A 54,147-nucleotide genomic window follows, 5' to 3' on the forward strand; every position below is an offset into this window, starting at 1 on the left:
ATAGGCTCCGGGCGCTCGGCTACACGGTTGTCCGCTGGGACTGGAAAGCCGCAACCAGCCCGGAGCTGCTGAGGCGTAAGCTCGCAACCGCCGGGATCACGGCGCAGAAATCCCCGCCACGCGGCCTAGTCCCCCCGGCGTTACCAGGGGAACCGACCACATGACGGGGATTCTAGAATCAGGCGAGGACCGGGAAGACTTCCAGGCCGCCGAGGTACTTCTGCAGCGCCCGGGGGACGTTCACCGAGCCGTCCTCGTTCTGGTGGTGCTCGAGGATGGCCACGATCCAGCGGGTGGTGGCCAGCGTTCCGTTCAGGGTGGCGACGGCGCGGGTCCCCTTGGGTGCGCCGTCCTCGTTCAGCACGCGCTCACGGATGTTCAGGCGGCGCGCCTGGAACGTGGTGCAGTTCGAGGTGGACGTCAGTTCGCGGTACGCACCCTGCGTGGGCACCCAGGCTTCGCAGTCGAACTTGCGGGCGGCGGAGTTGCCAAGGTCGCCGGCGGCCGTATCGATCACCCGGTAAGGGAGCTCGCACTTGGCCAGCATCTCCTCTTCCCAGGCCAGCAGCCGCTCGTGCTCGGCTGCGGCCTCCTCCACCGTGGTGTAGATGAACATTTCCACCTTGTTGAACTGGTGGACGCGGATGATCCCGCGGGTGTCCTTGCCGTGCGAGCCCGCTTCGCGGCGGTAGCAGGAACTCTGGCCCGCATAGCGGATGGGGCCGGCGGAGAGGTCCAGGATCTCGTCCGCGTGGTACCCGGCCAGGGCCACCTCCGACGTGCCCACCAGGTAAAGGTCGTCTTCGGCGAGACGGTAGATTTCGGCGTCGTGCTTGACGTCGAAACCGGTGCCCTGCATCGTTTCGGGGCGGACCAGCGTGGGGGTGATCATGGGAACGAAGCCGGCGTCGATGGCCTGCTCCATGGCCATCTGCAGGAGCGCCATTTCCAGCCGGGCGCCCACGCCGCGGAGGAAGTAGAAGCGTGAACCGGACACCTTGGCGCCGCGCTCCATGTCGATGGCACCGATCAGCTCACCGATTTCCAGGTGGTCTTTCGGCTCAAAATCAGGGAACTCACGGGGTTCGCCGACGGTCTTGACCACGATGTAGTCGTCCTCGCCGCCTTCCGGAACCCCGTCCACGATCAGGTTGGGGATGGCCCGCAGCAGCTCTTCCTGCTGCGCCTGCGCGACGTCCGCTTCGGCGGAGGCCGCCTTGACCGACGCGGCCAGGACCTTGACCTCGGCCAGCAGCGCCTGCTTTTCCTCGCCCTTGGCCTGCGCCACCTTCTTGCCGAAGACATTTTGTTCGGCGCGCAGGTTTTCGAAGCGGATCAGCGCGGCACGCCTCGCTGCATCTGCCGAGATGATCGCATCCACTACGGACTCATCGGCGCCGCGGGCGCGCTGGCTGGCACGGAACTTGTCCGGATTTTCGCTGAGGTCTTTTACGTCGATCACCAGACAAGAGTATCGAATCCGACCGCCATGAGGCGGTGGGCCGTGCGGGCTCCTGCGCGGGATAGTGTTGGAGCACCATGAACGATTGGCTGCTTTACCTCATCATCACTGCGGCCCTGGCTTTCGCGGTCTCCAGCTGGTGGGGTGTGCGGAGCCTCAAGGCACTCCATACGCGCAGCGCTGTCCAGGAGGACACGTACCACCCGGGCATGTCCCGTCAGACAGTGGCTGTGGTGATGAACCCGGTCAAGGCGAAGTCCGCGGAAGCCACCGCCCTGATCCGGCGCGCTTGCCTCTCCGCAGGCTGGGACGCCCCGGTCTTTTTCGAAACAACCGCCGAGGACCCAGGATATTCGCAGGCCGAAGCAGCACTCGCGACCGGGGCCGACGTCGTCCTCGTGGGCGGCGGGGACGGAACGGTTCGCGTGGTGGCCGAGAAGCTGGCGCGCACGAACGTACCCATGGGCCTGATTCCGCTGGGCACGGGAAACCTGCTGGCCAGGAACATCGACCTCGACGTCTACGATCTCCACGCCAACGTCCAGACAGCATTGTTCGGACACCAGCGGCACATCGACATGGCCCGCATGACCATCAGTAACGCACGGACGGGTATCTCGTCGGAGCATGCGTTCCTGGTAATTGCCGGCATGGGAATGGACGCCGAGGTAGTCGGCGACACCAATGACGGACTGAAGAAGGCAGTGGGCTGGCTCGCCTACACCGAGGCTGGGGTCAGGCATTTGCCCGGACGGCGCAAGAAAGTGTCCATCGCCCTGGACGACCAGCCGGAACAGTCACGGAAGATCCGCAGCGTGCTGTTCGCCAATTGCGGCCTGATCCCGGGCGGCATCGACTTCATCCCGCAGGCAATGATCGACGACGGCATGCTGGACGTCGTGGTGATGAGCCCGCGCAGTGCCATCGGGTGGATCGCGATGTACGCAAAGATCATGTTCAAGCACAAGAGGAACCTGCCGGTCATGAGCTACTACCGTTCCGGCAAGATCGTCATCAAGTGCGCCGAGCCGGTAGCCACCCAGGTCGACGGAGACCCCTCAGGAATGGCCACCGACGTGACCGTCCAGGTGGAGCCGAGATCGCTGTTGGTTCGGGTTACGGAAAGCAAGGGCGGCGAACGGCCGCAGAGGATCCACCCCGCAGTAGCCCCCGGGTAGATAACCTGCCCGGAGACTCCGGAGTCAGGCGCTGGCCTTCTTCTGTTCCGCCTCAGCTGCGGCCTTGGCCGCCGCGCGGGCTTCGGATTGCTCCCGGATCATGGCCTGTTCCTCTTCGAAGCGCAGGCGATCCGCGCGGTCCGCGTCGTCGCCGTCCCAGTCCTGGTTATCGGCAGTCGGCTTGGGATTGACGATCATTCCCTGTCCGTCGTTGTCGGTACTGGATGCTGACATGACCCGCTCCTTCCGGTAGAGGTCGTCCCCAATGGATCAGGCAAGCATACGCACTGCCGTGCAGGCGGGGAAGTACCCGGAAGGGCATTTGTCTAAGCTGTTGGCGAACCTTGCGGAGCTTGGACCGGCTCGATGGATGCCGCTTTGAGTATCCCTGCGACCCATTCATGTGCGGCCTGGAATGCTTCGTCGGACGTGTGGGCTTCCACTTCGGGGCTCTGCGCGTCAGCCCGTGGGTAGGAACCAAGAAAGCGCGTGGCGGAGCTGATCCGGTGCAACCCGGCCAGGGCGTCCGCCACACGGGCGTCCTCCACATGGCCGTCGGCGTCGATGCTGAAGAAGTAGTGGCCCAGGTACTGCCCCGTGGGCCGCGATTCGATCCGGCTGAGGTTCACTCCGCGGGTGGCGAACTGGTCCAGGATCTCCATCAGCGCACCCGGACGGTCCTCGGGCAGCGGGACCACCACCGTGGTCTTGTCCGCTCCGGTACGGTGCGGCAGCGCTCCGGGCCGGCTGACCAGGACAAATCGCGTCACCGCACCCGGGTTGTCTCCGATGTTCTCCGCGAGCACATGCAGCCCGGGCTGCTCAGTGGCCACGATCGGGGCACAGATGGCGGCGTCATAGTGCACGCCGTCCTCGCTCAACAGCCCCATGGCTCCCGCTGCGGTGGAGGAGGCCGGAATGTATTCCACATCAGGCATGTTCGCTTCGACCCATAGCCGGCACTGCGCCCAGGCGTGTCCATGGGTGGAGATTTTGCGGATATCCGCGATTTCCACCCCGGGGCGGGCAACCAGGACGAAGCTGATCGGGACGAGCGCCTCGCGGATGATCCTCAACTCCTGGCCGGACGCGATGGCATCCAGGGTCGCCGTCACGCCACCCTCGACGGAGTTCTCGATGGGCACCATGGCGGCATCGGCGGATCCGTCACGGACCTTGTCCAGCGCGGTGTTCACATTGGAAGAGGGGATGCGGACAGCCTCCAGGGCGCCGGGCACCTGCATCAACGCAGCCTCGGTAAACGTGCCTTCCGGGCCGAGGAACGTGTAGGTGACGGGCGAAGCAGGCATGGACGGTCCTTGTCGTTTTATGTCAGGGCCGCCCGGCGGGCGGCAGCGCCGGCGCCAACCCTGCGCTGAGGGGCGGCACCGGCCGCCTTGCTAGAGGATGACTGGTTTGAGGCCGTTGTCCGAGACGAGCGGCATTCCTGACTCAAGCCACTGGTCCATCCCGCCGGCCACGTTGAAAGCGGAATATCCCTGGCCCACAAGCCACTTGGCTGCACGGAAGGACCGTCCTCCCGTCCGGCAGATAACGTAAAGATCCTCGTCCGGGTCCACTTCGCTGAGCCGGGCCGGCAGTTGGTCCAGCGGAATGTGGAGGGCACCTTCGGCATGCCCGGCCGCCCACTCGTAGTCCTCGCGCACGTCAAGGATCTTGGCGTCGGCGGGAACATCGGTCACGGTCACGGTTTCGAAGTCGCTCATGGAAGTCCTCTCCGGGGGAATGAAGGTCTGTCTCCAGCGTATCCCCCACCGGAGGCGGCGGCTCCGAATCCGGAGGCACGTTACGCTTCAAGGGAGCGCAAAGGAGAATGTTCGATGGCAGCCCAACAGCCCACCATCCTGGCAACGTCCGGCGGACTTAAGGCCGGCCGGCGATCACGGCTGGAGTTTGACGCACTGCTGCATCACGCCGTCGAACTTTCCGGCGTTACCGGGCGCGCCCCGCGCGTCACCCATATCGGCACCGCCGCGGGCGACCAGCGCTGGTTCAACGCGGAAATGGACCAGGCGGCGAGGACCGTCGGCTTCGATTTCAGCCACCTGAACCTGTTCACCATGCCCAGCATCGACGATCCGGAAGCCCACCTCATGGAGCAGGACGTGGTGTGGGTCAATGGCGGTTCGGTGGTGAACCTGCTGGCCGTCTGGCGGGCGCACGGCCTCGACGGAGTCCTGCGGCGGGTGTGGGAAGGCGGCGTGGTCCTGACCGGCGTCTCGGCAGGGTCCATCTGCTGGTATCAGGGCGGCACCACGGATTCGTTCGGCCCGCAGCTGCGCCCGGTGACGAACGCCCTGGGATTCCTGCCCTATGCCAACGGCGTGCACTACGACTCCGAGGACCAGCGCCGACCGTCGGTGCACCGGTTGGTGGCTGACGGCACCCTCGGCGAAACCCACTGCACGGACGACGGCGTGGGGCTGGTTTACTTCGGCACGGACCTCGTTGATGTGGTCAGCGAGGTGCGCGGCAAGGCGGCATACCGCGTCACGCGGCAGCCGGGCGCAGCAGCTGCCGCGGAAGAGCGGCTGGAGCCACGTTTCCTTGGCTGAAATCCACGAATTGTCCGCGGTTGGGCTACGTGACGCCTTGAGCTCGGGAAAGCTCTCCGCCAGGGAGGCGACGGAGCATTTCCTGGCCCGGATCGAGGCGCGGAATCCCGGCCTCGGGGCCTTCATCACGGTGACGGCCGAGCAGGCCCGGGCCGACGCCGCACGAGCGGACGCACTGTACGCCAGGTCCCAGCACTCCCGGGGGGAGCTTCCGCTGCTGCACGGCATGCCGGTGGCGTTCAAGGACCTGACCGACGTTGCCGGTGTGGTGACGACCCACGGCAGCGCGGCCCTGGACCATAAGCCTGCACCCGTGGATGGTGCGCTGGCGGCGGTGTTGAAGCGGGCAGGCGTCGTCTCCCTGGGTAAGACCCAGGTTCCGGAATTCGGCCTGACCGCCTACAGCGAGAATCTCATCGCCCCGCCGTCGCGCAATCCGCATGCGCTGAGCCGCAGCTCGGGGGGATCCTCGGGCGGCAGTGCCGCCGCAGTTGCCGCGCGCCTTGTGCCGTTCGCACCCGGGTCCGACGGGGGCGGCTCCATCCGGATTCCTGCGGCGGCCTGCGGGCTGGTGGGCCTGAAGCCGGGGCGCGGACTCGTCCCGGCCGGTGAAAGCACCGGGGACCCCGCCCGGCTGGTGGTGGCCGGCCCGTTGGCCCGGTCCGCCGAGGATGCGGCCCTGATGCTCGACGCCCTGGTGTCCGCCCCGGAATCCCCGGAATCGCCGGAATCAGCGGAACCGGCGCAGGAGGCGGCGGCAACGGACTCTGGAACGTCCGGGCACAAAGCCCTTCCCGGCGGCGGGGGCCGGTACCTCGCGGCCGTGTCCCGGCCGCCGCGGCAACTCCGGATCGGTGTGAGCCTGGACAGCCCCTGGCAGGCAATCTTCCCGTTTACTCCGGACGCGGAAGCCATGGACGCCCTCGACACGGGTATCCGGCTGCTCGAGGCGGCAGGCCACTTCACGGCGGAAGCCGCCGTCCGGTATGACAACCGGTACCCGGACGCCTTCACCACGGCGTGGACTGCCGGCGTGGGAAATGCCAGGATAGCCCCGCAGCGCGAGGCCCTCCTCACCCCGCTCACCCGCACTTTCCGGCGGCGGGCGCAGCAGCGGAGTGTGTCCAAGCTGAACGAGGCGCTGGGTTTCCTGCGGCAGTTCGAGCGGGACACCATTGCGCAGTACGCCCACTGGGACCTTGTCCTGATGCCGGCGCTTGCCCAGACGCCGCGGCCCGTAGGCTGGTTTACAGGTTCCTCGCACGGGGACGGCTACTGGCCCGCGTCGGAGTGGGCCGGCGACGCCGACGGCGATTACCGGAAGCAGTGCGAATATGCGCCCTGGTCCTCCATGGTCAACGTGTGCGGCCTGCCCGCCATCAGCATTCCCGTGCACTGGACCGGCGGCTCACCGGGCGCCGGCCTGCCGATGGGGATCCAGCTGGTGGGACCCATGGGGTCCGAGGCCCTGCTGCTTCAAGTGGCGGCCCAGATCGGCTACTAGGGCCGTCGACGCGCCTGGCAGCACGACGCGGCAAGGACCGCAATGGCACGCGGCGCCGCGTGTCTGCCTTGCTTCCTGCCCGCTGGAATGTGACAATCGCGCGATCGGGTGCCACCCTTAAGTAAATGAGCACAACTCATTTATCCGATCGCCCCGCTACAACGCCGGGCGATACTTCCTTTTTTGGCCACCCAAAGATGCTGGCCAGCCTCTTCTCCGTGGAAATGTGGGAGCGTTTCTCCTTCTACGGCATGCAGGGCATCCTCCTCTACTACATGTACTTCACCGCTGCGCAGGGCGGCCTCGAAATCGAACAGGGCCTCGCAGCAGGACTGGTGGGCGCCTATGGCGGCGGAGTCTACCTCTCCACCATTCTGGGCGCCTGGCTGGCTGACCGGCTCTTCGGTTCGGAACGGGTCCTGTTCGGCTCGGCCGTCCTGATCATGGCGGGCCACATTGCGTTGGCGCTCCTGCCGGGCATTCCCGGCCTCATTGCCGGCCTGGTGCTGGTGGGCGTCGGCTCGGGCGGGCTCAAGGCCAACGCCACCGCGCTGGTGGGCAGCCTGTACGGCGAGAAGGACGAACGCCGCGACGCCGGCTTCTCCATCTTCTATATGGGCATCAACGCGGGCGGGCTGATCGGCCCGCTGGTCACCGGCTGGCTGCAGGAAAGCCAGGGGTTCCACTGGGGCTTCGGGGCAGCCGCCGTCGGCATGGCCCTGGGCCTGGGCATCTACGCAATGGGACGCAAGAATCTCCCCGAAGCGGCACACCACGTGCCCAATCCGCTGCCGGCCGCGGAGCGGACCCGGTACGGGCTGATCTTCGTTGGGATCGCCGCCGCAGTGGCCGTGCTGCTGGCCACCGGTGCCGTGAACGCCGAAAACCTGGCCATGTCCATGGCTTACGCGGCCATCGGCGCGTCCGTGCTGTACTTCGGCCTGATCTTCCGCAGCAAAAAGGTGACAGGGACGGAGCGCAAGCGCGTGATCGCGTTCATCCCGCTGTACATCGCCTCTGCAGCGTTCTGGGCGCTCTTCCAGCAGCAATTCACGTTCATTGCCGTCTACTCGGAGGAGAAGCTGGACCGGAACCTGTTCGGATGGGAAATGCCGGCGGCCTGGGTGCAGTCCATCAACCCGGTGTTCATCATCATCTTCGCCGGCGTTATGGCGGCCCTGTGGACCCGCCTCGGCCACAAGCAGCCAGGATCGGCCTTGAAGTTCTCCATCGGCCTGTTCGTGATGGGCCTGGCCTTCCTGGCCTTCATTCCGTTGTCCGGCGGCGGCAAGACACCGCTCCTGGCCCTCGTGGGCATCCTGCTCCTGTTCACGCTCGCGGAGCTCTTCCTCTCCCCCATCGGGCTCTCCGTCACCACCAAACTGGCACCGCAGGCGTTCCACACGCAGATGGTGGCTTTGTTCTTCCTGTCCGTTTCGCTCGGCACCACCCTGGCCGGCATCCTCGCCGGCCTGTACAACCCCGCCGATGAGCTGCCGTACTTCACGGGCATCGGCGGGACGGCCATGGTCCTCGCCGTCGGCCTGGCTGTGGCTTCGCCGGCGATCAAGAAGCTCATGGGCGGCGTACGCTGACCCGGTGAGCAACCACCGCCCGCCGGCTGCGCAGAGGCCGGTCGAGTCCCGCCTCTACCGGCCCGCCGCCGGGGCGGTGCCCGAACCGTGGGTGCAGTCGGAGGACCTCCTCGCGTCCGTGGGCCGCCTGGTCCGCCGGCTGCACCACGCTTCGGAGGGGTTCGTGCCGATGGCACATCCGTTCTCGCTGCGGCCCGTCCGGCAGGACACCGTGGAAGCCGGGCCCCGCGCTGACGGACTGACCGGCGTTAGAAGCCGTACCCGGCGTTGGCTGCGGCGAAGATTGCCACCACGATGAACGTCAGCACGATGGCCGTAAGCGCAAGCCCGAGGTAGCCGAGAACCAACCCGGCAGTGGCCAGTCCCCTGCCTGCGGGTTCCCGGAGGTATGCCAGGTGGCCCAGGACGACGGCCGCAATCTGCGGAAGGATGAAAATTCCCAGCCCCAGGAACACCGCGATCCCGCAGCACAGACTGGCAATGCTCAGGTTCTTGGGCTCCGGCGGCATCCCGTAGTAGGACGGCTGGCCATACACGATGCCGTACGGCCCGGACGGCTGGCCATAGGGATTACTGGGCGGCGTGGGCTGGGAGCCCTGCGGCGGAATGTACGACGGCGGCTGGTAGCCCTGCGGTGTCCCCTCGTCGCCGGAGGCAGGCTGGTTGGTCATGGGAAAAACCCCTTTTGAGTGGTTCTAACCAGCCTACCAACGCGCCGCCCGGACGTGCCGTCCCCGTACGCACCCGTGATGCACCTGTGATGCAGCCGTGATGCGGCCGCCTGAAATACGGCTAGCGGAGCCAGAGTGGCGCCGAGAGTGCCACTGCCACGATCCCCAGGATCAGCAGGCTCCACAGGGCGCCGACCGCCCGGCTTTTGCGGAACCGGCGTTCACCGTACTGAGTTTTGAGGTACTGCGGGGGCCGCGGGGTGTCCACCGGGAACACCCGGCCCGCGGCGTTGCCGGCCACGGGTCCGTGATAGCGGCTGGGCAGGGGCGACGGATACCTGGTCCCCTGGTGCGGGCCCTGGTCCGGGTTCAGCCCCGGCCACCGCGCCGGGCTTTGAATGGGCATGCCCCGGTAGTTAAGGGCTCCGGACGACGGTGGCTGCGTCAGCTGTTGTCCCAGATGGGAGTAGACGCCCACTACCGTCTCCTGATCCAGCACTGCCGGGAGCGCCGCTATTCGGGCAACAACACGGTTGATGCCCAACACGTCAACGCCGGAATCCGTTACCTCGCCGAGGTCTGGCTGGCCGGTCAGGCAGATGATGGAACGGACCAGGTGCCGGTGGGGAGCACTGAGCAAGGCAGCCACTGCGGCCGCCTGTCCCAGGGCGCCGTCCACGGCGGGATTCCTCGTGTAGCCGTTCTGCCTGAGCACCCCGTCCCGGACCTCGACGTTCCCCGACCAGTTCTTGGAATCCACCACTACAACGCCGCCCGGCCCCACCAGTACGTGGTCCAGGTTGGCAAGCGGGCGGCCGGGCCAGTGGACGTCGTGCAGCAGGAACCAGCCGTGCGGAGCCAGCTCGCTGAGCGTGTTGGCGGTGCGGCGCTCCCCGTCGGCACCGGCACCCCAGGTATCGGCCGCGCGTTCGGCGTGGTCCAGCTGGCGCTTCAGCCGGGCAATCCGCTCGGCCGCGAGCCGTGACTGTTCTGCCGCTCCGTCCCCTGCCGCCATTGAGTGTCCCCTTGGATTCGCCGCAACGCTCCCGGCGGAGGAGGGTCCGCCGTCGTAATTTCTTTTGAAATTAGCAGCCCTGCGACGGCGGGTATATAGGTACTTTTGGCGCCACCACTCGCTTTTTCGCGTCCAAATACTGTCCGAATTAAATGGGATTAGGAATGAATTGGTAAATGCCCGGTGAAATTCGGCGTCATAGGGGCCGGATTCCGGTTCAAACCGTGTTGTGTCCCGCCGTCGTCTGGCATGCTGGTGCCATGGCTAGCCGCGCGGGCACAGTTGCCCAACCCCAAGACCTTGTTGACCTCACTGCGCTCCTGGACGCGTATTACGATGTTTCTCCCGACCTGAGCGATCCGGGCCAGCGCGTTGCGTTCGGCACGTCCGGGCACCGGGGGTCCAGCCTGAAGGCTTCGTTCAATGAGCCCCACATTGTGGCCATCACCCAGGCCATCGTGGAATACCGTGCCGGCCAGGGCATCACCGGCCCGCTGTACATGGCCAAGGATACGCATGCCCTCAGCGAACCGGCGCAGAACTCCGCACTGGAGGTGCTGGCAGCCAACGGCGTGAACGTCCTCATCGACGCCCGCCACGGTTACACACCCACTCCGGCCCTAAGCCACGCCATCCTCACGCACAACAACAATGCCCCGGCCGGCGCCCCGCAGGCTGACGGCATTGTGGTCACGCCCAGCCACAATCCGCCCGGCGACGGCGGCTTCAAGTACAACCCGCCGCACGGCGGACCCGCAGACACCGATGCCACCGGATGGATCGCCAACCGCGCCAACGAGCTCCTCGAGAACGGGCTCCGCGGCGTCAAGCGCATCCCTGTGGCGGACGCCCTGGCCGCGGACACCACCGGCAAATTCGACTTCCTCAGCAGCTACGTGGACGACCTCCCGTCGGTGCTGGACCTGAACGCCATCCGTGAAGCCGGCGTCCGGATCGGCGCCGACCCCATGGGCGGCGCGTCCGTTGACTACTGGGGCGAGATCGGCGAACGGCACCACCTGAACCTCACCGTGGTCAACCCCACCGTTGACCCGCAGTGGGCCTTTATGACGCTGGACTGGGACGAGAAAATCCGGATGGACTGCTCCTCACCGTCAGCCATGGCCTCGCTGATCAACCGGATGTCTGTTAGTGCGGACGGGTCCGCAGCCTACGACGTCGCCACGGGCAACGACGCTGACGCCGACCGCCACGGCATCGTCACCCCGGACGGCGGGCTGATGAACCCGAACCACTACCTCGCCGTGGCCATCGACTACCTCTACCGCCACCGCACCGGCTGGAACCCGCAGTCCGTGATCGGCAAGACGCTCGTTTCCTCCTCGATCATCGACCGGGTGGCCGAAAGCCTGGGCCGCAAACTGGTGGAGGTCCCCGTGGGCTTCAAATGGTTTGTCCCCGGACTGCTGTCCGGGGAGGGCGCATTCGGCGGCGAGGAATCCGCCGGCGCTTCGTTCAACAAGATGGACGGCAGCGTCTGGACCACCGACAAGGACGGCATCCTGCTGGCACTTCTGGCATCGGAAATCACCGCCGTCACTGGCAAATCGCCGTCGCAGCTGTACAAGGGCCTCACGGATCAGTTCGGCGACCCCGTCTACGCCCGCATCGACGCCGCAGCCACGCGCGAGCAGAAAGCGGCGCTTGGCAAGCTTTCACCGTCCGACGTGACGGCCACTGAGCTCGCCGGGGAAACCATCACGGCCAAGCTCACCGAGGCTCCGGGCAACGGCGCCTCCATCGGCGGCCTGAAGGTGGTCACCGAGAACGCCTGGTTCGCTGCCCGCCCTTCCGGCACCGAGGACGTCTACAAGATCTACGCCGAGTCGTTCAAGGGCGCCGACCACCTCAAGCAGGTCCAGGCAGAAGCCAAGGCCCTGGTGGACGGGGTTATTTCGTAAGTTCCCACAGACGGAGGATGCGCCGGACGGAATGGTTTCCGTCCGGCGCCATATCCACCAGGGCGACGCGGTCCAGTACGACGACGTCGCCCGGTTGGGGACGCTTGTCACCGTGATGGGACACATGGGGACGGTAGTTGTCCAGGATGTGGTGCGGCGTGGGCACCCGGCCCGGCAGCTCCATAACGGTTCCCACGAGTGACTCGTGAAGTGCCTGCAAGGACCGGCTGGGCTCGACCAGGCTGACCGGGACGGACTCCTGCCGGCCGAAGCCGGCGTCGTCACCCATGGTGAGCCTGGTGCCGAGGGCCGCCCGCACGGGCAGGTCGATGAGTCCGGCAATCCGTTCGGCGAGTCCGGCGCCCTGCCCGCCGCCGTCGGTCTTAACTCCCTCGCCGGACTCCGCGTCCACGTCGAACCTCACCAGCGTGATGTGGAGGGGCCAGTCGTCGCGGGGGAACACCAGCCCGTCGGTGACGGGCTCGATAAAAGCCACCAGAATCAGGTTCCGCATAGGGCCAGTGTGCCACTGTGCCCGTCCGCGCGGGGCGGCCGGGCACAGTAGCCAGAGTGGCAATTTCGACTAAAATGAGAAGTGGCCCCGGACACATGCCGTGCAGATACCTGCAGAAATGTTGCCCAGAGTGCCTCCGGCGTGTCCCCCATCGTGCCGGGGGCCTCTCTGTGTAACCGTGCGGGCTACTGGACGGGTACTAGACCGATGACTAGACGGTGCGGACCACGTCGTCGTAGGCGAACTTCGGCTTTGCTTCGCCCCAGGCGTCAGGGCCGGGCTGGCCGATGTTCACCACCAGGAAGCTCTTCTGGTCCCCCGCCGGGAAGAACGCCGCATCGATGGCGGAGAAATCAGCACCCGTCATGGGGCCGGCCGCGAAACCGAGCGAACGGACGGCCAGGATGAAGTAGCCGGCCTGCAGGTGGGCGTTGTTGTTGCCTGTGCTTGCCGCGAGCTCCGGTGCGGAATCGTACATGGCCTTGGGTGCGTTGTAGCCGGGCAGGAAGTTGTCCCACTGCTCCTGCCAGGCGGTGTCGTAGCTGAGCACGGCAACCAGCGGGGCGGACGCGGTCTTGGCCCGGTTGCCCGCCGAGAGGGTCTCCACGAGCTGGCCGCGCGCCTGTTCGGAGCGGATGTAGGTCACGCGCAGGGGCTGGGAGTTGAAGGCCGTGGGGCCGAACTTGGTGAGTTCGTAAATGGCGCGGGCCTGCTCGTCCGTGACCTCGCCGGTAAAGGCGTTGGCCGTACGGGCTTCGGCGAAAATCGCGTCCACTGCGGCCGCATCGATCACTGCTTCTTCATGTGCGATTGTCATCTGCATACCTTTCGCTGGACCCGCCCACCCGGGGTGGCCGGCGGTTCTGCTATCCATAGTTGCAACTTCAAGCGAAGCTTTCCTCTTCCCGTGACTGCGCGTGACCCTCGGCACAGCGGTGTCCGAGGCGTCCTGCGCGGTAATGTTGCTCCGGAAGATTCCTTCCCCCTCCCGCGATACCTTCTCTTGAAAGGCTCCCGGCCATGAGCATGCTCGGCACCAAATGGAAGCTCCACGGCAACGGAAAGTCGGTTCGCCCCGGCGAGGTGGTGGCCCCCGGCGAACGGCTCACCTGGCCATTGACCATCGGAGTGGGAATGCAGCACGTGGTGGCCATGTTCGGTGCCACGTTCCTGGTGCCCATCATCACCGGCATGCCGCCGGCCACCACGCTGTTCTTCTCGGGCATCGGAACCCTGCTGTTCCTGGTCATTACGCAGGGCAGGGTGCCCAGCTACCTCGGCTCAAGTTTTGCGTTCATAGCCCCGATCATGGCGTCCCAACAGCAGTTCGGGATTCCCGGCGCCCTAGGCGGAGTGGTGCTCGCCGGCGTCGGGCTGGCCATCATCGGCGCCGTGGTGCAGAAGTTCGGAGCCGGCTGGATCAACCGGCTCATGCCACCCATCGTCACCGGTGCCATCGTGGCGCTGATCGGGCTGAACCTGGCGCCGGCCGCAAGGAACAACTTCGATGCAGCTCCCGTCACTGCGGTGATCACCCTGGCCACCATCATCCTGGTCAGCGTGCTGTTCAAGGGCATCCTGGGCCGTTTGAGCATTCTGGTGGGCGTGGTGGTGGGCTACCTCGTGGCCATGGTCCGCGGTGAGGTGGATTACGCGAAGATGGACGCGGCCGCGTGGGTGGGCCTGCCGCACTTCCAGACCCCGGAGTTCCACCTCGGCGTGGTTGGCCTCTTCGTTCCCGTGGTGCTGGTGCTGGTTGCCGAGAACATCGGCCACGTGAAATCCGTGTCCGCCATGACCGGCCAAAACCTCGACGGCGTCTCCGGCCGGGCCCTGATGGCCGACGGCGCCGCCACCGTGCTGGCCGGCTTCGGCGGCGGTTCGGGTACCACCACCTATGCCGAAAACATTGGCGTCATGGCGGCCACCAAGGTGTACTCGACGGCGGCCTACTGGGTGGCCGGCGTCTTCGCGATCATCCTGAGCTTCTCCCCGAAGTTCGGCGAACTGATAGCCACGGTTCCCGCAGGGGTGCTGGGCGGTGCCGCCACCATGCTCTACGGCATGATCGGCATCCTGGGCGTGAAGATCTGGGTCCAGAACAAGGTCAACTTCTCCAACCCCGTCAACCTGACCACGGCTGCGGTGGCCCTGATCATCGGCGTCGCCGACTACACCTGGACCATCGGAGAACTAACGTTCACCGGCATCGCCCTGGGATCCGCCGCCGCACTGGTGATCTACCACGGCATGAAGGCGATCGCGAAGGCCCGCGGCAGCGTTGCTGAACCGGAGACCGAGCAGGCCGGGCTGCCGCCTGCCGTCAAGGCCGCCATGAACGCCGCTGCCAAGCGGGCACCGAAAAAGCGCCCGTAGGAACATCCGCCGGAACAGTGACGACCCGCGGCCAACCCGGGGCACTTCGACACGGACACGCCGCGTGCTGAACCCGTTTCCGCGGCACACCTCGGCCATAGTGCCCCACGACGGCGGCGCCGCAGCAGCGTCGGGTGCAGCAGCGTCGGGTGCAGCAGCGTCGCGGGGCCGCCCTTTGGACGGGCGGACGACGGCGGCCGTTTAGCCGGCGTCGAACGTGTCGTCGTCGCGGTCCTTGGGGGCCTTGCTGTCCGGCAGATCAGTGCCGCTGCCGTCCGGGATTCCTGCCGCGTCCTGGCTGGGTTCCGAAGAGAACGGACGTCCCGCGTCCGGATCCTCGGTGTTGGACTCGTCCATTTCCGCTTCCGCGGAGGGCACTGCCGCGTCGCCCGCATCTGCTTCCGCACTGTCCTCGAAGCCGGGGTCGGTGCTTTCGTTCTCTGCCTTCAATTGATCCTCCGTACCTCCGAAGCGTCCTGCTCCGGGTTCGCCTGCACTGTCCTGGTCCTCGGCGCCGAACTGGCTGAGGTCCGGCGCTCCGGCCGGATAGGATTCTCCGTCCGGGCTGTCCTGGCTCAGGCCAGCCGCGTCGAACGCCTCTTCCTCGCGGGGCTGGGCGAACTTCTTAGTGTCCGCGCCGCCCGTTTCCTGCTCGACTGTTGGCGTGCCGTAACCGCCTTCCTCTTCGATGGGGGTTCCCTGGCTGTCGTTGGTCATCTCATTCCTCCTGGCTGGTCGGGTCTGAATGGAAAGTCAGTAGCGCCTGGTGCCGGGTTACCCCGGAGCGCAACGTGTCAGAGGCCTTTACCGCCTGTCACCGGAAGCACCGCCCCGGAAATGTAGGAGCCGTGGTCCGAGGCGAGCAGGACGTAGGCCGCCGCGAGCTCAGCGGGCTGTCCCGCTCGTCCCAACGGGGTGTCCTGACCGAACTTCGGCAGCTTCTCCGGCCATTCCGTGGCGGGGATCAGCGGCGTCCAGATGGGGCCGGGGGCAACCGCGTTGACCCGGATGCCCTTGGGTCCCAGTTCCTGGGCCAAGGCCTTGGTGAAGGCAACCTGGGCGCCCTTGGTCATGGCGTAGTCGATGAGTCCCGGCGACGGGTTGAAAGCCTGGATGGACGCGGTGGTGATAATGGAAGCGCCCGCCTTCAGATGCGGCACGGCGGCCCTGGCCGTCCACAGCAGGGAGTAGAGGTTGGTCTTGAAAACCCGGTCGAATTCCTCGGTGGGAAGCGTCTCGAAGCTGTCCCGGTTCTTCTGATAGGCCGCATTGAGCACCACAACGTCCAGCCGGCCGAACTCCTGCAGCGTGTCCTCCACGATCTTGGTGCTGAACTCCTCAGAGCGGCCGTCCCCGGGCAGCAGCAACGGGCGCTGTCCGGCTTTGCGGATCCATGCGGCAGTGTCCTGCGCGTCGGCTTCCTCTTCGGGGAGGTAGGAGATGGCGACGTCGGCGCCTTCACGGGCGAAGGCGATGGCCACGGCCTTGCCGATGCCGGAGTCGCCGCCGGTTATCAGCGCCGCCTTGCCTGCGAGCGCGTTGCTTCCGGAGTAGCTTTCCTCACCGTGGTCCGGCTGGGGTTCCATGGGCGCCGTGAGTCCCGGCTGCTCCTGCACCTGCTCCGGGAAAGGGCCTGAATGGTAACCCGTCCGGGGGTCCCGCGGCTGGTGGTCCTGCTTGTTGTCCGTCATAGTCCACCTCGCTAGCGTCTCGGTTTCGTGCTGGTTCCGGTCCGTGACCGGCCCTTCGAAACTATCCCAGCAAACAGGGCAAGTCCACCGTTTTGGACAAATTAGTCAGCAAACTTAGTATTGCCCTGCAGGCGGAGTATTGCCTGACGAAGGCTTCAAGCCTAGGTTGAGAGTTAGTTGCGCGCAGCGGCGTGCCAGGCCCGGAGGTGAGCCCATGTCAGAACGCGACGCGGTGGTTGGCGACGGCAGGAACGAATCCGTCAATCAACAGATGGACCGCAACTGGGGAGAGCTGATCCAGGAACTCCGGGTACTGCAGACAGGGGTGCAGATCCTCGCCGGCTTCCTCCTGACCATTCCTTTCCAGGAGCGGTTCAAGACACTGGACGATTACCAGGTGGGGCTCTACCTGACCAACGTGATCCTTGCCGCACTGACCACCGCCGTCATCCTCCTCCCGGTCAGCGTGCACCGCAGGCTCTTCCGGAAGCAGCTCAAGAAGACGCTCGTTTCGAGTGCGGACCGGATAGCAAAAGTGGCGCTGGCCGGCGTCGCACTCCTCAGCGCAGGAACGGCGTCACTCGTGTTCGATGTGACCGCCGGGCGGGATGCCGGATTCCTCGCGGGCGGAGGGCTGCTCGCCGCCATGGTCCTGCTGCTTGTTCTCGTGCCGAACTGGCTCCTCAAACGGGCATCGAAGGTCTAGCCAGAATGACCGTGGCGGGCCTGCGCCAGAATTCAATCAAACTCTCCGGGAGGCGCCATGAAGAAGTGGGTTAAGGAACACGGGCTGATGCTGGCCAACATCGGATTGTTCGCACTGTTTTTCGGCGGCATGATCGTCAGCGGGGCCAGCGACTACAGCGAAGACCAGCTTGCGCACGGACAGCCGGCGGTGGGAATTGCGGGCTACCTCGCCACCGGCGCATTCCTGGAAGCGACCTTCGAGAACTGGGAATCGGAATTCCTGCAGATGGGCATGTATGTCATCCTGACGGTCTTCCTCTTCCAGAAGGGCTCCTCGGAATCTAAACCGATGGGCCGCACCGCGCCGCAGGACCAGGATCCGCGGGATGCAACGGTGAAGGCCGCCACGCCCTGGCCGGTGCGCCGCGGAGGTGTGGTGCTCAAGTTGTACGAACACTCACTGTCGATCATGTTCCTGCTGCTGTTCCTCGCATCCTTCACCCTCCATGCCGTCGGGGGCAGCGAGGAATACAGCCAGGAGCAGCAAAGCCATGGACAGCCGGGCGTGACGCTCCTCGGCTACCTTGCCACGAGCCGCTTCTGGTTCGAGTCGTTCCAGAACTGGCAGAGCGAATTCCTGGCCGTTGCCGTCCTGGTTGGCGCGTCCGTCTATCTGCGCGAACGGGGTTCGCCCGAGTCCAAGCCCGTGGCTGAACCGCACTACGAGACCGGGGCTTAGCGGCCTCGCACCGTCAGGCGCCTTCGAGGACCTGACTGGTAGCCCGGGCGAGGTACTTGGCGGCATTGGCGATGGCGTCCTCGGGGCTGGCTGCGACGTCCAGCAGCTGCGCCGCGGCCACCACTCCGTGCCTGGCGAGGTCCTCCGCGGTGACCAGGATCCGCCCCGCCACCACAATCACCGGGATGCCCCGTTCGCGTGCCGCATCCGCAAGGGCAATCGGGGCTTTCCCCGTCAGCGACTGCGAATCCATGGAACCCTCGCCCGTGATCACCAGATCAGCCTCGGCCAACTGACCGGCCAGACCCGTAAGGTCCGCCACCAAGGCAAAACCGCCTTCCAGCGTGGCGCCGCTGAAAGCAAGGAACGACGCCGGGAACCCGCCGGCCGCGCCGGCTCCGGGAACGTTTACGTCGCGTCCCGTGGCCTGTCGGAGCACGGAGGCCCAGTTGCGGAGACCCGCATCCAGAAGTTCCGCGGCGTCCGCATCAGCCCCTTTCTGGGGGCCAAAGACGTGCGCCGCACCGTCGTTGCCGAACAGCGGGTTCTGAACGTCCACGGCGATCCGGATCTTTGCCGCGGCGAGCCGCGGATCGACACCTGAAACGTCGACGCGGACAACCTCCGCCAGGGAGCCACCGCCCAGGGGAACCACGTTTCCGGCCGCGTCCAAAGGCTTCAGGCCCAGTGCGCGCAACGCGCCGCTGCCGCCGTCGGTCATCGCAGAACCGCCGACGCCCAGCACGATCTCCGTAGCCCCGGCGTCCAGCGCGGCGGCGATCAGCTGGCCGCAGCCGTAACTGTGGGCACGCAGCGCGTTAGCGGGTGTCGGTTCCATGTGCGCCAGACCGGAGGCCTGGGCAGTTTCAATGACGGCGGTTGCGCCGCCGAAGGCATCCTTGCGAATGGCCCAGGCTGCACCGATCGGGGCCAGGATGGGGCCGACGACGGCGTTCAGGCGCTCCTCGTATCCGGCGGCAACGGCGGCTTCGAGGGTGCCTTCCCCGCCGTCGGCCACGGGAAACTGGGTGGCGACGGCGTCGGGATAGACGCGCAGCGCCCCCTCTGCGATGGCGCTTGCGGCCTGGGCCGCGGTCAGTGACCCTTTGAACTTGTCCGGAGCGATAAGAATGCGCATGGGTCCATCCTGCCAGCATCCTCCGGAAAGCGTTTGCCTACTTGGCGGGCCGGTGGCGAAGCTGCACGCACAGGCCCCCGGCTAGTGACGGTTCAGGGCCTGCTGCGCGGTACCGGAACCGGGCAGCCCCGTGAAAGCGCAGATTGCGTCGGCCACCTGCGATGTTCCGGTGTACTGGACCACGTGCCCGCAGCCCGGGACCTCCACCAGCTTGCCTGCCGGTGCCCTGCGGGCAAGGATCCGGCACCACTCGCCTGATGCGATAGGGTCCGAAGCGCCGCGGAGGATCATCACCGGAGTGTTCAGGCTGCGGATCCGGTCCTCGGTCCGGTAACTCATCATGACCCGCAACTGCTTGAGGTACCAGCGCGGGCCGCAGCGCAGGTAGTCGCTGAACACCACCGCGTTGGACCGCGGCGTTTCATACAGCAGTGCGTCCCTGGTCAGCGCAAGCATCTGGCGGAGCACTGTCCGGTGCCGGACGTCCACGACCGGCCCCATCAGCACCACGTGCGGCACCTGGTCCGGTCGCTGAAGAGCTGCTTCCAGGGCGAATTGCGCCCCCATGGAATGCCCAACCAGGACACGCGGCCCCACCCCGGTCCGGTCCAGTACGCCATGGATAAACGCGGCATAGTCGGCCACAGTGAGCTGGCGCTCGGGATGCGGCGTGGCTCCAAAACCCGGCAGGTCGAGTGAAACCGTATCCGCGGTCCTGGCCAGGACCTGGTGCAGCCGGACAAGGTACCGGTGGGAGACGCCAATCCCATGGATGAGGACAATCGTAGGCATCTCTGCAAGGGCTTCCGGCTGGACAGTTGCGCCGGCACGCGAGGCATACATTCGTCCACGGAGGCCTCCGGCCTCGACGACTGTGGCTACGGCACCCTTCATCCGTCGAGGATAGCCCTTCCCGACGGCGATTCAGCTACTCCTCGTGGCCCTGATCCCCGCTCATCGAATCTTCTGCCGGAGGCGTTTCGCCGGGCGGAACACCGCCGCCGGGCTCCAACCCGGTGACGTTGCCTTCCAACGGGTCAGGATTCGCGGTGGCTGCAGGATCCTTGGACGTTCGCTCTTTTTCTTCCGTCTCGTCCGCGCCGGGCCTGTCCGGATTCGAGGGGTCGCTTTCCGGGTGATAGCTGCTCATGACTTCGTCCGTTCGTCGGGGAAATGGGGAGACGTGCATGCTGGTGGGTGGCCAGCCTAGCCTTCCCTGATTGCCGCGACAAGGACGCCGGGGCAGTAGTAACGTGGGCCTTCCCGAGCGATCGGCAGTCAGCGAGTGCGCGAAAGAACGCGCGGGGAACGAACCCGGACCAAGGGGGTAGCAATGACGCAATCCGATGACCGAAGTCCTGTGAGTACGGGATTGACCGAGCTTCTGCTGGTGCGCCATGGCGAGAGCCAGGGCAACGTGGCCGCTACCCTCGCCAGACAGGCCGGGGCACACGTCATCGAGGTCCCTGCCCGGGATGCCGATGTGGAGCTTTCCGCTACCGGGCGCGAGCAGGCCCTGGCCCTGGGCCGGCTGTTCGCTGATTTTCCCGAGGAGCAGCGTGCCGCGGCAGTATGGTCCTCGCCGTACGTCCGCGCCCGCCAGACGGCCGAGCTCGCCGTGCAAACCGGAGGCTGGCCCGCATTCATCCTCATCGACGAACGGCTCCGGGACAGGGAACTGGGCATCCTGGACATGCTGACCTCCGCGGGCGTGGAAGCCCGGCTTCCGGAGGAAGCAGCGCGACGGCGGTGGCTGGGGAAGTTCTACTACCGCCCGCCTGGCGGTGAGTCCTGGGCCGACGTCGTGCTTCGGCTTCGCTCCCTGCTGGCCGACCTCGAAAGGCAACCGGGCGCAGGGCGCGTCGTGTTGGTGTGCCACGACGCCCTGATCCTGCTCTTCCGCTACATCCTCGAAGGGCTCACCGAACCGGAAATCCTGGATATTGCCGCCACGTCCACCGTCCTCAACGCCTCGCTCACGCGGTTGGTCCGGCCGGACGGAGCAGGGCCATGGATTCTGGAGAGCTTCAACATGGCCGACCATCTGGTGAGCGAGGGCGTTCCGGTGACTGAACATGCGGGAGACGCCAATGTCCACCCGAGGTAGGGCCGACGCGGCCATCCCCGTCACCCCCACCCTCCTGCGGGACTGGCCCCTTCCAAGCGGCGGGGCCGGCAAGGACGACCGGGGATCGGTGCTGGTGATCGGGGGCGCCCGGAAGACGCCGGGCGCCGCACTCCTGGCCGGCACGGCGGCGCTGCGTGCGGGGGCGGGCCGCCTGACGCTTGCAGTGGCGGGCTCGACGGCGGTGCAGGTTGCGGTAGCGCTGCCGGAAGCGGGCGTGGTGGGCCTCGCTGAAACGGACGGCGGCGCTGTCCGGGGCACCGGGGTAACCACTCTGGCTGAGGAACTGGAGCAGGCAACGGCAGTCCTGGTGGGACCGGGCCTTGACGACATGGACGAAGCCGAGTCCCTCCTCAGGGAGCTGCTGAAACTGGATTCCGGGAACGCCGCCGGAGACGGCAAGCGAAGGGACGGAGGGGGAAGAGGCGAAGGGGGAAGGGCCGGCAGCGGCGCCTCCGGCGACAGGCCGGCTGTTGTCCTCGATGCCTACGCTTTGGGTTGCCTTCCGGAGCTCCTGGACGAGCTCGGCGCGTGGGCAGGGCGGCTCATCCTGACGCCGAACATCACCGAGTCCGAAGTCCTGTTGGGGCGGGACGTCAGCGACCTGCACCAGGACGTCTCGGAAATAGCCGGGCGTTACGGTGCGGTGGTGAGTTGCCAGGGTGTCATCGCCGCCCCGGCCGGGTACACCACGGACAACCCGAAGGGCGGGGGCGGCCGGGCGAACGGCGGCCTCTGGGAAATCACCACCGGTTACGGCGGCCTGGGTACGTCCGGCAGCGGGGACATCCTGGCCGGCGCCATCGCAGGACTGCGCGCCAGGGGCACCACGGATGCGCAGGCCACCTGCTGGGGCACCCACCTCCATGCCGCCGCCGGTGACCGGCTGGCGAGCCGCCTGGGGAGTCTCGGGTACTTGGCCCGGGAACTCGCCGAGGAGCTGCCGGCCCTGATGATGGAACTCGGGACCTGAGGGGCACCGCGGTCAGGCGGGCACCGCCGAGAGGACCGACGACGGCCATGCGCCGGACCCCGGGGATCCTAATGAGGAGATCCGGATTCATTCTTCCATCAGCGAGGGTTCCAACGCCACGGACCCGGTAGATCCGACGGAAATCCCGCCGGGTACGCCGCCGGCATACCCGGACGACGTGCCGCCGCTTGATGACCCGCGCGGGACCCCTCCGGGCGATAACCCGGAACCCGGTGAAAGTCCGGACCTGGGCACAACCGCTGGCGCCCAGCAGGACGTGCCGGGTCCCGGGGGCCTTCCTGCCCCGGATCCCGGAGACCTTCGGGCCGATCCCTCCGAAGCGGACGGCGACCCTTCGACGAGCATGGGCCGCGGCTAGCACTCACCGGCGGGGCCCCGGGCGCGCGCTCCTTAGCCCGGGGCCTTCAGGACCGCAAAATAGCCGGGGATGAGGTCCGCCCGCGTGGGACTGGACAAGGGCACCGTCTCGATCGTGGTGGGACCGTCCTCGATCAGTTCCCAGCGGTCGGCCGGGAAGGCCAGGCTCCGCTCCTTCGGGCCAAAGTGCCCGGGCATCGGCAACCCGCGGATGGCGCCTTCGAGCGGCGCGGGAATGGACCGGAGCGTGGCGCCAAGATGCGACACATAGTCGACGGCGTTCCCCTGGAAATCTGTTTCGGCCAGGAACACCCGGCCCCGGGTTCCCGTGATGGCACGAACGTTTTCCGCCAAGGCGAACCGGTCGCGTTCGCGCAGGACGTGGAGGACGCCGCGGATGAAGACATTAGCCCCGCCGTCCGCGCCGAGAACGTGCAGCTCCTCACCCAGGCCGGTTCCGGAGCCGGGCGCCGTCATGTCTCGGACAGCGTAGGAGACGTTCGGCAGTCCCACCGACTCGGCACGGGCACGCCGGACGGCATGGGCGGAGACGTCGATACCCATGGCGTGCGGGAAGTGCCCGGCAAGCCGGCGGGTGAAGCTGCCGTTGCCGCAGCCGATGTCCACCACAGGCAGGTTTCTGTCCAGGTGGAGGCGCAGCATGTCCACGTAGCCCAGCATTTCGTGGTCAGTGCCGGCGTCCCAAAGTACATCGCCCGCGGCACCGGTGGCCTTGACGTTGGACCAAAACAAATCCCAGGCGGCATGGTGATCCCGGGGCGCCCCCGCGGACAACCGCACGAGCTTGGGAATCATCAGATATTTCTTTAGGGCGGACAGCATGGCACCAATATAGGTGCACAGGCGTTGTCGCCAGGAAAATCAGGCGCCGGCGACGTAATCCACCTGGGGAATCAGGTCAAGGAGAGCCACTCGATGGCGTCCCGCTCGGAGGTGAAGAACTTGGTGGGGCACGGCACGGCGTTGATGCCCAGGAAAAAATTGGCCAGCACCCGGTCAACCGGCGAGGACCCCAGCAATGCGATCCGGGACGCCTGGCACGGGCGGCCGAACACGGCGCGGGCCCCGCGGGTCACCTCCGCTGTGGTGGCCATGTCCACCAGCATGGGATGCCTGTCCTCGCCGCACAACTGGTTCACCCGGAGCATGGCGCGCTCCGCATCCGTCGTCGTTATCACCGCGCCCCTGGGCCACTTCAGCCGGAGCATTCCATCGGCTCCCAGCGTCAAACCCGCCTCTGCGCCTTCCTCGCGATATCCGGACATATTCACCCTTCCTCCCGCCAGGGTTCGCCCGCATGGGATGCGTGCGACTGATGTCACCCTACAATGTACTCAACCGGGACCGAAGGGGGCAGTGTGGTAATACTGGCGGCGGAGAAATCACTCGTACCACGCACGGCAATCGTGGCGGACCCGGATAGCGGGCGCCTGTCCGCTACGGCGGACGTCCTGTCCGCTGCGGGCTTCGAGGTCGCCAGGGCCTCCAGCCAGGAAAGTCTTGCCGGGCTGCTGGAACGGCAGCACCCCAGCATCGTCGTCGCGGATCATTCCTTTGCGGGCCTTCCCGTGGCTGCCCCGCTGCTTCTTTTGATCGACCTGAACGACGAAACCGAGGCTGAAAGCGTCCGGACGCTGGGGATGGCGGACTACATTGCGAAGCCGGCTGCACCGGCCGAACTCGTCCACCGGGCGGATGTCCTGATCAGCCGTGCCGCGCTGCGCTCCGAGGCGCGGGAGAGTGCCGAACGGCTGCGCGAAAAACTCCGGAAAGTGTCCTCCGCCGTGCGGGCGACGCAAGATCCGCACGTAATTTCGGACCTCCTGGTGAAGGGATTCGGGGAGACGTTCGGCGCCGACCGTGTTCTGTTCACGACGTTCGACGACGACCGTGTGCCCCGGATAGCTGCGCAGTGGCACCGTCCCGGCCTGGCCCCGATCGTGGATGGGCTGGGAATCCATGAATCCTCTGCCCACCGCGTCGCGGACCGGCTCTGGTCGGAGGCCGAGGTGCTCGCTGTGGACGACCACCACATCCATGAGTGGTCCCCCGAGGACCAGGGCCTGGCGGCGTGGACCGAACACATGCGCCCGTGGGCCTCCGCGTTCGTTCCCGTGGGCGAAGGAAAATCGTCGCTCGGCGCCATCTGGATTGCGCAACTCGACGAACCCCGTGTGTGGACGCGCACCGAGATCTCCCTGATACAGCACGTCGCCGGCAACGTTGCCTACGGACTCATCCAGAGCCACCTGATGAGTGCCCAGCAGCAGGTGGTCAAGCAGTTACGCCAGCTTGACCAGGCGAAGACCGATTTCCTGGCCACCGTCAACCATGAACTGCGGACGCCACTGACCTCCATCTCCGCCTACCTGGACATGATCCAGGACGGCGTGGGTGGGCCGGTGCCCCCTGAAGTGGACCGGATGCTGGACATCATCGTCCGGAACTCCGAGCGGCTCCGCCGGCTGATCGAGGACATGCTCACTGTTTCCCGGCAGGATTACGAGGGCGCCAACCTTCATCTGGCGCCTGTCCAGCTGGGGCACACCCTCCAGATCGTGACGGTGGCGCTGCGTCCGCTGGCGGAGCTGGGGGACGTCTCCATCTCGCTGGAGCTCGACGACGGCGACCCCGCGATCATCGCCGATGAAGTTCAACTGGAGCAGGTTTTTACGAACCTGGTTTCAAATGCCATCAAATTCACGCCAAGCGGCGGCCGGATTGTTGTCAGCTGCCGCGTTGAGCCAATGACGGATGGAGAACCCGGCGTAAATGTCCATGTACGCGACACGGGTGTGGGAATCCCGAACGAAGAAATCCCGCATCTTTTTACGCGCTTTTTCCGGGCATCCAACGCTACGTCCACTGCCGTCCCCGGCAGCGGGCTGGGACTCGCCATTGCTTACGACATCGTAAAGGCGCATCGGGGGTATTTGGCGGTTACTTCCGAACTCGGCGCTGGCACCACGATCACCGTTCAGCTGCCTATTTCCGGCCCTTAAAAGGAACTGCCCCCGGATGTGAAATCCAGGGGCAGCGTGCTCGCCGAACTAGTTAGGCCACCAACCGATGGAGGACTGGGTAGTCACGGTCTTGCTGGAGGTGCTGACAGTTGTGTCCGACTTCGGAGCGGCGTTGGCGGGTGCGGCGAATCCTGCAACAGCCAGAACGCCGGTGAGCAAGAATGTTGCGGCAATCTTCTTCATCCGTTGGTCCTTTCAATCAATTGGGCTTGAACTTGCATTACGTGCGTCATTATACGGTCAAATCATCAATATTAAAGCGAAGTAATACGAAGAGAATAGTAGGCTTCCAGGCTGTCCGAGAGGCCACACAGGTGGATAATTGGAAAATGCCGACTCCCCGGAAATTGACTCCTTACGTAGTGGCCGAGCTGCAGGCACGCGAAAGCGCAAGAAATCGCGATTACGCCGGCGCAAAAGCCCAGGCCGCCGCAGCTGCGGCGCTGGCCCTCGAAACCGGAGACCATTCCGGCTGGTGGAATATGATCTACCTCAAAGCCGAGTGCCTCCGCGACGAAGGATCGATCGCCGAGTGCCTGGAAGTCGCCAAGTCCCTTGCCGAGTCCCCCCTTTCCTCGGACCATCCCTTGCTGGCCGCCCGCGCCTACACGCTGCTGGCGGTCGCGCAGCAGGGCCTCGGGAGGCTCCCGGATGCTGTCTCGGCAGCGGCCACCGCCGCGAACCTCGTGGCCGGCAACGCCGAATACGTCTACCTCCACGTGGAAGCCCAAAGGGCCCTCATTGCCGCCCTCGCCGAAAGCCGCAGGCTCGATGAAGCGTGGGACCAGTGCCTATTGCTTGAGGGCCTGCTGACGGACCTCGTGGACGAGGACACCGCCGGCAAAGCCTACTGGGTGATCGGCAACGTCGCGTTCCTCAGCGGCAGGCTCGCGGAGGGCGGCCGCTACCACGACATGGCTGCCGACAGCCTCTCGCCGTCGAAGGACGTGGACCTCTGGGCGAGGTTCAACCGCGCCTCAGCGGTGATGCGGCTGGAGGCGGAGCTCACCGAACCAGCCACGCTCCGGTGCATCGAGCGGGCCGAACTGGCTACCGAGGTGGTGGGCGGCAGCGACCGGGACCTGCTGGAAATGTCGTTTGCCCGGGCGCACTGGCACTTCCTTACGGGCGACATGGCCACGGCAATCAACATGCTCAGGCCGCTCTGCACCGAATCCGGTATTTTGGCCACCCAAACCGCCGGCGAGGCCTCATTCCTCCTGGGAAAGGCCCTGCTTGCCAACGGCGAAAACGGCGAGGGCCTGCAGCGGCTGGAGGACGCGGCGGCGCTCTTTGACGAGGCGGCGGCCTCGGAACGGAGCGCCCAGGTTCGGGGATTTGCGGCCGGCGTCAGCTAGGGGACTCCGGACGCGGGTTGACAGTGTATTTTTAGTCACACGGCATCATCGAAGTCCTGGTGGTGCTAGAGGGGCCAAAAGCCTCCTCTCACTTAGTCGGGGGAAGAATGTCTCAGCCGCTTGGATTGGTGCACGATCAAATCATCAAGATCGTGCTCCCCCGGGACGAACACCTGGATGAGCCCTCAGCCCGCTTGCTGGCCGCGAAACTCCAGGTCCCGCCGGCCGGTTCCATGGTGGCTGTACTCATGGACGTGACGGATGTGGCGTCCGTCAGCAGGGCGGCCAGGGCTGTTTTCGGCAGCCTCACCACTGTGGCGGCCTGGGCTTTGCTCGGCCAGACACCGGTGGACCGGATCCTGGCCCATTTCATCCTCGGCGGCGGCTTCACGTCGCGGCCTGCCGGGTATTTCACATCCGAAGCCGAGGCGATCTCTTGGTTGAAGGAACATGCCTATGTTCACTGACGGTGATCCACGCCTGGGCAAGCTGCTGGACGGAATAGTCCGCCTCGCCGCAGGCGAACTCCACTCCAGAATCGAAGTATCCCCCGCCAGGGACGAACTGGATGCCGTCATCATGGGCACCAACCTCCTCGCCGAGGATCTGCAGATCATGTACCAGGAGCTTGAACAGCGGGTGGAACTGCGCACCCGGCTCCTCAATGAAGCCCATCTGGAAATGCGGAAGATGGCGCTCACCGACTCCCTGACGGGCCTGTCGAACCGGGTGGCCCTGGTCGGCGCCCTCAACGAGGCCCTGACGGAGACGGAGCAGGGCGGCCTGCCCCCCGCCGTCCTCCTGCTGGACCTTGACGCCTTCAAGGGCGTCAACGACACCCTCGGGCACGCGGCCGGGGACCAGGTACTGGCCGCAGTCGGCGAGCGCATCAAAGAGTCCGTCCGCGACACGGACACCGTGGCCCGTCTGGGCGGCGATGAATTTGCCGTGCTGATGCCGGCCACCACACTGGCGCGGGCCGCGAGCGTGGGCAACCGCGTCCTTGCGGCCCTGGACGACCAGGTGGAGCTCGAGAACGACGCCGTCCACTGCGGTGCCAGCATGGGGCTGTGCATCGGCGGGGCCGGCCAGAGCGCGGAACAGCTGCTGATGGAAGCCGACGTGGCGATGTACGCGTCCAAAGCTGACGGCCGCAACAGGCTCAAGGTCTTCGCACCGGCCATGCTGCACGCGCGCCAGTTGCGAAGCCAGCTGATTGAGGACCTGCGAACGGCAATTACGGAATCCCAGCTGGTGCTTTACTACCAGCCCGTGGTTGAGCTCGCCACGGGCAGGATCGAGGGCGCGGAGGCCTTGGTCCGCTGGAACCACCCGTCCCGTGGCATGGTGATGCCGGATGAATTCATTCCGCTCGCGGAGGACGCCGGACTCATTTCCGAGCTGGGCGGCTGGGTGCTCCGCGCCGCCGTCGGACAGCTCCGGGACTGGCGCGCAGCGTCCTACGCAGGTGACGACTTCTCCATGCGGATCAACATCTCGCCCACGGACCTTCAGCGCCTCGAGTTCATCGAGGAGGTCCGTGATGCCCTCATCGGGGCGGAACTCAACCCGGAACTGCTTGTGCTCGAGCTGACCGAGGGCGCCATCGTCAGCGGCAACGAACTGGACCGGTACTCCCTGAACAGCCTGCGGAAGCTCGGTGTGGGGCTGGAAATCGATGACTTCGGCACGGGCTATTCCTCCATCAGCTATCTGCGCAGGCTGCCCGTGGACAAGGTCAAGGTGGACCGCTCCCTGCTGAAGGACCTCGGCACTGACCCGGCCCAGCCGGCCCTGATTGCCGCGATCCTCCAGCTCATCCGGGCCTGCGGCCTGGAGGCAGTCTGGGAAGGCGTGGAGACCGCGGAACAGGCACAGCACCTGGCCGGCATCGGCTGCGTCAGCGCCCAGGGGTACTACTTCGGGCGGCCGGTCCCTGCGGACGAGTTCGCACGGGTACTGGACGCACAGCGGGCATCACACCACGGCGGCCAGTCCCGCTAGTCCCACTGCCCCCGCTCCTGGAGCACCTGCTTGAGGAGATCCGCGCGGTCGGTGACGATTCCGTCCACGCCGAGGTCAAGGAGCCGGCGCATTTCCGCGGGATCGTTGATGGTCCACACGTGGACCTGCAGTCCGTGCCGGTGGGCCCGGCGGACGAAGCCCGGAGTCACCACCCGGACGGCACCGTATCTGACCGGCACCTGAAGCGCATGCACACCCCGCAGTGCCCGCCGTATGAACCGGGCCGGGAGCACCGGCCCCAGCACCGTGAAGAGCGCGTTGGATACGATCCCCGCCGACCCGGCAACCGGCCGGCTCAGTAGCCTGATTACGGCCCGCCGCCGGCGATCGGAGAAGCTGGCAATCAGTACCTGGTCGTGGACGCCGTACCGCTCAATGGCCGCGGCGAGGCTGGCAACAGAGCTCCAGTCCTTGACGTCGAGGTTCAGCCGCACGCCGGGGAAGGCTGACACCAGCTCCGTGAAGAGCGGGATGGGCTCCACTCCCCCGATCCTTGCCTGGGCAATCGTCCCGGCCGGGAGCCGGGAGATGCGTCCCGCCCCGTCCGTGACACGGTCCAGCGAGGGGTCATGGAACACCAGCAGCACGCCGTCGGCGGTGGTGTGGACATCCGTTTCCAGATACCGGTACCCAAGTTCGACGGCGGAGCGGAAGGCTGCCATCGAGTTTTCCAGTCCGTCCGGCGAGTACCCGCGGTGTGCCATGGCAATCCGTGCCGAAGGGCTTCCGGCCGCGAAGAAGGGTTGGGACTCAGCCACTGCCTGACGCCCGCCTAGAGGGGCTTGACACCAAGTACGGCGAGTTTGGCTTCGAGGATCTGGGCCACGCCGTCGTCGTCGAAATGGGGTGCCTGCTGCCCCGCGGCGCGGATGGCCTCCGGGTGGCCGCTGGCCATCGCGTAGCCGTCGCCTGCCCAGCGCAGCATCTCGATATCGTTGGGCATGTCCCCGAATGCCACCACGTCGGCGGCGGCGATCCCCAGGGTGGCGGCGTATTCGGCCAGGGTCACGGCCTTGTTGACGCCCGGCACTGCCAGCTCCAGCATGGCCACGGTGGGCGCCGAGTGAGTGGCCGACGCGAGGTGTGCGACAGCGGGTGAGACCTCGGCGAGGAATTCGTCGGCGGTGCCTTGACGGACAATTGCGAGGAACTTGACCACGGCGTCGTCCGCTGTCAGCGTGCTGGCCAGCGGAGCCGGGGTGAACTCGGACAGCAGTTCGCTGGAGTCATTTTCGATGAAACCCGGTTCGAGGTGGAATCCGGTGAGCGTTTCCGCGGCGAACAGCGCGGAGGGCCGCAGCTGCTTGATGATGCGGCGCGTTTCGAAGACCGCGTCCAAGGCAAGGGTGCGGGCGGAGACCAGGCGGCCTTCCTCAAGGTCCCACACCACGGCGCCGTTGGAGCAGATCACCGTTCCGGAGTGGCCCAGCTGGTCCTCCAGGGGGTGCAGCCAGCGGGGCGGCCGTCCGGTCACGAATACCAGTTCGACGCCGGCATCACGGCAGGCGTGGAAGGCGCGGATGGTACGGTCACTAATCTTGCCGTCATGCCCGAGGATCGTTCCGTCAATGTCACTTGCTACCAGCCGCATAGTGCCAGTCTACGTGGGGCCCTGAGCCGCGAATTCGCCGGAACCGTGCCCGATCGCCGGAAATTTCCGGCGATCCCGCAGGTTTCCGGCGACTTCGGCGGGCTCAGCGTTCGAAGATGCCCGTGATCGTCCCGCGGGCCAGCACGTGCGGCGCCAGCTTCGGCTCGAGCTTGGCCGGGCTGAAACCGGCGTCCAGCCCGAGGTGCTCCACGTCCAGGGCGTACACCGTGACGACGTAGCGGTGCGGCCCGTGGCCCGGCGGCGCCGCGGCCCCCAGGTAGCCGTGGAAACCGCCGTCGTTCTTCAGCTGCACCGCACCGGCGGGAAGGAACCGGCCGCCCTCCGCCCCTGCTCCGGCGGGAAGCGAGGTTACGCCGGCGGGGACGTCCAGCACTGCCCAGTGCCAGAATCCGCCGCGGCCCGGGGCATCGGGATCGAACATGGTGACCGCGTAGCCCTTGGTGCCCTCCGGCGCGCCGCTCCAGCTCAGTTGCGGCGACTCGTCCTTGCCGCCGGCGCGCATCTTGCCGCTGCGCTGGGCGGGCGGCAGCGTTTGGCCGTCATGGAAGGACCCGCTGCTGACGCGCAGGGACGGGGAGTCGTGGGAAGACATGTGCTGCCTTTCAGTTGCTGGTGGAGTCGGCATTCCTCAGGTTGTCTTCGGCGAGCTCCGCGGCATCGCGTTCCAAGCCGTCGCGTTCCAAGCCCTCGCGTTCCAAGCCCTCGCGTTCCAGGCTCTCGAGCTCGAACTGGTTGAGCTCGGCCCTGGTGGGCGGGTTGGCCCCGGGACGGGACACCGTTACGGCGGCTGCCCAGGCGGCATGGGCCAACAGGTCACGGAGCGATTCGGCCGGGAATTCACGGAGCTCCTTCCGGTTCTGGGCACCGTCCAGGCCCCGGTCCACCAGCCCGGAAATCAGCGCGGCCATGAAGGAATCCCCTGCACCGACGGTGTCTGCCACATCAACCTTGGGGGCAGGGAACTCGGCTTCACCGGCGGCGGTGATGCCCCAGGGGCCTGCCGCACCGCGGGTGACCACCACCAGCGCGGGCCCTTCGGAACCGCCCAGGGAGAGCCACCGCCGGGCCGAATCAAGGACGTCCACGCCGGGGTACAGCCATTCGAGGTCCTCGTCGGAGGCCTTCACCACATCCGCCAGCGAAACGAACTTTTCCGCCTGCCGCCGGGCATAATCCACGTCGGTGATGATGCTGGGACGGCAATTGGGGTCGAAGCTGATGGTGGCGGACGGATGGGCGTGCTCGACGGCGGCAAGCACCTCGGCGGCGCCCGGCGCCAGCATGGTGGCTATGGAACCGGTGTGCACCAGGGTTGTGCCCTGCAGCATGAACGGCAGCCGGCCGCTGAGCCCGGGGAGCTCCCAGGCGAGATCGAACGTATAGGTGGCGGCGCCGTCGTCGTCGATCAGGGCGGTGGCGACGCTGGTTGGCAGGGCATCCGGGCCTTGCGGCACCATGACCGAACTGGATTTCAAGTGGGCGGCCACGGACTCGCCGTAGGCGTCGCGTCCGAACCTGCCAATGAACTGCACGGGATGGTCCAGCCTGGCCAGTCCCACCGCCACGTTGAGCGGGCTGCCGCCCACGTGGGCTTCGATTCCCGAGGAGCGTTGGACAACGTCGACCAGGCCTTCGCCAATAACTGTGAGCATCCTCATACTCTGCCAGAGAACGGGGCCGCGCGCGCTCCCGTTTTGGCCTTCTCCGGCCTGGCCGCGTCCTGCTGGACACCGGCCAGCTGGACTCCGGCCGCCTCTGCGTCGCCGAATCTCGCGTCCAGGTGCACCACGTCCCTGCCCGCACGCTGCAGCAGGCTGGCGGCGACTCCGGCCCGGTAGCCGGTTCCGCAGTGGACCCACAGCTTCCCGGCGGGCACTTCGTCCATGCGGGCCAGGAGCTGGTGCACCGGGACATTGACTGCTCCGGCCACGTGCGACGCCGTAAACTCGTCCGCGCGGCGAACATCCAGGACCGTGTCGCTTTCGCCGCGGCCCGCCAGCAGGCCGTCCCAGCCCACGCGCGGATAGGAGGCGACGGCGGCACCCGGCGCCAGCGCCTGCGGTTCGGTTCCGACGGCGGCATCCGGCGAATCGATGCCGATGCGGGAAAGGTCGCGGATGGCTTTTTCGACGTCGTCATGCGATCCCACCAGGGTGAGCTTCTCTTCCCAGGGCAGGACCCAGCCCACGTACGTGGTGAAGTTGGAGCCGCGCCCGTATTCGAAGCTGACGCTGCCTTTGAGGTGGTTGCTGGCGAAAGCCACGCGACGGCGGAGGTCAACCACCCATTCGCCGTCGTGAAGGCGGCGGGTGAGCTCGGCGGGATCCACGGACTCCGGGACGGCGAGGTCGGCGGGTCCCGGTCCCTTGGCGTTGCGGGCGCCCATGTGGGCGTAGTAGGACGGATACGCGGAGAGGTTGGCAATGAGTTCCTGGACGAAGTGGTCCTCGTCCGGGTCGGTCAGGGCATGGTTGGCGGTAACTTGCTCGCCCACCGTGGAGGAACCGGCTCCGGTGGCCGGGCCTGATGAACAGAACGAGCCGAAACCGTGCGTCGGGAAGAGCGCCGCGTCCTGGCGGGCCTCGGCCACGAGCCTGCGCACGGACGCGTACTGGTCATGGGTCAGGCCCACCGTGTCCGCCTCGGCTACGAGGTCCGTCCGGCCCACGGAGCCGTAGAGCAGGCTGCCGCCCGAGAAGACCGCCTGCTGTTCGCCGTCGTCCACGATGAACGAGAGGTGCGTGTGGGTGTGCCCCGGCGTGGCGACGGCCTTTACGGTCAGGGATCCCACCCGGACAGCCTGGCCGTCGGTGATGGCCTCGCGCTCGAACTGTACCGCGTCGGCGGCGTTCACGAGGTACTTCGCACCGTGGGCCTTGGCGAGCTCCGGGCCGCCGGTGATGTAGTCGTTGTGCAGGTGGGTTTCAGCGACATGGGTGATGGTCACGCCCGCTTCCCGGGCGGCAGCCTCCACGCGGTCAGTGTCCCGCTGCGGATCGATGACAAGGCCCACCGTGCCGTCGTGCACCAGGTAGCTCCGGTCCCCCAGCTGCGGGGTATCGATGACAATGACGTCCATGGCATCCTCCTCGGCGGGGCGCGGCGGTTTCCCGGCCATACCGAACAGCATACCCCTAGGGGTATGCTGTTTCAAGGGATGTCTGGGGCGTCAGCGGCTTCCGTGTTCGTAGACGTCCGGGATGCCGTCCTGGTCCGAGTCAACTTTCTCCCGCTCCTCGGCCAGGCGGTACTGGCGGTTCCTGGTCCGCAGCACCACGGTGGCCAGGATTGCTGCGAGAAGCGACGCGGCCAGGATGCCCACTTTCGCGTGGTCGTCATGCAGGCTGCCGTGGCCGAAGCTGAGTTCCGCGACCAGCAGGGACACGGTGAAGCCGATTCCGGCCAGGAGCGAGACTCCAAAGACATCGATCCACTTGAAGGATCCGTCCAGCCGGGCCCTGGTGGCTTTGGTGAGGATCCACGTGGTGCCCATGATGCCGACGGGCTTGCCCAAAACGAGGGCCATGATGATGCCGATGGCCACGGGGTCGGCCAAGGCGGAGCCCAGCCCTTCCCAGCCGCCGACGGCCACGCCGGCAGAGAAGAAGGCAAAGATGGGGACGGCGACTCCGGCGGAGATGGGCCGGAAGCGGTGCTCGAAGATTTCGGCAAGGCCCGGCCCGGCCTCCGGGCCGCCGCTGGCCTTGGACCGAAGCACCGGCACGGCGAATCCCAGCAGCACGCCGGCCACGGTGGCGTGGATGCCGGACGCGTGCACCAGTGCCCAGGTGGCAATGCCGAGCGGCAGGAGGATGGCCCAGGCCGCCATGAAGTGGGTGCCGAAAAAGCGGCGGTACTTCTGCGCCAGGAAGGTGTAGAGCGCCAGCGGGATGAGGGCGAGCAGCAACGGGGCCGGCTGGATGTCGCTCGAGTAGAAGAACGCGATGATGCTGATGGCAATCAGATCGTCCACCACGGCCAGGGTGAGCAGGAAGATGCGCAGGGCACTGGGCAGGTGCGAGCCGATAATGGCCAGCACAGCCACGGCAAACGCGATGTCCGTGGCCGTGGGAATGGCCCAGCCGCGCAGGGTTTCCGGGCTGTATATGTTCACTGCGGCATATATCAGGGCCGGGACCAGAACGCCGCCGGCGGCGGCCGCCACGGGCACCACCGATTTGCTGAGCTGCCGCAGGTCGCCCGCCACGAACTCACGCTTGAGCTCCAGGCCCACCAGGAAGAAGAAGATGGCCAGCAGGCCGTCGGCGGCCCAGGCCCCCAGGCTGAGCTCGAGGTGCCAGGGTTCGTAGCCGATCCGGAAGTCCCGCAAGGCGAAGTAGCTGGCGGAGAGAGGTGAATTCGCCCAGACCAGGGCAATCACGGCAGCCGCAACCAGTAACGCGCCGCCCACCGTTTCCTTGCGCAGGATTTCGCCGATGCGCAGCGATTCCGCGTAGCTGCCGTAGCCGAGGACGGTGAAGCGGGGTTTTGCGGCGGGCGTGGGCGGTGGCATGTGGCTCATGAGTGTCCTAAACGTTGAGTCGACAAAGTCATGCCGACCAGACTTCCCGGCGCACCTTCGTCCAGTCTAAGGGAACGCCGGCTCAGTTCAGGAGTTCCTGGACCAGATCCCGGCACTTCCGGTAGGCCGGCGCCTTGGGGTCGATCAGGGAAAAGTGGTCGCCCGGCACCTTCAGCAGCTGGACAGGTCCGCCCGCGGCCCTGGCCGCCCGGGCGTAGGATTCGGACTGGCTCGGGGGCACATCTTCGTCGTCGCTGCCGTGGACGGCGTATACGGGGACCCGCAGCGGGATGGCGCTCATGGGGTCCGAAAATTTGTGGCGCTTCGGGTACTTTCCCGACGACCCGCCCAGCAGGTTGCTGACGGCACCGTTGCTGAGGTTGAGTTTTTCGGCGGCGGCCAGGTTCAGCAGGCCGGCCTGGCTGACCACCCCGGTGAGCTGCACGGCGCCGTCGTCGTCAGTCTTCCGCCGCAGCTGGCGGTCCGCGTCGGGCGCACCGAGCTGGCCCAGCCTGGGCCGGCCGGCCGCCCAGACGGCGAGATGCCCGCCGGCCGAGTGGCCCAGGGCCACCACTTTGTCCAGGCCGAACCCGTGGATCCCGGCGACGTCCCTGAGCTTGTCGATCCCCGCCAGGACATCCTCGAAGGTGTGCGGCCAGCCGCCGCCGTTGCCGGCGCGCCGGTACTCCAGGTTCCAGGCCGGCATTCCGTGCATGGCAAGGTCCCGGGCAAGCGGCTCGCCCAGCTCGGCGCCGTACTGCGAGCGCCAGTACCCGCCGTGGATCACCACCACCACGCCCCGGGTCCCCAGGGCCTCCGGCAGGAAGAGCTCACCCCACTGGCTGGGGTCACCGCCGTACTGGTACTTGTGCCGCTTCACTGCGTCCTCCTTCGGGGCCCGACGAACAGGAAGCGGACAGTGCCCCCGGTGTCACCGCTGCTGCGACGGGCAATCCCCGTAAAAGCAGGGTCCGACGCCGCAGATCAGCCATGTGCCGAGCCTACCTTGGGCGGCTGTCAGCTTGCGCCCGCCACCGTCGCGGCGGCGCCTTGAAGCGTTCCGCGGCGCGCCGTTCAACGGCGGTCCGCAGGAGTGTCACCTCGCCTGGCTGTCATACGCCACCCGTAAGCTGGAAACATGGCTACCAACTGGGACCGCCTGGACGCAGGCCTGCGCGAGTCCGTGCAGCAAAACGTGGAGCTCTACGAGCGGGTCCGGCCTGCCCTCAAGCTGGTCACGCGCGAAGTCCTGCTCACGTTGCGGAGCATGCTCAAGGACACCGAGGTGACACCCCTGTTCGTCACCGGCCGCACCAAATCCGTGGAGTCGTTCAAGGAAAAAATCTCCCGGACGGAAGAACCGCTGGAACCGGGCGGACCGCCCGTCCTGAAGTTCCCGGACCCGTTCCGGACCCTCAATGACATGGTGGGCGTCCGCGTCATCACCAAGCTTCCGGCGGAGAACGCCGTGGTAGCCAACCTGATCAAGCGCCAGCGCCAGCTGTTTGACTGCCGCGGCGACCGCGAAAAGGACATCGGTTCCATCGAGTCCGGCACCTACGGCTACTCCAGCCGCCACCTGATCCTGCGGACCATCCAGAACGAGGCGGTCAAGGAGTATCAGCAGGCGTTCAACCCGGACATCCAGCCCAACGGCAGCTACTTTTTCGAATGCCAGATCCGTACCGTTTTTGCCCACGCCTGGAGCGAGATCGAGCACGATATTCGCTTCAAGGCCGAGGACCCCCGCGCCTGGACTCCCCATTTCGACCGGCAGTTCACCGCCACTGCCGCCATGCTGGAGACAGTGGAGGGCGCGTTCGCGGACCTGCACGAGCGCTACGAGGAAGTCCGCGGCTACTGGGACATGGACGGAGAGGGTGCCGCGCAGCTCACGCCGAACCGGATCCGCGACGTCTGGCGTACGCTCCTGCCGCACGTGGACCGTAAAGTGGATGATGACTGGGGCTGGGCGGCCGAGCTGATGGCGGCCCACGGCCTCAACCAGACCGTGCAGCTTGCCGGGCTGCTCAGCGCCAACCGGATCACCGAAGTCCGCAAGGCGCTGGACCACAGGTACTCCCCCGGCCCGGACCGGCTGCTGGATGACCTGCTGCTGTGGCAGTACGGCACCAAACATATTGACCTCACCGCGGAGGCGCCCGACGTCGTTCCGCACCCCCGGCGCGACAGCCTCCTGCGGCGGCTGAAGCAGATCGAGCGCTACCGCCAGACCAAGCCATAGGAACAGATGAAGCCCGAACAACTCCAATCCGTCCGGGCTACGCTCCGTTCCCCGCGCCGCCTCAAGACTGAAGCCCTGGCCGGGCTGGTGGTGGCGCTGGCCCTGATCCCCGAGGCCATTGCGTTCTCCGTCATTGCCGGCGTGGATCCCCGGATCGGGCTGTTCGCATCGTTCACCATGGCCGTCACCATCTCCTTCGTGGGCGGCCGGCCCGCCATGATCTCCGCCGCCACCGGCGCGGTTGCCCTGGTGATCGCCCCGCTGATGCGGAGCCACGGCCTGGACTACCTGATCGCCGCGGTGATCCTGGCGGGGGTCTTCCAGATCCTGCTGGCGCTCCTGGGCGTCACCAGGCTGATGCGCTTCATTCCGCGCTCGGTGATGGTGGGGTTCGTGAACGCGCTGGCCATCCTCGTGTTCATGGCGCAGCTGCCGGAGCTGATCAACGTTCCGTGGCTGGTGTATCCGCTCGTGGCGGTTGGCCTGGTGATCGTCGTTGCGCTCCCGCGGCTGACGTCGGCCGTGCCATCCCCGCTCGTGGCGATCGTCGCTCTCACGCTGTTCGCGGTGCTGGCCAACATCGACGTTCCGGCCGTCCAGGACAAGGGTGCACTCCCCGAAAGCCTGCCCACCTTCTTCATTCCCAATGTGCCCCTGACGTTGGAAACGCTGCAGACCATCGCCCCGTTCGCACTGTCGATGGCGCTGGTGGGCCTGCTTGAATCGCTCATGACGGCCAAACTCGTTGACGACATCACGGACACCCGCTCCAACAAGACCCGCGAATCCTGGGGCCAGGGCGTGGCGAACATCATCACCGGCTTCCTGGGCGGCATGGGTGGCTGCGCAGTGATCGGCCAGACCATGATCAACGTCAAGGGATCCGGCGCCCGCAGCCGGGTCTCCACGTTCCTCGCCGGCGTCTTCCTGCTGGTCTTGGTGGTGACGCTGGGTGACATTGTGGGCCTGATCCCGATGGCAGCGCTGGTGGCCGTGATGATTTTCGTCTCCGCCATCACCTTCGACTGGCACTCCGTCGCCCCGAAGACGCTCAAGCGGATGCCCAAATCGGAGACCGCCGTCATGGTCATCACCGTGGGCACCGTGGTGGCCACCCACAACCTGGCGATCGGGGTGGGGGTCGGGGTACTCGCGGCCATGGCCATGTTCGCCCGGCGGGTTGCCCATTTCGCAACGGTGGAGCGTACGGAGATCGAGATCAACGGCCAGACAGTCGCGACCTACACGGTGGACGGAGAGCTGTTCTTCGCCTCCTCCAACGACCTCTACACCCAGTTCGAATACGCCCGCGATTCCGCGCCCACAGTGGACCGTGTCATCATCGATCTCCACGCCTCGCACCTCTGGGACGCCTCCACCATCGCCGTCCTGGACGCCGTCACCGAGAAATACCGCAGGCACGGCCGCGGAGTGGAGCTGATCGGCCTGAACTCCGCCAGTGTCCAGATGCGCGAAAGACTGGCAGGGAAGCTCAACGCCGGCCACTAGCTGCAGCATCAATCCATTCCTGCCGGAAACGTGGCGGCGCGCTCCATGCCTCTCCCGCGCGACACATTGCGTCTTGTAACCCATGTGACAGGTTTTGTCATCTAGAATTGTTGCGGGAGCAGTTCTGCGGCCATATTGCAGGCGCACCACCCTGGGGGAGTGAAACAGCATGGCAGGAAAATTCGAATTTGTCGCCGCTGAAAAAGGCGGCGTACGCATCCGGCTCATCAACGGCGCAGGCAACATCCTGGCCGAATCGGGCGTCTACCGTGACAGCACAGCAGCCGCGTCCGGCGTCACCGAGATTCGCGAGCACGCGGCCACGGCGCATATCGCCGATCACAGCAGAGCTCCGCAGGAAAGAACACAGCAGGAGTAAAGCACAGCAGGAGTAGCCCAAGGAATAGATGCGGGATCCGACAGTTGGGTCCGACATAAATGTCAGACGTCTGTTCATGAATTGGCCGGACTAGCCGCCCGGGTGTGAGCATTATTGGATGCTCGAGGCAACAAAACCCCACGAAAACCCGGCGGCCGGCACCGAGGCTGATGCCGCGCCGCTCAATCCTGCGCTGGCTGCGGAGGCGAAGATCGCCCGCATTGCGGTGACCGTCTTCCCGATCCTGGTGGTGGTCGCAGGCATCGCCGGCTTCCTGATGCCCGGTGCCTTTCAACGCATGGGCCCCAGCGTCCCCTACCTGCTGGGCATCATCATGTTCTGCATGGGCCTGACGCTCACCCCTCCGGATTTCGCGTCCGTGGTCAAGCGGCCCTGGGCAGTGGTGCTGGGCATTGTGGCCCACTACGTGATCATGCCGGGCGCGGGTTGGCTGATCGCCGTGGCGCTCAACCTCCCGCCGGAACTGGCCGTGGGCCTCATCCTCGTGGGCTGCGCACCGTCCGGAACGGCCTCCAATGTGATGGCGTTCCTGGCCAAGGGGGACGTCGCGCTCTCGGTGGCGGTGGCGTCCGTCTCCACGCTGATCGCTCCCATCGTCACGCCCCTGCTGGTCCTTTTCCTGGCAGGGTCCTTCCTCCAGATCGACGCCGGCGGGATGGTCCTGGATATCGTCAAGACCGTGCTCCTGCCGGTGGTTGCCGGCCTTCTTGCCCGGCTCTTCCTCAAGAAGCTCGTCGCAAAGGTCCTTCCGGCACTCCCCTGGGCGTCCGCCGTCGTCATCTCCCTGATCGTAGCGATCGTGGTGGCCGGCAGTGCCGGCAAGATTGTGGCCGCCGGCGGCATCGTCTTCCTCGCTGTTGTGCTGCACAACGGCTTCGGCCTCGGCCTCGGCTACCTGGCCGGGAAGCTGGGCCGCCTGGACGACAAGGCGCGCCGTGCGCTGGCCTTCGAGGTGGGCATGCAAAACTCCGGACTGGCCGCCACGCTGGCAACCGCGCACTTCAGCCCGCTGGCCGCGCTGCCCTCGGCAGTGTTCTCGCTGTGGCACAACATCTCAGGCGCAATCGTTGCCGCCTGGCTGGCCCGGCGCCCGCTGCGCGACAGTGAAGTTGGCAGTGCCGGAATCCAGGACTACTAGCCGCACAGGACAGCACCGCTGACGGGCGCGGGGACCTCCCGGCGCCCGTTGGTGTTCCTTAGTGGCTGTGTTCCTCAGTTGCGGTATGAGTCAGTAGCCGTGTTCGTCAGCTGCGGTGGTGCTCAATGAGCCAGCCGGCCATCTGTTGCGCCCGCTTTGACGCGAGGAAGTCCCCCTCAGTGGCCGAGATGATGGAACCCTTCATCAGGATGTGCCAGGAGCGCGCAAATTCCTCGGTGCGGTTCAGCCCGGCCTCCTCCGCAAGGGCCTCGATGTGGCCGCGGATCCTGCTCAGGTAGCCGATGCTCGCTTTTCCCAGCGGATGTTCGGGACCCATTTCGAGGAGGACGTTGATGAACGTGCAGGCCTCGAAGTCGTCACGGTGGAACCAGTCGCCAAACACATCGAAGACAGCCAACAGCCGTTCTTCGGGGGTGTTGCCGCGCCGGCGGGCTTCCGAGACGATGAGGTCCACGGTCCATACCTGGTCGCGGAGCGCCAGGAAGGCCAGGACAAGGGCGTCCTTGGACGGGAAGTGCCGATAGAACGTTGCCTTGGCCACGCCGGACCGGCTGATGAGTTCATTGGTCCCAACATCGCGGATCCCGCGGCGGGAGAACAGCTCATAAGCGGTGGCAAGAATGCGATCCACTGGGTCGTCGCGGCCCGCCATTGCCTGTACGGGCAACAACGTCGCGCGGTTGGCATCTTCGGCAGTCATCGTAGTAGGAATTTTACATGCGGCGGGAGGAACGCATGATGTTAGTGCGCCCTAAACGAAGCCCCTGTTGGCCATAGCGGCTTTCCGCAGGGCTACATGGAGCGCTGCGGCCGACGCCCGTGATGGCGGTTCGTGCCGATAACCCTGGACCGGTGCCGGACAGGGCCGCGGTGGAGGGCCTGGATGAAACCGTCCAGCACGGCGGGGTCCTTGGAGTTGTTGGCCAGGTCCACCAGGTCAGCAGCCGTCCGCGCCAGCTTGACATTGCAGTGCTGGCTGTTGCTGACGAGCAGTTTGAAGGCCTCCTCCGAACCGATATGCAGGGCGCCCATCAGGATGCCTTTGGCCTGCTCTATGGTGCTGCGGCTGGCGTTGGCTGCCGCGACGGCGGCCCGGGCAAACAGTTCCGACTCGCGCTGCAGGGTCCTCGTAAGGTCAATGACGAAGGCATCAATGTGGCTGGGCCTTCCGCAGTCGTCCAGCACGCCCTCCCCGGTGGTCAGGATCCTGTGTTCCCGCAGGCGGGCGTCGATGAGCCTGTCGTACGTGAAGAAGCGGCCTCCGGTGCTGCTTACTTGGTTGAAAGTCTCACGGCTGCGTGTCCGGTCATCCGGATGCTTGTGTGAGAGGAACAGATCGAGGGTTGGAACAATCTCCCCGCGGCTGTAGCCGTGAATCAGGTAGAGCTCCTCGGACCAGTCCAACTTTCCGCTGGCCACGTCGAAACGGATCGTCCCGACGATGCAATCAGACGCAGCCAGGGCACTGTGGTACGCCTGCGGGGCTCCCGGCGCGTCCACGGAAGTCAACACGCACGGAGATCGGCGACGGCGGCTCCCGGCCGTAACGTTTGCCGCCACCGAACCAGAATCTGCTGTTTCCGGCTGGCTGCCCGCCCGCCGAGGGCGCGCGCTGCAGAGGAGATCCGTGCCCGCGGGAGCCGGGCGGGATTGAACGATCCGGCCGGAATGGCTTTCCGCTTTTCCGCGGAATCCCCTCCCACTGCCGGGTCAGCTGCTAATTCGGCGGACGTTGCGTCCGTGATGCCTTCCGTGGCCGGTGCCGGGATTTCGGTGACAAAGCCCATCCCTGCGTACTCACGCACCTCAGCAATGCCTGCAACTGCGGCACGCTTGTCCGGGAAGGGCTTGGAGAGCGCCATGACTGTTCCGTCCGGAGCTGTCAGTCGAAACCTAAAGTAAGAATCCGAGTCGGCGAATAGTTCGAACATGCCTGCCATTGAGCCCTCCTGAAACTTGGGATCATGTCACCCCCGGTGACGCCGTTGTCAGCGGAAGCAGCCTGAATCCATCCATGTGTTGCCGTCTGTGGACGGCTGGTGCGATTTGATGAATTCATGAAAGTCTGAACTACTACACCCGTCCGCGCAAGGGGTGGCCACGAATTGAAAACGCCCCGCCGCCCGGACTCGTCCGGGGGCTACGATGGACATGGACATCGAGCTAAATGACGTGGATGCAAGACAGACCTTTCTGTCTGCCCTAGTCTTTTAATCGTTGAAACGCCGGCCTTGTGCCGTGCACTGGAGGTAAGGAGGGAGGCCCGATGAAGGACGATCTGCCCGTAGGTCTGGTCCTGAGTGATGTGAAGGCCGAACTCTTTAAATCCATGGGCCACCCTGCCCGGATCCAGCTTCTGGAGATGCTCGCCGACGGCCCCGTGGCTGTCAGCCGCTTGCGCGACGGCACCGGCCTGGAACCGTCAAATCTGTCCCAGCACCTTGGCGTCCTGCGCCGCCAGCGCCTGGTCATCCCCTCGCGCCAGGACGGCAGGCTGTTCTATGAACTGTCCTGCTCCGAGGTAAGCGACCTGCTGCTGTCGGCCCGCTCGCTGCTGGGCACTGTCCTGCAATCGACACGCCTGACGCTGATGCCGCTGGATGAACCGGCCAGCGAAGCCGCAGTCCGCTAAACCGGCACAACGGCCGCCAACACCATCCCCACCGAACTAGTGATCCGCGAATCGGCCTGATGAGGACCGCCCGCCGGCGCAGTGGAGTGTACGCTAGGTTTTTTCGACCCACTGGGCGCGCCATTCCGGCGCATCGAACGACTCACTCCAGTAGGCCGTTTCCCTGGAAATCCTGCCGTCCCGGAATTCAAAGATGAATACCGTTTCATACTGCGGTCCGCCGTAATCCAGCAGCGCCTCGGCAACCACCAGATCTCCGCCGCTGGTCAGCCGGCGCGGCGTGATGGTGGGCAGCTGCGGGAAGGCGTTGTAGATTCCCCGGCGGTTGTCTGCGCCGCGCACAAGCTCGCCGGACTGCGGCCAGTGCATCACCGCATCGTCATGAAAGAGCTCGTCCATGATTTCAACGTGCCGGTCATTGATGCATGCGATCAGCCGGTTGACTACCTTCTCGTTTGCACTTGGTTCATCCACAGTTCGGACCTGATTCCTGGAGCGCTCGACGTTTTGGCTAACGTGTCGCATTGTCCTCCCGAACCACGGCCGGCGCCACGGTATTTGGTCCCCCTGGTGCGCCTAGCCGATCAGCGCCAGCACCGCTCCGGCAGCCACCACACCGCCGGCTTTGGTGCGGATCCCGCTCACCGTTCCGTCGCGGTGCGCCGCGACCTGGGTTTCCATCTTCATCGCTTCAAGTACGACGACGGCGTCCCCCGCCGACACTTCGGCGCCCGGCTCCACGAGCCACTTCACCACGGTTCCGGCCATGTCGGCGCGCAGCTCCCCCGGATCGGCGGCGGCAGCGTCGCCGTCGGAATCCACCGAGACCCCGGCCGGGAGGGCCCCGCCGGAGCTTGCCCAGCCGTCCAGCAGGTCCGCGGGAAGGCCGACGGCCAGGCGGCGGCCGTCCACGTCAACGGTGATGGTGCGGCGTTCGCCGTCGGGCACGTCGGTGCTGTAGCCGGGATCGGCCGGGATCCGGTCCGCGAAGTCGGTTTCGATCCAGCGGGTGTGGATGCCCAGCCCGGTCTCGGAGGTGAAGTCCGGGGATTCGAGCACGGCGCGGTGGAACGGCAGCACGGTGGCCACCCCGGTGATCTCGATTTCCGCCAGGGCGCGGCGTGCCCGGCGCAGGGCCTGCTGGCGGTCCGCGCCAGTGACGATCAGCTTGGCGAGGAGGGAGTCGAACTGCGGCGCGACGAAGGAGCCGGAGCGGACGCCGGTGTCCAGGCGGATGCCCGGGCCGGTGGGGCCGCGGAATTCTGCGATGGTGCCGGGCGAGGGAAGGAAGCCGCGCCCCACATCCTCGGCGTTGAGCCGGAACTCGAAGGAGTGGCCGCGGGGCTCGGGATCCGCGGTGATGCGCAGGCGTTCCCCGGCGGCGATCCGGAACTGCTCCTGGACCAGGTCGATCCCGGTGGTTTCCTCGGTGATGGGGTGCTCCACCTGCAGCCGGGTGTTCACCTCGAGGAACGCCACAGTACCGTCGGCAGCGACCAGGAATTCCACGGTGCCGGCGCCGGAATAGCCGGCTTCCCGGCAGACTGCCTTGGCGGCGTCGTAGATCTGCTGCCGCTGGTGGTCGCTGAGGAACGGTGCGGGTGCTTCCTCGACGAGCTTCTGGTGCCGGCGCTGGAGGGAGCAGTCGCGGGTTCCGACGACGACGACGTTGCCGTGCGTGTCCGCCAGGACCTGGGCCTCGACGTGGCGCGGACGGTCCAGGTAGCGCTCCACGAAGCATTCGCCGCGTCCGAACGCCGCCACGGCCTCGCGGACGGCGGAGTCGAAGGCTTCCTCGATCTCGTCCATGTTCCGGACCACCTTGAGCCCGCGGCCGCCGCCGCCGAAGGCCGCCTTAATGGCAATCGGGAGGCCGTGCTGTTCGGCGAAGGTGCGGGCCTCCGCAGCGGTGTCCACGGGGCCGTCGCTGCCGGCCACGAGCGGGGCTCCGGCGCGGACGGCGATCTCGCGGGCGGTGATCTTGTTGCCGAGCTGCCGGATGGCTTCCGGGGTGGGGCCGATCCAGGCGAGTCCGGCGTCGAGTACAGCCTGGGCGAAATCGGCGTTCTCGGACAGGAAGCCGTAGCCGGGGTGGACGGCATCCGCTCCGGCCCTTGCCGCGATCTCCAGCAGTTTGGGGATGTTCAGGTAGGTGTCAGCCGGGGAGTTCCCGTCCAGGCTGAAGGCTTCGCTGGCGGCACCGACGTGCATGGCATCGGCGTCGATGTCCGCATAGACGGCGACGGATTCCAGCTGGGCGTCCTCGCAGGCTCGGGCAATCCGGACGGCGATTTCACCACGGTTGGCGATCAGGACCTTGCGCATCAGTTACTCACTTTTCTTGGGAAGTCTGGTCGGGGGCAGTCTGTTCAGGGGAAGTCTGTTCGGAGGCACGGCGGAAGCGGATGCTGCCGCCGATCGGCACCTGGGCGGCCAGATCGAGCTGGTGGTCCACCACCACGCCGATCACCGGGTAGCCGCCCGTGATCGGATGGTCGGCCAGGAAGAGCACAGGCAGGCCTTCGGGCGGGACCTGGATGGCTCCGGCCACGGTGCCTTCGCTGGGCAGTTCGCCTTGCCGGCTGCGTTCCAGCGGCGCGCCGTCCAGGCGCATGCCGACACGGTTGGACTGGGGCTTCACTACCCAGTCCTGCCCGCAGAGGGAGTCAAGGGCGGCCTCGTCGAACCAGTCGGCGCGCGGACCCAGCACGATGTCCAGAACCGTGACGCCGTCCCCGGGAAGGTCCGGCTGGAGTTCGGGATGGCCCACAACGCCGGATTCGGTGACGTCGCCGGATGCCAGGACCTGGCCGGCGGCAAGCGGCGCCGGCCCGATGCCGGACATGGTGTCCGTGGAGCGGCTGCCCAGTACCGGGGCGGCGTCCACACCGCCGCGGACCGCAAGGTAGCTGCGGAAGCCCGCCTCCGGCGCGCCAAGGGTCAGGATCTCGCCGTCGAGCAGGGCGAACGGGGTGGCCATGGGAACGGTGCGCTGGCGTGCGGGCTCGTCCGTGTCAGAGTCTGATCCAGCGTCCGACGGCGAGTCGACGGTCAGCGCCGACGGCGCCCCTGCAACGGCCACGACCTGGTCCCCGACGGCCTGGACCCTGAGTCCGCCGGCGACGCTTTCGATGGCTGCGGCCGAGGCGGCGTTGCCCACCAGCCGGTTGGCCCGCCGCAGCGAAGCCCGGTCCAGCGCACCGGCCGCCGAGACACCCAGCGCGGAGTGGCCGTGCCGGCCGAGGTCCTCGATGAGGCTCTGCAGTCCGGGTGAAACAATCCGCAGCCCTGAGGCAGGTTCCCGGGCCGGCACGGTGGAGTCAGGCGCCGCCCCGGACGCTGCGGGCTCCGGCGCCATGGTCACAACATCGCGGACAGCACGGAACTGGACCCGGTGGCCAGGACTTGCCAGCGCCGGCTCGGCCCGGTCGAGATCCCACATGCGGGCCCCGGTCCGGCCGATCAGCTGCCAGCCGCCCGGGGACTTGCGCGGGTACACGGCCGAATAGTTGCCTGCCAGCGCCACCGATCCGGCGGGCACAGCGGTCCGCGGTGAGCTCCGGCGCGGCACTTCCAGCACCTGGTTCTCCCCCACCATGTAGCCGAACCCCGGCGCGAACCCGGCGAAAGCCACCGTCCAGACCTGGCCGGTATGGGCTTCAATGACACCCTCAGTTCCCAGGCCCGTAAGCCGTCCCACTTCGGCGAGATCCTCGCCGTCGTACACGGTATCGATGTACACCAGGCCGCCGTCCCGCCGGACCGGAGCCGTGAGGTCCAGATCCATCAGGAGGTCGCCCATGCGGCGGGCCGCCGCCGGCGACTCCGCACGGACCATAACGGTCTGCGCGGCCGCCAGCACGTCCTGCTGGCCCGGCAGCGGCGATTCGAGGAGCAGGGTCTGCAGGGCGAGGACGTCCTGGGTTCCGGAAAGCTCCGCGAGCACCGCCCGCGTTCCCACGGGCCGTACCGAGAGGACCTTGTGCACGGTCAGGGTTTCCATTGCTACCGCTTCCATCGTTGGCAGTGCTTGAACTGGGTTTGCGCCGAACAGGTTTCCGCGGCGCTTAGGCGTGGGTGTCCGCCAGGAGACGCTCTTCTTCGGCGGTCTGCGGGTTCCGGCCGAGGGCCAGGCCCACAACCGTCACGGCGGAGGCCACCAGGAGGTACGCCGCGATCAGGTACCAGTCACCGGAGACTGCGTAGAGCGCGGTGAAGATGAGCGGAGCCACGGCGCCGCCGATCACGCCGGCCAGGGTGTAGGCCAGCGAGCTGCCGGCGTAGCGCAGCCGGGCCGGGAACTGCTCGGTGATGTAGGCGGCCTGGGGGCCGTACATGAAGGCGTGGAAGGCCAGGCCGATCACAACGCCGATGGTCAGCATCAGCACCGACTTGCCCTCGATCATGAGGAAGAACAGCGGGATGTAGAGGGCGGTGCCCACAGCTGCGATGCCGTAGACGAGGCGACGGTTGAAGCGGTCCGTGAGGGCGCCGGCCAGCGGGATCAGGAACAGCTGGAACGACGAGCCGATGAGGATGGCCGTGAGGACGTTGCCCGTGGTCATGCCGAGTTCCTTGGTGGCGTAGACGGCCACGAAGACGGTGAACAGCGCGTAGAGGATGTCGGGGCAGACGCGGGAGAGGGCGGCGGCCACAAGGGCGCGGGGTTCCTTGCGGAACACCTCGGTGATGGGGGCCTTGGGCTGTTCGCCGTGGGCCTGGATCGCCTTGAACACCGGGGTTTCTTCAAGCTTGAGGCGGATGATCAGGCCGAAGACAACCAGCAGCGCGGAGGCGAGGAAGGCCACGCGCCAGCCCCAGGAGAGGAAGGCCTCGGTGCTGAGCGTTGCGGCCAGCACGGCCAGGACACCGTTGGCCATCAGGTTGCCGGCGGGCGGGCCGATCTGGGCGGCGGAGGACCAGAAGCCGCGCTTGTTGGCGTCACCGAATTCGCTGGAAAGCAGGACGGCACCGCCCCATTCGCCGCCGACGCCGATGCCCTGGGCCAGGCGCAGGAGCACCAGGATGGTGGGGGCCGCGACGCCGATCACGGAATAGTCGGGCAGCAGGCCGATGAGCACGGTGGCGATGCCGATCAGCAGGAGCGTCACCACCAGGACGTGCTTGCGGCCGATCTTGTCCCCTAGGCGGCCGAAGATCACGCCGCCGATGGGACGTGCCAGGTAACCCACCGCGAAGGCGGAGAAGGAGAGCAGGAGGCCGACGAATTCGTCGTTGCCCGGGAAGAAGATCTTGGGGAAGACCAGGGCCGAAGCCACGGAGTAGATGGCGAAGTCGTAGTACTCCAGCGAGGTGCCGGTGAGGCTGGCGACGTACGCTTTCAGGGCTCCGGGCGGGATTTTCCGGCCGGTGCGGGCGGCCGTGTGGCGTGTAGTCATGGTCTTCCTTCAGGTGTGCGGTGGTGCTGCCTGCGTGCTGGGTGGGGGTGCCGTTGCTGGAGCGGCTATACGGCGGAGCTGTCTACTCCGCGGAACGCTAACGGGGTCGGACGAACGCGGTTTAGACGAACGCGGTGATAGTGATGCCGGCGTCGGAAAGCGCAGCCTTGACTGCCACAGCCATGGCAACGGCCCCGGGGGAATCGCCATGGACGCAGATGCTGTCTGCATTGATTTTCAGGATGGAGCCGTCCACGGCGCGGATGGCGGAGTCGGTGGCCATGCGCAGGACGTGTTCGGCCACTTCGGCCGGGTCATGCAGGACGGCTCCGGGGAGCGAGCGGGAGACGAGGGTGCCGTCGGGGTTGTAGGCGCGGTCCGCGAAGGCTTCTGACACGGCGCGGAGTCCAGCGGCTTCAGCGAGGCGCAGCACCTCAGAGCCGGGCAGGCCAAGGATGGGCAGTCCGGGATCGACCGACCTGACGGCGTCGACGACGGCGCGCGCCTGGGCGGTGTGGGAAACAATCGCGTTGTACAGGCCGCCGTGCGGCTTGACGTAGCGGACGCGGCCGCCTTCGGCGGCGGCCAGTGCCTGCAGGGCGCCGATCTGGTAGACCACCTCGTCCGCCAGTTCGTTCGGATCCACGTCCACGAAACGGCGGCCGAAGCCGGAGAGGTCGCGGTAGCCCACGTGGGCTCCGATCATCACGCCGGCTTGCACTGCTTCGCGGCAGGTGCGGCGGATGACGGAAGGGTCGCCCGCGTGGAAACCGCAGGCAACGTTGGCGCTGGACACGGACTTGAACATCGCCGTGTCGTCGCCCAGACTCCAGCGACCGAAGGATTCTCCTACGTCGCTATTCAGGTCCATGCTAACCATTGTGATCCTCGTCTCATTGATTTACTCCTACTAGGATGCACCAAATTTAGCGATTGTTCAACAATCCTTCGATTCAACGATGTGACGATCGTGTAAATTCTGGAGTATGGCCACTTCAGAAACAGCAATCCGAGGCACGTCCCCCGCAGCAGCGAGGCTGCGTGTAGCCGTGCCGTCAGTGGCCGACCGGGTTGCTGATGAGCTCCGGCTGCAGCTGGCTGAAGGGATCCTTCTCCCGGGAGCAAGGCTGACCGAATCCACAATCGCGGAGGACCTTGGCGTTTCCCGCAACACCGTCCGTGAGGCCTTTGCCGAGCTCGCGAGTGAACGGCTGGTGGTCCGGCACCCCAACCGCGGGGTTTTTGTGGCGAGCCTGGAAGCGGGTGATATCCACGATGTCTACACCGTTCGCCGGGTCATCGAGGTCAGCGCCATCCGCTGCGGAGGCAGCCCCGAAGCGGTGGGCGCCGTCCGCGCGGCGGTGGAGGAAGGCAAGGTTGCGGCTGCCGCGAACGACGACGAAGGGCTGGGTACGGCAAACCAGCACTTCCACAAAGCGATCGTGGCCCTGGCGGGAAGCCGCCGGCTGAACACCATCATGTCCCAGGTCCTGGCCGAGATGCGGCTGTTCTTCCACAAGGCCACGATGGACGCGCACTTCTACAGCGGTTACCTCAAGGACAACGAGGAGATCTGCGTTGCCCTGGAGGCCGGCGAGCTGGACCTCGCCGCCGAGCTGCTGCTGGCCTACCTGGACCGGTCCGAGCAGAAGCAGGCCGAGGTGCACGGGGAGTAGCTGGACTACGCCCGCATCCGCTCCACATCCGCGACCCCGGCGTAGGCGGCCTGCGTGCCCTTGCGGGTGGCGGCCAGCGCCGCAGCTACAGAGGCAAAAGCGGCAGCTTCGGCCAGCGGATCACCGGCGGCAATCCGTGCGGCCACTGCGCCGGTGAACGCGTCCCCCGCACCCGTGGTGTCCACGGCGTTGACCCTGACGGGCGCGATCCTACTAACCCGTCCGTCTCCCGCGGCCTGCGAGTCGAGGACCACGGACCCATTCGACCCCAAAGTGACCAGCACCCGCTGCAGCCCGCGCTCGGCGAACCGCTGCCGCACGCGGTCCCACGCGACGTCGTCCGCTTCGGCGCCCGGCATCTCCTCGGAACCCGCGCCCCCTGAACCCAGAAACAGCGACGCCTCATGGGCGTTGACCAGCAGGACGTCGGTCAGGTCCGCCAGGCTCTGCGGGATCTCGCCGTACGGCGAGAGGTTCAGCAGGACTGTTGCGCCGGCGTCGCGCCCCGTCCGGGCAGCGGCTTCCACTGTTTCGAGGCTGACCTCGAGGCAGAGGCACACCACGGAGGCGCCGTCGAACGCGTCCGCGGACGCCGCGACGTCGGCCGGAGCGAGGGTTCCGTTGGCCCCGGCGGAAATGATGATGTTGTTCTCGCCGCGCGCATCCACGGCGATGACGGCGACGCCCGTGGCGGCGGACTGGGAAGTGCGCACGTGCGAGATGTCCACGCCGGCCCCTGCGGTGGAGGACTGGAGCATCTCGCCGTTGGCGTCGTCCCCCACTGCGCCGACAAGGCTGACTGCCCCGCCCAGCAGGCTGGCCGCCACGGCCTGGTTGGCGCTCTTGCCGCCGGGGTTGACGGCGAACCCGGTGCCGTGGACCGTCTCCCCGGGCAGCGGGAGGCGTTCGCAGTAGATGGTCAGGTCGGCGTTGAGGGACCCGACAACGACAATCCGGCCGCGCGTTCCGGCTGTCCCGGCGCTCATTCGGCCACCTCGGCCTCAACCGGCTTGGGGATCAGGAGCGAGGCGCCGAAGGCCGCCACGGTAATGACCAGCCCGACAACCACGACGGTCAGGTAGGACGCCTTGGGGTCGCCGAGGGCCGAGGTTGCCACCAGCACGGCGGGCAGCACCAGGAAGCTCAGGCCGGCGCCCAGGTTGAAGGCACCCGCGTTCATTCCGGGCAGGAATCCCGGGTTTCCGGCAGGAGAGAGCACAACTCCGAGTCCGTTCAGCATGATGTTGACCGTACCGGCGTACATGATGCCCAGCAATACCGTTCCGGCAATCATCATTGGCAGGCTGCCCAGGCCGAAGAAGGCGATCAGGGCAAGAGCGGCGATGCTGCCCAGCAGTCCGATGCGCAGCACCTTGGTGTAGCCCAGCACCGGCGCGAGCCTGCCGCTGATGGGGCCCACCAGCCAGCCGAGCAGCGCGTATGGGGTCAGGATGATCAGCGACATTTCGGTGGGTCCCACGCCGAAACCGGGAGCGGCCGCCTGCACGTAGGCGGGCACGATGCCGTTGATGACAGCGAAGATTCCGGTCATGGTCAGCGTGGTGGTCAGCAAGGGAGCCCAGGTGGAGCGCTGGCGCAGATGGACTGTTTCCACCATGGGCTGCTTGGAGCGCTTCTCAACGGTCCAGAAGGCGAAGAAGGCCGCGGCGGCCACCGCCACCAGCGCGACAGCCAGCATCAGGGTGCCCGCGGAGAAGCCGCCGACAAGTTTGGAGCCCTCGTTGAGGGCGGTGAGCAGTGCGCCGACGGCGACCACGATGAAGAAGACGCCGAGCCAGTCCATGGTGGTGCCGGCCGCAGGCTTGCTTTCGCCGGCCAGGAGCGCCACCAGGGCCGTGGCCACGAGCGCCAGGACCACCATGAGCCAGAAGATGCTGCGGAAGCCGAAGTGCTCGGCGAAGTAGCCGCCCACGAAGGAGTCCACACCGGCCACGCCGCCGTTGACGGCCGTGATGAGGCCCATGAGTGTGCCGTATTTGCGCGGGTTGCTGACGGCGGAGCGCAGCATGATCAGGCACAGCGGCACGGTAGGCCCGCTGACGCCCTGGATGATGCGGCCAACAAAGAGCCAGGTGACGTCCGGCGCCAGCGCGGCGATGACCGAACCGACGGCCATCAGCAGCATCATGCCGATCAGGATCTTCTTCCGGCCGATGATGTCGCTCAGGCGCGGCAGGAACAGGGAGAACAGCGCGGCCGCGGTGAAGAACCACGTCTGGGACAGGCCAATGACGGCCTGGTCGGTGTTGAGCTCGTTGCCCATGGTCACCAGGGCCGGGCTGAGCATGGAGGCGTTGAGCTGGAAGGCCACGCAGGCGGCCAGCAGGGCGATCATCAAGGCGGTCACGTTGCCGCGGGTGGTCTTGGTTTCAGTGACGGTGGCCATTTACTTGACCCCTCCGGCTGCTGCACCGGCATGTTCGGACTGCCGGAGTTCGCCCGGTTCGCCGATCCGGATCAGCGCGTCGGTGACGAGGTCCCAGAACCGTCCGTGATCCAGGTCGACGGCGACAGAGGTGTTGCAGTCAGCGGGCGCGGGGGCCCGGAAGTCCGCTACGGTCATCCCGAGGGTCAGCCTGCCCTGCAGTTCGATGTCCACGGGGACCTTCCGCGTGGTGACGATGCTCGGATCGATCACATAGGCGACGGCGCAGGGGTCGTGGACGGGCGGGTAGTCGAAGCCCTGCGCGTCCTTGTAGGTCTTGGTGAAGAACTCCATCAGTTCCATCACGAACCTGGCCGGCGTGGTACCCACGGCGGCGATTTTCTCAACAACCTCCGGGGTGGCCAGGGCCTGGTGGGTGAGGTCCAGGCCCACCATCACGACGGGCCACTTCTCGTTGAACACGATGTGCGCGGCTTCGGGGTCGATGATGATGTTGAACTCGGCCACGGCGCTCCAGTTGCCCACGTGGTAGCCGCCGCCCATGAGGACGACTTCCTTGACGCGTTCAACAATGCGGGGCTCTTTGCGGGCGGCCATGGCGATGTTGGTGAGCCCGGCGGTGGGGACCAGGGTCACGGTGCCCGGTTCGTGCGCCATGATCGTGTCGATGATGAGGTCGACGGCGTGGCGCGGATCCAGCTCGATGGCGGACTCCGGCTGGGCGGGGCCGTCCATGCCGGTTTCGCCATGGATGTCCGGCGCCGTTTCGATGGTCCGCACCAGCGGACGGTCGCAGCCGGCGGCAAACGGGACACCCGTGATTCCGGCGATTGTGCCTACCGAGAGGGCGTTGCGGGTGACCTTTTCGAGGGTCTGGTTGCCCACCACAGTGGTAACAGCAAGCAGCTCGATGTCAGGGTTGCCGTGCGCCAGCAGCAGCGCCACGGCGTCGTCATGGCCCGGATCGCAGTCCAGGATGATCTTCTTGCGGTCAGGGTTCACGGGGTTGGGGTACACGTCTATCTCCACGTCATTGGGGCTTGCCCGAAGGGCCGGGCGTTCAGCAGGGCGCTAAAACAATCAGGGTGATCATGGCACTTCCCTGGCGCTCACGTCAAGCGCTTAACGTAATTTACGTTAAGCGCTTGATGCCAGACGGGGTATGACGAGAAACGACAGCGGCGTGCGCCGACTACGATCGAGGTATGGAATCCGCGCAGCACATTCAACGGCAACCGGCCGCGGGGCCGAGGGCCTCATCGCAGCGGGTATCAGGGCAGCGGGTTACCGCGGCGATGGTTGCCGCCCGCGCCGGGGTGTCGACAGCCACCGTATCCCTGGTGGCCAACGGCAAGACCCGCGGCCGCGTCTCCGAGGACAACATCTCCCGCGTGCGCGAAGCCATTGCGGAGCTGGGCTATGTGGTGGACGGCATTGGCAGCTCACTGGCCAAGGGCGTGAGCTCGATAGTCATCCTGGTGGCGCCGGATATTTCCAACCCGTTCTTTGCCAAAGTGATCGCCGGCGTGCGGGAATCCCTTGGCTCCGACTATCAGCTGCTGCTGTCCGTCACCGACGCCGGCGAGTTCCCCCAGGCCGACGACGTCCGGAGGCT

Annotated in this window: 56 protein-coding genes (2 of these 56 cut by a window edge); 22 read left to right on the forward strand and 34 right to left on the reverse strand. The window is 66.5% G+C overall.

The window, feature by feature from the left end:
- Positions 1–164, forward strand: the final stretch of a protein-coding gene (locus AC1DRE_RS05690; RefSeq protein WP_476983712.1) for a hypothetical protein. 883 nt of this gene lie to the left of the window's left edge; only the last 164 of its 1,047 coding nucleotides appear in the window; its start codon lies off the left edge, out of view; it ends in the stop codon at positions 162–164.
- Between the two features lie 14 nt (positions 165–178).
- On the opposite strand, the gene serS is transcribed toward AC1DRE_RS05690, so the two are convergent.
- Entirely contained in the window at positions 179–1,462 is a 1,284-nt protein-coding gene (gene serS / locus AC1DRE_RS05695; protein WP_476983713.1) for a serine--tRNA ligase, read from the reverse strand.
- Between the two features lie 77 nt (positions 1,463–1,539).
- Here serS and AC1DRE_RS05700 point away from each other — a divergent pair, with 77 nt between their 5' ends.
- Complete coding sequence (locus AC1DRE_RS05700) at positions 1,540–2,640, forward strand: diacylglycerol/lipid kinase family protein (protein WP_476983714.1); 1,101 nt, start codon at positions 1,540–1,542, stop codon at positions 2,638–2,640.
- A gap of 24 nt (positions 2,641–2,664) precedes the next feature.
- Here AC1DRE_RS05700 and AC1DRE_RS05705 read toward each other — a convergent pair whose 3' ends face one another.
- The 3 genes from AC1DRE_RS05705 to AC1DRE_RS05715 form a co-directional block, all read right to left on the reverse strand.
- Positions 2,665–2,874, reverse strand: a complete 210-nt coding sequence (locus AC1DRE_RS05705; RefSeq protein WP_364124310.1) for a hypothetical protein — start codon at positions 2,872–2,874, stop codon at positions 2,665–2,667.
- 92 nt (positions 2,875–2,966) lie between these two features.
- The gene (gene pheA, locus AC1DRE_RS05710) at positions 2,967–3,950 is read right to left on the reverse strand and encodes a prephenate dehydratase (protein ID WP_476983715.1); all 984 of its coding nucleotides are present in this window, start codon (positions 3,948–3,950) and stop codon (positions 2,967–2,969) included.
- Between the two features lie 90 nt (positions 3,951–4,040).
- Positions 4,041–4,367 carry a rhodanese-like domain-containing protein gene (locus tag AC1DRE_RS05715; protein WP_476983716.1) on the reverse strand — a complete coding sequence of 109 codons (327 nt, stop codon included), beginning with the start codon at positions 4,365–4,367 and terminating at the stop codon, positions 4,041–4,043.
- Positions 4,368–4,481: 114 nt separating this feature from the next.
- Here AC1DRE_RS05715 and AC1DRE_RS05720 point away from each other — a divergent pair, with 114 nt between their 5' ends.
- From AC1DRE_RS05720 to AC1DRE_RS05730, 3 genes are all read left to right on the forward strand, one after another.
- A complete protein-coding gene (locus AC1DRE_RS05720) occupies positions 4,482–5,216 on the forward strand; it encodes a Type 1 glutamine amidotransferase-like domain-containing protein (RefSeq protein ID WP_476983717.1) in 735 nt (244 codons plus the stop codon).
- Complete coding sequence (locus tag AC1DRE_RS05725; protein ID WP_476983718.1) at positions 5,209–6,720, forward strand: amidase; 1,512 nt, start codon at positions 5,209–5,211, stop codon at positions 6,718–6,720. The genes AC1DRE_RS05720 and AC1DRE_RS05725 overlap by 8 nt, the downstream gene beginning before the upstream one ends.
- 125 nt (positions 6,721–6,845) lie before the next feature.
- On the forward strand, positions 6,846–8,315 hold the full coding sequence (locus AC1DRE_RS05730) for a peptide MFS transporter (RefSeq protein WP_476983719.1): 1,470 nt from the start codon (positions 6,846–6,848) through the stop codon (positions 8,313–8,315).
- 248 nt (positions 8,316–8,563) lie between these two features.
- Here the strand turns inward: AC1DRE_RS05730 and AC1DRE_RS05735 are convergent, their stop codons facing one another.
- Both AC1DRE_RS05735 and AC1DRE_RS05740 read right to left on the reverse strand, forming a co-directional pair.
- Positions 8,564–8,986 carry a DUF4190 domain-containing protein gene (locus AC1DRE_RS05735; protein WP_476983720.1) on the reverse strand — a complete coding sequence of 141 codons (423 nt, stop codon included), beginning with the start codon at positions 8,984–8,986 and terminating at the stop codon, positions 8,564–8,566.
- Between the two features lie 121 nt (positions 8,987–9,107).
- A complete protein-coding gene (locus AC1DRE_RS05740) occupies positions 9,108–10,001 on the reverse strand; it encodes a nuclease-related domain-containing protein (RefSeq protein ID WP_476983721.1) in 894 nt (297 codons plus the stop codon).
- 260 nt (positions 10,002–10,261) lie between these two features.
- Here AC1DRE_RS05740 and pgm point away from each other — a divergent pair, with 260 nt between their 5' ends.
- Positions 10,262–11,923 carry a phosphoglucomutase (alpha-D-glucose-1,6-bisphosphate-dependent) gene (pgm, locus tag AC1DRE_RS05745; RefSeq protein WP_476983722.1) on the forward strand — a complete coding sequence of 554 codons (1,662 nt, stop codon included), beginning with the start codon at positions 10,262–10,264 and terminating at the stop codon, positions 11,921–11,923.
- Here pgm and AC1DRE_RS05750 read toward each other — a convergent pair.
- Positions 11,913–12,437 (reverse strand): hypothetical protein, encoded by a 525-nt coding sequence (locus AC1DRE_RS05750; RefSeq protein ID WP_476983723.1) that lies wholly within the window; start codon positions 12,435–12,437, stop codon positions 11,913–11,915. The two genes, pgm and AC1DRE_RS05750, sit on opposite strands and share 11 nt — an antisense overlap.
- Before the next feature lie 211 nt (positions 12,438–12,648).
- Positions 12,649–13,254: a malonic semialdehyde reductase gene (locus tag AC1DRE_RS05755; protein WP_476983724.1), complete on the reverse strand. Its 606-nt coding sequence runs from the start codon at positions 13,252–13,254 to the stop codon at positions 12,649–12,651.
- Between the two features lie 203 nt (positions 13,255–13,457).
- Here AC1DRE_RS05755 and AC1DRE_RS05760 point away from each other — a divergent pair, with 203 nt between their 5' ends.
- Positions 13,458–14,813: a uracil-xanthine permease family protein gene (locus AC1DRE_RS05760; protein ID WP_476983725.1), complete on the forward strand. Its 1,356-nt coding sequence runs from the start codon at positions 13,458–13,460 to the stop codon at positions 14,811–14,813.
- Between the two features lie 201 nt (positions 14,814–15,014).
- Here AC1DRE_RS05760 and AC1DRE_RS05765 read toward each other — a convergent pair whose 3' ends face one another.
- Positions 15,015–15,530: a hypothetical protein gene (locus AC1DRE_RS05765; protein WP_476983726.1), complete on the reverse strand. Its 516-nt coding sequence runs from the start codon at positions 15,528–15,530 to the stop codon at positions 15,015–15,017.
- Between the two features lie 77 nt (positions 15,531–15,607).
- A complete protein-coding gene (locus tag AC1DRE_RS05770) occupies positions 15,608–16,504 on the reverse strand; it encodes an SDR family oxidoreductase (RefSeq protein WP_476983727.1) in 897 nt (298 codons plus the stop codon).
- Positions 16,505–16,718: 214 nt separating this feature from the next.
- On the opposite strand from AC1DRE_RS05770, the gene AC1DRE_RS05775 reads away from it, so the two are divergent.
- Both AC1DRE_RS05775 and AC1DRE_RS05780 read left to right on the forward strand, forming a co-directional pair.
- Positions 16,719–17,210: a DUF6328 family protein gene (locus AC1DRE_RS05775; RefSeq protein ID WP_476983728.1), complete on the forward strand. Its 492-nt coding sequence runs from the start codon at positions 16,719–16,721 to the stop codon at positions 17,208–17,210.
- 57 nt (positions 17,211–17,267) lie between these two features.
- Positions 17,268–17,930 (forward strand): DUF6766 family protein, encoded by a 663-nt coding sequence (locus AC1DRE_RS05780; protein ID WP_209741704.1) that lies wholly within the window; start codon positions 17,268–17,270, stop codon positions 17,928–17,930.
- 13 nt (positions 17,931–17,943) lie between these two features.
- On the opposite strand, the gene AC1DRE_RS05785 is transcribed toward AC1DRE_RS05780, so the two are convergent.
- From AC1DRE_RS05785 to AC1DRE_RS05795, 3 genes are all read right to left on the reverse strand, one after another.
- Positions 17,944–19,068 (reverse strand): glycerate kinase, encoded by a 1,125-nt coding sequence (locus AC1DRE_RS05785; RefSeq protein ID WP_476983729.1) that lies wholly within the window; start codon positions 19,066–19,068, stop codon positions 17,944–17,946.
- 81 nt (positions 19,069–19,149) lie between these two features.
- Positions 19,150–19,962, reverse strand: coding sequence for an alpha/beta fold hydrolase (locus AC1DRE_RS05790; protein ID WP_476983730.1), 813 nt, complete (start codon positions 19,960–19,962; stop codon positions 19,150–19,152).
- Positions 19,963–19,996: 34 nt separating this feature from the next.
- Positions 19,997–20,218 carry a DUF6480 family protein gene (locus tag AC1DRE_RS05795; RefSeq protein WP_476983731.1) on the reverse strand — a complete coding sequence of 74 codons (222 nt, stop codon included), beginning with the start codon at positions 20,216–20,218 and terminating at the stop codon, positions 19,997–19,999.
- Positions 20,219–20,401: 183 nt separating this feature from the next.
- Here AC1DRE_RS05795 and AC1DRE_RS05800 point away from each other — a divergent pair, with 183 nt between their 5' ends.
- The gene (locus AC1DRE_RS05800; RefSeq protein WP_476983732.1) at positions 20,402–21,175 is read left to right on the forward strand and encodes a histidine phosphatase family protein; all 774 of its coding nucleotides are present in this window, start codon (positions 20,402–20,404) and stop codon (positions 21,173–21,175) included.
- Positions 21,159–22,166 carry an ADP-dependent NAD(P)H-hydrate dehydratase gene (locus AC1DRE_RS05805; protein ID WP_476983733.1) on the forward strand — a complete coding sequence of 336 codons (1,008 nt, stop codon included), beginning with the start codon at positions 21,159–21,161 and terminating at the stop codon, positions 22,164–22,166. Before AC1DRE_RS05800 ends, AC1DRE_RS05805 begins: the two co-directional genes overlap by 17 nt.
- Positions 22,167–22,577: 411 nt before the next feature.
- Here AC1DRE_RS05805 and AC1DRE_RS05810 read toward each other — a convergent pair whose 3' ends face one another.
- Both AC1DRE_RS05810 and AC1DRE_RS05815 read right to left on the reverse strand, forming a co-directional pair.
- Positions 22,578–23,387, reverse strand: coding sequence for a class I SAM-dependent methyltransferase (locus AC1DRE_RS05810; RefSeq protein ID WP_476983734.1), 810 nt, complete (start codon positions 23,385–23,387; stop codon positions 22,578–22,580).
- A 71-nt stretch (positions 23,388–23,458) separates the two neighbouring features.
- Positions 23,459–23,830, reverse strand: coding sequence for a DUF7793 family protein (locus AC1DRE_RS05815; RefSeq protein WP_476983735.1), 372 nt, complete (start codon positions 23,828–23,830; stop codon positions 23,459–23,461).
- 93 nt (positions 23,831–23,923) lie between these two features.
- On the opposite strand from AC1DRE_RS05815, the gene AC1DRE_RS05820 reads away from it, so the two are divergent.
- Positions 23,924–25,567: an ATP-binding protein gene (locus tag AC1DRE_RS05820; protein ID WP_476983736.1), complete on the forward strand. Its 1,644-nt coding sequence runs from the start codon at positions 23,924–23,926 to the stop codon at positions 25,565–25,567.
- 48 nt (positions 25,568–25,615) lie between these two features.
- On the opposite strand, the gene AC1DRE_RS05825 is transcribed toward AC1DRE_RS05820, so the two are convergent.
- The gene (locus AC1DRE_RS05825) at positions 25,616–25,771 is read right to left on the reverse strand and encodes a hypothetical protein (protein WP_181038961.1); all 156 of its coding nucleotides are present in this window, start codon (positions 25,769–25,771) and stop codon (positions 25,616–25,618) included.
- Positions 25,772–25,917: 146 nt separating this feature from the next.
- On the opposite strand from AC1DRE_RS05825, the gene AC1DRE_RS05830 reads away from it, so the two are divergent.
- The 3 genes from AC1DRE_RS05830 (at position 25,918) to AC1DRE_RS05840 (ending at position 28,950) form a co-directional block, all read left to right on the forward strand.
- Positions 25,918–26,946, forward strand: a complete 1,029-nt coding sequence (locus AC1DRE_RS05830) for a hypothetical protein (RefSeq protein ID WP_476983737.1) — start codon at positions 25,918–25,920, stop codon at positions 26,944–26,946.
- A 128-nt stretch (positions 26,947–27,074) separates the two neighbouring features.
- Complete coding sequence (locus tag AC1DRE_RS05835) at positions 27,075–27,413, forward strand: DUF7793 family protein (protein WP_476983738.1); 339 nt, start codon at positions 27,075–27,077, stop codon at positions 27,411–27,413.
- Entirely contained in the window at positions 27,403–28,950 is a 1,548-nt protein-coding gene (locus AC1DRE_RS05840; protein WP_476983739.1) for a putative bifunctional diguanylate cyclase/phosphodiesterase, read from the forward strand. The genes AC1DRE_RS05835 and AC1DRE_RS05840 overlap by 11 nt, the downstream gene beginning before the upstream one ends.
- Here AC1DRE_RS05840 and AC1DRE_RS05845 read toward each other — a convergent pair.
- The 7 genes from AC1DRE_RS05845 to AC1DRE_RS05875 all read right to left on the reverse strand — a co-directional run bounded on the left by AC1DRE_RS05845 (position 28,947) and on the right by AC1DRE_RS05875 (position 35,985).
- On the reverse strand, positions 28,947–29,675 hold the full coding sequence (locus AC1DRE_RS05845; protein WP_476983888.1) for a glycerophosphodiester phosphodiesterase family protein: 729 nt from the start codon (positions 29,673–29,675) through the stop codon (positions 28,947–28,949). The two genes, AC1DRE_RS05840 and AC1DRE_RS05845, sit on opposite strands and share 4 nt — an antisense overlap.
- Before the next feature lie 68 nt (positions 29,676–29,743).
- Positions 29,744–30,562 carry an HAD family hydrolase gene (locus tag AC1DRE_RS05850; RefSeq protein ID WP_476983740.1) on the reverse strand — a complete coding sequence of 273 codons (819 nt, stop codon included), beginning with the start codon at positions 30,560–30,562 and terminating at the stop codon, positions 29,744–29,746.
- A 103-nt stretch (positions 30,563–30,665) separates the two neighbouring features.
- The gene (locus tag AC1DRE_RS05855) at positions 30,666–31,175 is read right to left on the reverse strand and encodes a YbhB/YbcL family Raf kinase inhibitor-like protein (RefSeq protein WP_476983741.1); all 510 of its coding nucleotides are present in this window, start codon (positions 31,173–31,175) and stop codon (positions 30,666–30,668) included.
- 10 nt (positions 31,176–31,185) lie between these two features.
- Positions 31,186–32,235, reverse strand: a complete 1,050-nt coding sequence (locus AC1DRE_RS05860) for a carbohydrate kinase family protein (RefSeq protein WP_476983742.1) — start codon at positions 32,233–32,235, stop codon at positions 31,186–31,188.
- Between the two features lie 2 nt (positions 32,236–32,237).
- Positions 32,238–33,662, reverse strand: a complete 1,425-nt coding sequence (locus AC1DRE_RS05865) for an MBL fold metallo-hydrolase (protein ID WP_476983889.1) — start codon at positions 33,660–33,662, stop codon at positions 32,238–32,240.
- A 90-nt stretch (positions 33,663–33,752) separates the two neighbouring features.
- Entirely contained in the window at positions 33,753–35,105 is a 1,353-nt protein-coding gene (nhaA, locus tag AC1DRE_RS05870) for a Na+/H+ antiporter NhaA (RefSeq protein ID WP_476983743.1), read from the reverse strand.
- An 82-nt stretch (positions 35,106–35,187) separates the two neighbouring features.
- Positions 35,188–35,985, reverse strand: a complete 798-nt coding sequence (locus tag AC1DRE_RS05875) for an alpha/beta hydrolase (protein WP_476983744.1) — start codon at positions 35,983–35,985, stop codon at positions 35,188–35,190.
- Between the two features lie 258 nt (positions 35,986–36,243).
- Here AC1DRE_RS05875 and AC1DRE_RS05880 point away from each other — a divergent pair, with 258 nt between their 5' ends.
- From AC1DRE_RS05880 to AC1DRE_RS05895, 4 genes are all read left to right on the forward strand, one after another.
- Positions 36,244–37,350 (forward strand): GTP pyrophosphokinase, encoded by a 1,107-nt coding sequence (locus AC1DRE_RS05880; protein ID WP_476983745.1) that lies wholly within the window; start codon positions 36,244–36,246, stop codon positions 37,348–37,350.
- Between the two features lie 6 nt (positions 37,351–37,356).
- Complete coding sequence (locus tag AC1DRE_RS05885; RefSeq protein ID WP_476983746.1) at positions 37,357–38,859, forward strand: SulP family inorganic anion transporter; 1,503 nt, start codon at positions 37,357–37,359, stop codon at positions 38,857–38,859.
- 169 nt (positions 38,860–39,028) lie between these two features.
- Complete coding sequence (locus AC1DRE_RS05890; protein ID WP_476983747.1) at positions 39,029–39,238, forward strand: DUF1508 domain-containing protein; 210 nt, start codon at positions 39,029–39,031, stop codon at positions 39,236–39,238.
- A 118-nt stretch (positions 39,239–39,356) separates the two neighbouring features.
- The gene (locus tag AC1DRE_RS05895; protein WP_476983748.1) at positions 39,357–40,397 is read left to right on the forward strand and encodes a bile acid:sodium symporter family protein; all 1,041 of its coding nucleotides are present in this window, start codon (positions 39,357–39,359) and stop codon (positions 40,395–40,397) included.
- 106 nt (positions 40,398–40,503) lie between these two features.
- Here the strand turns inward: AC1DRE_RS05895 and AC1DRE_RS05900 are convergent, their stop codons facing one another.
- The 3 genes from AC1DRE_RS05900 to AC1DRE_RS05910 all read right to left on the reverse strand — a co-directional run bounded on the left by AC1DRE_RS05900 (position 40,504) and on the right by AC1DRE_RS05910 (position 42,280).
- On the reverse strand, positions 40,504–41,070 hold the full coding sequence (locus AC1DRE_RS05900; RefSeq protein ID WP_104175557.1) for a TetR/AcrR family transcriptional regulator: 567 nt from the start codon (positions 41,068–41,070) through the stop codon (positions 40,504–40,506).
- A gap of 140 nt (positions 41,071–41,210) precedes the next feature.
- Positions 41,211–41,930: a PAS and ANTAR domain-containing protein gene (locus tag AC1DRE_RS05905; protein WP_476983749.1), complete on the reverse strand. Its 720-nt coding sequence runs from the start codon at positions 41,928–41,930 to the stop codon at positions 41,211–41,213.
- Complete coding sequence (locus AC1DRE_RS05910) at positions 41,924–42,280, reverse strand: hypothetical protein (protein ID WP_476983750.1); 357 nt, start codon at positions 42,278–42,280, stop codon at positions 41,924–41,926. The genes AC1DRE_RS05905 and AC1DRE_RS05910 overlap by 7 nt, the downstream gene beginning before the upstream one ends.
- A 404-nt stretch (positions 42,281–42,684) precedes the next feature.
- On the opposite strand from AC1DRE_RS05910, the gene AC1DRE_RS05915 reads away from it, so the two are divergent.
- Positions 42,685–43,050, forward strand: coding sequence for an ArsR/SmtB family transcription factor (locus AC1DRE_RS05915; RefSeq protein ID WP_476983751.1), 366 nt, complete (start codon positions 42,685–42,687; stop codon positions 43,048–43,050).
- A 93-nt stretch (positions 43,051–43,143) separates the two neighbouring features.
- Here AC1DRE_RS05915 and AC1DRE_RS05920 read toward each other — a convergent pair whose 3' ends face one another.
- The 5 genes from AC1DRE_RS05920 to AC1DRE_RS05940 form a co-directional block, all read right to left on the reverse strand.
- Positions 43,144–43,524, reverse strand: a complete 381-nt coding sequence (locus AC1DRE_RS05920; protein ID WP_476983752.1) for a nuclear transport factor 2 family protein — start codon at positions 43,522–43,524, stop codon at positions 43,144–43,146.
- 102 nt (positions 43,525–43,626) lie between these two features.
- Positions 43,627–45,375: an acetyl/propionyl/methylcrotonyl-CoA carboxylase subunit alpha gene (locus AC1DRE_RS05925; RefSeq protein ID WP_476983753.1), complete on the reverse strand. Its 1,749-nt coding sequence runs from the start codon at positions 45,373–45,375 to the stop codon at positions 43,627–43,629.
- 7 nt (positions 45,376–45,382) lie between these two features.
- Positions 45,383–47,068: a 5-oxoprolinase subunit B/C family protein gene (locus tag AC1DRE_RS05930; RefSeq protein ID WP_476983754.1), complete on the reverse strand. Its 1,686-nt coding sequence runs from the start codon at positions 47,066–47,068 to the stop codon at positions 45,383–45,385.
- A gap of 49 nt (positions 47,069–47,117) precedes the next feature.
- Positions 47,118–48,449: an MFS transporter gene (locus AC1DRE_RS05935; protein WP_476983755.1), complete on the reverse strand. Its 1,332-nt coding sequence runs from the start codon at positions 48,447–48,449 to the stop codon at positions 47,118–47,120.
- A gap of 121 nt (positions 48,450–48,570) precedes the next feature.
- On the reverse strand, positions 48,571–49,329 hold the full coding sequence (locus tag AC1DRE_RS05940; RefSeq protein ID WP_476983756.1) for a LamB/YcsF family protein: 759 nt from the start codon (positions 49,327–49,329) through the stop codon (positions 48,571–48,573).
- A 106-nt stretch (positions 49,330–49,435) separates the two neighbouring features.
- On the opposite strand from AC1DRE_RS05940, the gene AC1DRE_RS05945 reads away from it, so the two are divergent.
- Positions 49,436–50,125 (forward strand): GntR family transcriptional regulator, encoded by a 690-nt coding sequence (locus AC1DRE_RS05945; protein WP_476983757.1) that lies wholly within the window; start codon positions 49,436–49,438, stop codon positions 50,123–50,125.
- Between the two features lie 5 nt (positions 50,126–50,130).
- Here AC1DRE_RS05945 and AC1DRE_RS05950 read toward each other — a convergent pair whose 3' ends face one another.
- The 3 genes from AC1DRE_RS05950 to uriH are packed head-to-tail and all read right to left on the reverse strand — an operon-like array spanning position 50,131 to position 53,561.
- Entirely contained in the window at positions 50,131–51,111 is a 981-nt protein-coding gene (locus tag AC1DRE_RS05950; protein WP_476983758.1) for a ribokinase, read from the reverse strand.
- Entirely contained in the window at positions 51,108–52,532 is a 1,425-nt protein-coding gene (uriT, locus tag AC1DRE_RS05955; RefSeq protein ID WP_476983759.1) for a uridine transporter UriT, read from the reverse strand. Before uriT ends, AC1DRE_RS05950 begins: the two co-directional genes overlap by 4 nt.
- On the reverse strand, positions 52,533–53,561 hold the full coding sequence (gene uriH, locus AC1DRE_RS05960; protein ID WP_476983760.1) for a uridine-preferring nucleoside hydrolase UriH: 1,029 nt from the start codon (positions 53,559–53,561) through the stop codon (positions 52,533–52,535).
- Between the two features lie 266 nt (positions 53,562–53,827).
- On the opposite strand from uriH, the gene AC1DRE_RS05965 reads away from it, so the two are divergent.
- Positions 53,828–54,147, forward strand: the 5' end (the start) of a protein-coding gene (locus AC1DRE_RS05965) for a LacI family DNA-binding transcriptional regulator (protein WP_476983890.1). 658 nt of this gene lie beyond the right edge of the window; 320 of the gene's 978 nt are visible here — the first part of the coding sequence; the start codon lies at positions 53,828–53,830; its stop codon lies off the right edge, out of view.

Source organism: Arthrobacter sp. P4_H3, from assembly GCF_056400885.1.

What these genes read in the sequence shown, in the direction of transcription:
- AC1DRE_RS05700 (WP_476983714.1), top strand. Translation starts at nt 1,540, where the DNA reads ATGAACGATTGGCTGCTTTACCTCATCATCACTGCGGCCCTGGCTTTC.
- AC1DRE_RS05705 (WP_364124310.1), bottom strand. Translation starts at nt 2,874, where the DNA reads ATGTCAGCATCCAGTACCGACAACGACGGACAGGGAATGATCGTCAAT.
- pheA (WP_476983715.1), bottom strand. Translation starts at nt 3,950, where the DNA reads ATGCCTGCTTCGCCCGTCACCTACACGTTCCTCGGCCCGGAAGGCACG.
- AC1DRE_RS05715 (WP_476983716.1), bottom strand. Translation starts at nt 4,367, where the DNA reads ATGAGCGACTTCGAAACCGTGACCGTGACCGATGTTCCCGCCGACGCC.
- AC1DRE_RS05720 (WP_476983717.1), top strand. Translation starts at nt 4,482, where the DNA reads ATGGCAGCCCAACAGCCCACCATCCTGGCAACGTCCGGCGGACTTAAG.
- AC1DRE_RS05730 (WP_476983719.1), top strand. Translation starts at nt 6,846, where the DNA reads ATGAGCACAACTCATTTATCCGATCGCCCCGCTACAACGCCGGGCGAT.
- AC1DRE_RS05735 (WP_476983720.1), bottom strand. Translation starts at nt 8,986, where the DNA reads ATGACCAACCAGCCTGCCTCCGGCGACGAGGGGACACCGCAGGGCTAC.
- AC1DRE_RS05740 (WP_476983721.1), bottom strand. Translation starts at nt 10,001, where the DNA reads ATGGCGGCAGGGGACGGAGCGGCAGAACAGTCACGGCTCGCGGCCGAG.
- pgm (WP_476983722.1), top strand. Translation starts at nt 10,262, where the DNA reads ATGGCTAGCCGCGCGGGCACAGTTGCCCAACCCCAAGACCTTGTTGAC.
- AC1DRE_RS05750 (WP_476983723.1), bottom strand. Translation starts at nt 12,437, where the DNA reads ATGCGGAACCTGATTCTGGTGGCTTTTATCGAGCCCGTCACCGACGGG.
- AC1DRE_RS05755 (WP_476983724.1), bottom strand. Translation starts at nt 13,254, where the DNA reads ATGACAATCGCACATGAAGAAGCAGTGATCGATGCGGCCGCAGTGGAC.
- AC1DRE_RS05760 (WP_476983725.1), top strand. Translation starts at nt 13,458, where the DNA reads ATGAGCATGCTCGGCACCAAATGGAAGCTCCACGGCAACGGAAAGTCG.
- AC1DRE_RS05765 (WP_476983726.1), bottom strand. Translation starts at nt 15,530, where the DNA reads ATGACCAACGACAGCCAGGGAACCCCCATCGAAGAGGAAGGCGGTTAC.
- AC1DRE_RS05770 (WP_476983727.1), bottom strand. Translation starts at nt 16,504, where the DNA reads ATGACGGACAACAAGCAGGACCACCAGCCGCGGGACCCCCGGACGGGT.
- AC1DRE_RS05775 (WP_476983728.1), top strand. Translation starts at nt 16,719, where the DNA reads ATGTCAGAACGCGACGCGGTGGTTGGCGACGGCAGGAACGAATCCGTC.
- AC1DRE_RS05780 (WP_209741704.1), top strand. Translation starts at nt 17,268, where the DNA reads ATGAAGAAGTGGGTTAAGGAACACGGGCTGATGCTGGCCAACATCGGA.
- AC1DRE_RS05785 (WP_476983729.1), bottom strand. Translation starts at nt 19,068, where the DNA reads ATGCGCATTCTTATCGCTCCGGACAAGTTCAAAGGGTCACTGACCGCG.
- AC1DRE_RS05790 (WP_476983730.1), bottom strand. Translation starts at nt 19,962, where the DNA reads ATGAAGGGTGCCGTAGCCACAGTCGTCGAGGCCGGAGGCCTCCGTGGA.
- AC1DRE_RS05795 (WP_476983731.1), bottom strand. Translation starts at nt 20,218, where the DNA reads ATGAGCAGCTATCACCCGGAAAGCGACCCCTCGAATCCGGACAGGCCC.
- AC1DRE_RS05800 (WP_476983732.1), top strand. Translation starts at nt 20,402, where the DNA reads ATGACGCAATCCGATGACCGAAGTCCTGTGAGTACGGGATTGACCGAG.
- AC1DRE_RS05805 (WP_476983733.1), top strand. Translation starts at nt 21,159, where the DNA reads ATGTCCACCCGAGGTAGGGCCGACGCGGCCATCCCCGTCACCCCCACC.
- AC1DRE_RS05810 (WP_476983734.1), bottom strand. Translation starts at nt 23,387, where the DNA reads ATGCTGTCCGCCCTAAAGAAATATCTGATGATTCCCAAGCTCGTGCGG.
- AC1DRE_RS05815 (WP_476983735.1), bottom strand. Translation starts at nt 23,830, where the DNA reads ATGTCCGGATATCGCGAGGAAGGCGCAGAGGCGGGTTTGACGCTGGGA.
- AC1DRE_RS05825 (WP_181038961.1), bottom strand. Translation starts at nt 25,771, where the DNA reads ATGAAGAAGATTGCCGCAACATTCTTGCTCACCGGCGTTCTGGCTGTT.
- AC1DRE_RS05830 (WP_476983737.1), top strand. Translation starts at nt 25,918, where the DNA reads ATGCCGACTCCCCGGAAATTGACTCCTTACGTAGTGGCCGAGCTGCAG.
- AC1DRE_RS05840 (WP_476983739.1), top strand. Translation starts at nt 27,403, where the DNA reads ATGTTCACTGACGGTGATCCACGCCTGGGCAAGCTGCTGGACGGAATA.
- AC1DRE_RS05845 (WP_476983888.1), bottom strand. Translation starts at nt 29,675, where the DNA reads ATGGCACACCGCGGGTACTCGCCGGACGGACTGGAAAACTCGATGGCA.
- AC1DRE_RS05850 (WP_476983740.1), bottom strand. Translation starts at nt 30,562, where the DNA reads ATGCGGCTGGTAGCAAGTGACATTGACGGAACGATCCTCGGGCATGAC.
- AC1DRE_RS05855 (WP_476983741.1), bottom strand. Translation starts at nt 31,175, where the DNA reads ATGTCTTCCCACGACTCCCCGTCCCTGCGCGTCAGCAGCGGGTCCTTC.
- AC1DRE_RS05860 (WP_476983742.1), bottom strand. Translation starts at nt 32,235, where the DNA reads ATGCTCACAGTTATTGGCGAAGGCCTGGTCGACGTTGTCCAACGCTCC.
- AC1DRE_RS05865 (WP_476983889.1), bottom strand. Translation starts at nt 33,662, where the DNA reads ATGGACGTCATTGTCATCGATACCCCGCAGCTGGGGGACCGGAGCTAC.
- nhaA (WP_476983743.1), bottom strand. Translation starts at nt 35,105, where the DNA reads ATGAGCCACATGCCACCGCCCACGCCCGCCGCAAAACCCCGCTTCACC.
- AC1DRE_RS05880 (WP_476983745.1), top strand. Translation starts at nt 36,244, where the DNA reads ATGGCTACCAACTGGGACCGCCTGGACGCAGGCCTGCGCGAGTCCGTG.
- AC1DRE_RS05885 (WP_476983746.1), top strand. Translation starts at nt 37,357, where the DNA reads ATGAAGCCCGAACAACTCCAATCCGTCCGGGCTACGCTCCGTTCCCCG.
- AC1DRE_RS05890 (WP_476983747.1), top strand. Translation starts at nt 39,029, where the DNA reads ATGGCAGGAAAATTCGAATTTGTCGCCGCTGAAAAAGGCGGCGTACGC.
- AC1DRE_RS05895 (WP_476983748.1), top strand. Translation starts at nt 39,357, where the DNA reads ATGCTCGAGGCAACAAAACCCCACGAAAACCCGGCGGCCGGCACCGAG.
- AC1DRE_RS05900 (WP_104175557.1), bottom strand. Translation starts at nt 41,070, where the DNA reads ATGGCGGGCCGCGACGACCCAGTGGATCGCATTCTTGCCACCGCTTAT.
- AC1DRE_RS05910 (WP_476983750.1), bottom strand. Translation starts at nt 42,280, where the DNA reads ATGGCGCTCTCCAAGCCCTTCCCGGACAAGCGTGCCGCAGTTGCAGGC.
- AC1DRE_RS05915 (WP_476983751.1), top strand. Translation starts at nt 42,685, where the DNA reads ATGAAGGACGATCTGCCCGTAGGTCTGGTCCTGAGTGATGTGAAGGCC.
- AC1DRE_RS05925 (WP_476983753.1), bottom strand. Translation starts at nt 45,375, where the DNA reads ATGCGCAAGGTCCTGATCGCCAACCGTGGTGAAATCGCCGTCCGGATT.
- AC1DRE_RS05930 (WP_476983754.1), bottom strand. Translation starts at nt 47,068, where the DNA reads ATGGAAGCGGTAGCAATGGAAACCCTGACCGTGCACAAGGTCCTCTCG.
- AC1DRE_RS05935 (WP_476983755.1), bottom strand. Translation starts at nt 48,449, where the DNA reads ATGACTACACGCCACACGGCCGCCCGCACCGGCCGGAAAATCCCGCCC.
- AC1DRE_RS05940 (WP_476983756.1), bottom strand. Translation starts at nt 49,329, where the DNA reads ATGGTTAGCATGGACCTGAATAGCGACGTAGGAGAATCCTTCGGTCGC.
- AC1DRE_RS05945 (WP_476983757.1), top strand. Translation starts at nt 49,436, where the DNA reads ATGGCCACTTCAGAAACAGCAATCCGAGGCACGTCCCCCGCAGCAGCG.
- AC1DRE_RS05950 (WP_476983758.1), bottom strand. Translation starts at nt 51,111, where the DNA reads ATGAGCGCCGGGACAGCCGGAACGCGCGGCCGGATTGTCGTTGTCGGG.
- uriT (WP_476983759.1), bottom strand. Translation starts at nt 52,532, where the DNA reads ATGGCCACCGTCACTGAAACCAAGACCACCCGCGGCAACGTGACCGCC.